52 protein-coding genes and 1 tRNA gene (1 of these 53 only partly in view) are annotated in these 57132 nt (G+C 64.1%); 21 read left to right on the top strand and 32 right to left on the bottom strand.

Annotated features, from left to right (window positions below):
• Positions 1–112: the 3' end of an MFS transporter gene (locus VHO04_RS03405; protein ID WP_011540435.1), read on the top strand. The gene continues 1169 nt to the left of window position 1, outside the view; 112 of the gene's 1281 nt are visible here — the last part of the coding sequence; its start codon lies beyond the left edge, outside the window; it ends in the stop codon at positions 110–112.
• A gap of 22 nt (positions 113–134) precedes the next feature.
• On the opposite strand, the gene VHO04_RS03400 is transcribed toward VHO04_RS03405, so the two are convergent.
• From VHO04_RS03400 to VHO04_RS03355, 10 genes are all read right to left on the bottom strand, one after another.
• Positions 135–587 (bottom strand): hypothetical protein, encoded by a 453-nt coding sequence (locus VHO04_RS03400; RefSeq protein ID WP_003044968.1) that lies wholly within the window; start codon positions 585–587, stop codon positions 135–137.
• An 85-nt stretch (positions 588–672) separates the two neighbouring features.
• Positions 673–1233, bottom strand: a complete 561-nt coding sequence (locus tag VHO04_RS03395; protein ID WP_003044962.1) for a hypothetical protein — start codon at positions 1231–1233, stop codon at positions 673–675.
• A gap of 108 nt (positions 1234–1341) precedes the next feature.
• Positions 1342–2310: a magnesium and cobalt transport protein CorA gene (locus VHO04_RS03390; RefSeq protein ID WP_003044960.1), complete on the bottom strand. Its 969-nt coding sequence runs from the start codon at positions 2308–2310 to the stop codon at positions 1342–1344.
• Positions 2307–3011, bottom strand: a complete 705-nt coding sequence (locus tag VHO04_RS03385; protein WP_003044957.1) for a glutathione S-transferase N-terminal domain-containing protein — start codon at positions 3009–3011, stop codon at positions 2307–2309. The genes VHO04_RS03390 and VHO04_RS03385 overlap by 4 nt, the downstream gene beginning before the upstream one ends.
• Positions 3012–3150: 139 nt before the next feature.
• Complete coding sequence (gene msrA / locus VHO04_RS03380; protein WP_003044954.1) at positions 3151–3690, bottom strand: peptide-methionine (S)-S-oxide reductase MsrA; 540 nt, start codon at positions 3688–3690, stop codon at positions 3151–3153.
• A gap of 1 nt (position 3691) precedes the next feature.
• Positions 3692–4135: a peptide-methionine (R)-S-oxide reductase MsrB gene (msrB, locus tag VHO04_RS03375; RefSeq protein ID WP_003044951.1), complete on the bottom strand. Its 444-nt coding sequence runs from the start codon at positions 4133–4135 to the stop codon at positions 3692–3694.
• 144 nt (positions 4136–4279) lie between these two features.
• Entirely contained in the window at positions 4280–5239 is a 960-nt protein-coding gene (locus tag VHO04_RS03370) for a LysR family transcriptional regulator (protein WP_011540433.1), read from the bottom strand.
• Between the two features lie 268 nt (positions 5240–5507).
• Positions 5508–5786, bottom strand: a complete 279-nt coding sequence (locus VHO04_RS03365) for a DUF4863 family protein (RefSeq protein ID WP_003044946.1) — start codon at positions 5784–5786, stop codon at positions 5508–5510.
• 42 nt (positions 5787–5828) lie between these two features.
• The gene (locus tag VHO04_RS03360) at positions 5829–6674 is read right to left on the bottom strand and encodes an NAD(P)H-binding protein (RefSeq protein ID WP_003044938.1); all 846 of its coding nucleotides are present in this window, start codon (positions 6672–6674) and stop codon (positions 5829–5831) included.
• On the bottom strand, positions 6667–7122 hold the full coding sequence (locus tag VHO04_RS03355; protein ID WP_231292902.1) for a nuclear transport factor 2 family protein: 456 nt from the start codon (positions 7120–7122) through the stop codon (positions 6667–6669). The genes VHO04_RS03360 and VHO04_RS03355 overlap by 8 nt, the downstream gene beginning before the upstream one ends.
• A gap of 59 nt (positions 7123–7181) precedes the next feature.
• On the opposite strand from VHO04_RS03355, the gene VHO04_RS03350 reads away from it, so the two are divergent.
• Entirely contained in the window at positions 7182–7808 is a 627-nt protein-coding gene (locus VHO04_RS03350) for a TetR/AcrR family transcriptional regulator (RefSeq protein WP_003044933.1), read from the top strand.
• A 43-nt stretch (positions 7809–7851) separates the two neighbouring features.
• On the opposite strand, the gene VHO04_RS03345 is transcribed toward VHO04_RS03350, so the two are convergent.
• Together VHO04_RS03345 and rpiA are read right to left on the bottom strand one after the other, a co-directional pair.
• Positions 7852–8346, bottom strand: a complete 495-nt coding sequence (locus VHO04_RS03345; protein ID WP_231292901.1) for a MarR family winged helix-turn-helix transcriptional regulator — start codon at positions 8344–8346, stop codon at positions 7852–7854.
• A 324-nt stretch (positions 8347–8670) separates the two neighbouring features.
• Positions 8671–9357 carry a ribose-5-phosphate isomerase RpiA gene (gene rpiA / locus VHO04_RS03340; RefSeq protein WP_003044927.1) on the bottom strand — a complete coding sequence of 229 codons (687 nt, stop codon included), beginning with the start codon at positions 9355–9357 and terminating at the stop codon, positions 8671–8673.
• A gap of 491 nt (positions 9358–9848) precedes the next feature.
• On the opposite strand from rpiA, the gene VHO04_RS03335 reads away from it, so the two are divergent.
• Both VHO04_RS03335 and VHO04_RS03330 read left to right on the top strand, forming a co-directional pair.
• On the top strand, positions 9849–10763 hold the full coding sequence (locus VHO04_RS03335) for a VPGUxxT family thioredoxin-like (seleno)protein, type 2 (RefSeq protein WP_003044924.1): 915 nt from the start codon (positions 9849–9851) through the stop codon (positions 10761–10763).
• 2 nt (positions 10764–10765) lie between these two features.
• Complete coding sequence (locus VHO04_RS03330) at positions 10766–11557, top strand: SirB1 family protein (protein WP_011540427.1); 792 nt, start codon at positions 10766–10768, stop codon at positions 11555–11557.
• Positions 11558–12109: 552 nt separating this feature from the next.
• Here the strand turns inward: VHO04_RS03330 and bdcA are convergent.
• The gene (gene bdcA / locus VHO04_RS03325; RefSeq protein WP_003044917.1) at positions 12110–12823 is read right to left on the bottom strand and encodes an SDR family oxidoreductase; all 714 of its coding nucleotides are present in this window, start codon (positions 12821–12823) and stop codon (positions 12110–12112) included.
• Between the two features lie 136 nt (positions 12824–12959).
• On the opposite strand from bdcA, the gene VHO04_RS03320 reads away from it, so the two are divergent.
• From VHO04_RS03320 to VHO04_RS03310, 3 genes are all read left to right on the top strand, one after another.
• Entirely contained in the window at positions 12960–13490 is a 531-nt protein-coding gene (locus VHO04_RS03320) for a TetR/AcrR family transcriptional regulator (protein WP_003044907.1), read from the top strand.
• A gap of 224 nt (positions 13491–13714) precedes the next feature.
• Positions 13715–14623, top strand: coding sequence for a tyrosine-type recombinase/integrase (locus VHO04_RS03315; RefSeq protein ID WP_003044904.1), 909 nt, complete (start codon positions 13715–13717; stop codon positions 14621–14623).
• Positions 14624–14629: 6 nt separating this feature from the next.
• A complete protein-coding gene (locus VHO04_RS03310; protein ID WP_251644548.1) occupies positions 14630–15820 on the top strand; it encodes an IS91 family transposase in 1191 nt (396 codons plus the stop codon).
• A gap of 502 nt (positions 15821–16322) precedes the next feature.
• Here VHO04_RS03310 and VHO04_RS03305 read toward each other — a convergent pair.
• From VHO04_RS03305 to VHO04_RS03255, 11 genes are all read right to left on the bottom strand, one after another.
• Positions 16323–19091 carry a putative bifunctional diguanylate cyclase/phosphodiesterase gene (locus VHO04_RS03305; RefSeq protein WP_251644547.1) on the bottom strand — a complete coding sequence of 923 codons (2769 nt, stop codon included), beginning with the start codon at positions 19089–19091 and terminating at the stop codon, positions 16323–16325.
• A 357-nt stretch (positions 19092–19448) separates the two neighbouring features.
• A complete protein-coding gene (locus VHO04_RS03300; protein ID WP_293643480.1) occupies positions 19449–20267 on the bottom strand; it encodes a class I mannose-6-phosphate isomerase in 819 nt (272 codons plus the stop codon).
• Positions 20264–21169, bottom strand: a complete 906-nt coding sequence (locus VHO04_RS03295; RefSeq protein ID WP_293643481.1) for an ROK family protein — start codon at positions 21167–21169, stop codon at positions 20264–20266. Before VHO04_RS03295 ends, VHO04_RS03300 begins: the two co-directional genes overlap by 4 nt.
• 22 nt (positions 21170–21191) lie before the next feature.
• Entirely contained in the window at positions 21192–22343 is a 1152-nt protein-coding gene (gene galK / locus VHO04_RS03290) for a galactokinase (protein ID WP_293643482.1), read from the bottom strand.
• Positions 22340–23350, bottom strand: coding sequence for a UDP-glucose--hexose-1-phosphate uridylyltransferase (locus VHO04_RS03285; protein WP_293643483.1), 1011 nt, complete (start codon positions 23348–23350; stop codon positions 22340–22342). The genes galK and VHO04_RS03285 overlap by 4 nt, the downstream gene beginning before the upstream one ends.
• A complete protein-coding gene (locus tag VHO04_RS03280) occupies positions 23347–25062 on the bottom strand; it encodes a glycoside hydrolase family 36 protein (RefSeq protein WP_293643484.1) in 1716 nt (571 codons plus the stop codon). Before VHO04_RS03280 ends, VHO04_RS03285 begins: the two co-directional genes overlap by 4 nt.
• Positions 25059–26039: a Gfo/Idh/MocA family protein gene (locus tag VHO04_RS03275; RefSeq protein WP_293643485.1), complete on the bottom strand. Its 981-nt coding sequence runs from the start codon at positions 26037–26039 to the stop codon at positions 25059–25061. The genes VHO04_RS03280 and VHO04_RS03275 overlap by 4 nt, the downstream gene beginning before the upstream one ends.
• Complete coding sequence (locus tag VHO04_RS03270) at positions 26036–27079, bottom strand: zinc-binding dehydrogenase (protein WP_293643486.1); 1044 nt, start codon at positions 27077–27079, stop codon at positions 26036–26038. The genes VHO04_RS03275 and VHO04_RS03270 overlap by 4 nt, the downstream gene beginning before the upstream one ends.
• On the bottom strand, positions 27066–28325 hold the full coding sequence (locus VHO04_RS03265) for an MFS transporter (protein ID WP_293643487.1): 1260 nt from the start codon (positions 28323–28325) through the stop codon (positions 27066–27068). Before VHO04_RS03265 ends, VHO04_RS03270 begins: the two co-directional genes overlap by 14 nt.
• Positions 28326–28337: 12 nt before the next feature.
• The gene (locus tag VHO04_RS03260; RefSeq protein WP_293643488.1) at positions 28338–29648 is read right to left on the bottom strand and encodes a glycerate kinase type-2 family protein; all 1311 of its coding nucleotides are present in this window, start codon (positions 29646–29648) and stop codon (positions 28338–28340) included.
• An 88-nt stretch (positions 29649–29736) separates the two neighbouring features.
• Positions 29737–30639 (bottom strand): LysR substrate-binding domain-containing protein, encoded by a 903-nt coding sequence (locus VHO04_RS03255; protein ID WP_293643489.1) that lies wholly within the window; start codon positions 30637–30639, stop codon positions 29737–29739.
• A gap of 149 nt (positions 30640–30788) precedes the next feature.
• Between VHO04_RS03255 and VHO04_RS03250 the strand changes: the two genes are divergently transcribed.
• Both VHO04_RS03250 and VHO04_RS03245 read left to right on the top strand, forming a co-directional pair.
• Entirely contained in the window at positions 30789–33359 is a 2571-nt protein-coding gene (locus VHO04_RS03250) for a TonB-dependent receptor (protein ID WP_293643490.1), read from the top strand.
• A 44-nt stretch (positions 33360–33403) separates the two neighbouring features.
• Positions 33404–34654 (top strand): MGH1-like glycoside hydrolase domain-containing protein, encoded by a 1251-nt coding sequence (locus VHO04_RS03245; protein WP_329627006.1) that lies wholly within the window; start codon positions 33404–33406, stop codon positions 34652–34654.
• Positions 34655–34738: 84 nt separating this feature from the next.
• On the opposite strand, the gene VHO04_RS03240 is transcribed toward VHO04_RS03245, so the two are convergent.
• Positions 34739–35530 (bottom strand): helix-turn-helix domain-containing protein, encoded by a 792-nt coding sequence (locus VHO04_RS03240; RefSeq protein WP_293643492.1) that lies wholly within the window; start codon positions 35528–35530, stop codon positions 34739–34741.
• A 99-nt stretch (positions 35531–35629) separates the two neighbouring features.
• On the opposite strand from VHO04_RS03240, the gene VHO04_RS03235 reads away from it, so the two are divergent.
• On the top strand, positions 35630–36388 hold the full coding sequence (locus tag VHO04_RS03235; protein ID WP_293643493.1) for a phytanoyl-CoA dioxygenase family protein: 759 nt from the start codon (positions 35630–35632) through the stop codon (positions 36386–36388).
• Between the two features lie 46 nt (positions 36389–36434).
• Positions 36435–37607: a tannase/feruloyl esterase family alpha/beta hydrolase gene (locus tag VHO04_RS03230; RefSeq protein WP_293643494.1), complete on the top strand. Its 1173-nt coding sequence runs from the start codon at positions 36435–36437 to the stop codon at positions 37605–37607.
• A gap of 369 nt (positions 37608–37976) precedes the next feature.
• Here VHO04_RS03230 and VHO04_RS03225 read toward each other — a convergent pair whose 3' ends face one another.
• Entirely contained in the window at positions 37977–38843 is an 867-nt protein-coding gene (locus VHO04_RS03225; protein ID WP_293643495.1) for a LysR substrate-binding domain-containing protein, read from the bottom strand.
• 106 nt (positions 38844–38949) lie between these two features.
• On the opposite strand from VHO04_RS03225, the gene VHO04_RS03220 reads away from it, so the two are divergent.
• Genes VHO04_RS03220 through VHO04_RS03205 form a run of 4 tightly spaced genes read left to right on the top strand, consistent with a single transcriptional unit; the run spans position 38950 to position 44073 of the window.
• Entirely contained in the window at positions 38950–40335 is a 1386-nt protein-coding gene (locus VHO04_RS03220; protein ID WP_293643496.1) for a proton-conducting transporter membrane subunit, read from the top strand.
• Entirely contained in the window at positions 40221–42857 is a 2637-nt protein-coding gene (locus VHO04_RS03215; protein ID WP_329627005.1) for a DUF2309 domain-containing protein, read from the top strand. Before VHO04_RS03220 ends, VHO04_RS03215 begins: the two co-directional genes overlap by 115 nt.
• A 15-nt stretch (positions 42858–42872) precedes the next feature.
• Positions 42873–43247 (top strand): P-II family nitrogen regulator, encoded by a 375-nt coding sequence (locus VHO04_RS03210; RefSeq protein ID WP_293643498.1) that lies wholly within the window; start codon positions 42873–42875, stop codon positions 43245–43247.
• 31 nt (positions 43248–43278) lie between these two features.
• Entirely contained in the window at positions 43279–44073 is a 795-nt protein-coding gene (locus VHO04_RS03205) for a DUF6671 family protein (protein ID WP_293643499.1), read from the top strand.
• Between the two features lie 286 nt (positions 44074–44359).
• Here the strand turns inward: VHO04_RS03205 and VHO04_RS03200 are convergent, their stop codons facing one another.
• From VHO04_RS03200 to VHO04_RS03185, 4 genes are all read right to left on the bottom strand, one after another.
• Positions 44360–45391, bottom strand: coding sequence for an SDR family NAD(P)-dependent oxidoreductase (locus tag VHO04_RS03200; RefSeq protein ID WP_414713075.1), 1032 nt, complete (start codon positions 45389–45391; stop codon positions 44360–44362).
• Positions 45392–45939: 548 nt separating this feature from the next.
• Positions 45940–48018, bottom strand: a complete 2079-nt coding sequence (locus VHO04_RS03195) for a phage integrase (RefSeq protein WP_011540389.1) — start codon at positions 48016–48018, stop codon at positions 45940–45942.
• 113 nt (positions 48019–48131) lie between these two features.
• A tRNA-Gln gene (locus tag VHO04_RS03190) sits at positions 48132–48206 on the bottom strand.
• Positions 48207–48261: 55 nt separating this feature from the next.
• Positions 48262–49347 carry a branched-chain amino acid aminotransferase gene (locus tag VHO04_RS03185; protein ID WP_329627003.1) on the bottom strand — a complete coding sequence of 362 codons (1086 nt, stop codon included), beginning with the start codon at positions 49345–49347 and terminating at the stop codon, positions 48262–48264.
• A gap of 91 nt (positions 49348–49438) precedes the next feature.
• On the opposite strand from VHO04_RS03185, the gene VHO04_RS03180 reads away from it, so the two are divergent.
• Positions 49439–49948, top strand: a complete 510-nt coding sequence (locus VHO04_RS03180) for a MarR family winged helix-turn-helix transcriptional regulator (RefSeq protein WP_329627002.1) — start codon at positions 49439–49441, stop codon at positions 49946–49948.
• Here VHO04_RS03180 and proC read toward each other — a convergent pair.
• Positions 49945–50775, bottom strand: coding sequence for a pyrroline-5-carboxylate reductase (gene proC / locus VHO04_RS03175; RefSeq protein WP_329627001.1), 831 nt, complete (start codon positions 50773–50775; stop codon positions 49945–49947). The two genes, VHO04_RS03180 and proC, sit on opposite strands and share 4 nt — an antisense overlap.
• Before the next feature lie 20 nt (positions 50776–50795).
• Positions 50796–52481 carry an alkaline phosphatase family protein gene (locus VHO04_RS03170; RefSeq protein ID WP_329627000.1) on the bottom strand — a complete coding sequence of 562 codons (1686 nt, stop codon included), beginning with the start codon at positions 52479–52481 and terminating at the stop codon, positions 50796–50798.
• Positions 52482–52605: 124 nt separating this feature from the next.
• Here VHO04_RS03170 and VHO04_RS03165 point away from each other — a divergent pair, with 124 nt between their 5' ends.
• The 5 genes from VHO04_RS03165 to VHO04_RS03145 all read left to right on the top strand — a co-directional run bounded on the left by VHO04_RS03165 (position 52606) and on the right by VHO04_RS03145 (position 57023).
• Positions 52606–54498, top strand: coding sequence for a protein-disulfide reductase DsbD family protein (locus VHO04_RS03165; protein WP_329626999.1), 1893 nt, complete (start codon positions 52606–52608; stop codon positions 54496–54498).
• A 148-nt stretch (positions 54499–54646) separates the two neighbouring features.
• Positions 54647–55387, top strand: coding sequence for a TlyA family RNA methyltransferase (locus VHO04_RS03160; RefSeq protein WP_329627018.1), 741 nt, complete (start codon positions 54647–54649; stop codon positions 55385–55387).
• A gap of 62 nt (positions 55388–55449) precedes the next feature.
• Complete coding sequence (locus tag VHO04_RS03155) at positions 55450–56001, top strand: TspO/MBR family protein (RefSeq protein WP_329626998.1); 552 nt, start codon at positions 55450–55452, stop codon at positions 55999–56001.
• 37 nt (positions 56002–56038) lie between these two features.
• Positions 56039–56347 carry an accessory factor UbiK family protein gene (locus VHO04_RS03150; protein ID WP_329626997.1) on the top strand — a complete coding sequence of 103 codons (309 nt, stop codon included), beginning with the start codon at positions 56039–56041 and terminating at the stop codon, positions 56345–56347.
• Positions 56348–56516: 169 nt separating this feature from the next.
• A complete protein-coding gene (locus VHO04_RS03145) occupies positions 56517–57023 on the top strand; it encodes a YbjN domain-containing protein (protein WP_329626996.1) in 507 nt (168 codons plus the stop codon).
• Positions 57024–57132: the final 109 nt, after the last annotated feature.

The raw sequence follows: 57132 nt of genomic DNA, 5'->3' as shown, positions 1-57132 counted from the left end.
AAGGCGCCGCATCCACGCCAAGGCTGCCCGCTCTCCAAGCACACCGATGATCACGGGATCTCTTGATGTGATGATATGCATGGAGTCAGAGACGGAGGCCGCCCGGCACTAGCGCGCCTACTGCGACGGGCGTCCTATTCTACATCTTCTACGATGAGGTCCCGGCCGTTGAACTGCACGGTCTCTCCTGTTCGTGCTCCTTCGATCGCCTCGAAGATCGGCGCCATCGTTGAAATGCCCATGAACTCACGCCCATCACAGGTGAACTTGCTCGTTGACACTGCGATCACGAAATGGCGCCCCGACAGTTTGATGACAGCACCCTCCTCCACTGCCGACTTGGGGCCGAAGTCGATCGTCCTGAGCTTTTCAAGTTTATCGGCATAGTCGTGCAATGTGTCGTCAAGCGCTTCAGCCAAGTCGCTCGCGACTTCGGCCTGCGCCTGCTCGTCATTCTCGATCGGCTCGCTCCGATCCAGCTGAGCGATGGAGACATAATCCAGATAATTGGTGCGAGCGCTATGCAGGGCGGCAGTCTCCAGCGAAAGCATGGTTTCGCGGATGTGGCTTTTATTCCAGTTCATCATCACCTCGTTGTGTTTGGATCATTCGAAAGTTCGTGCTTCGGTCCGTCACCGCCGCGGGAGTGCCCCCATTGGGCTCGCCGGCCCGCTACTCGTCGCCTGGGGCGTCATCTCCCTGGTAGGGCGCTCTGATCAGCCGGGAATCCCGGATGATGCTGGTTACAAGCCAGACATAGGATTGCTCGGCGGTATCGAAGCCGAGAATGCTGAAGGCGCCGCCGAAAGGGCATAGCGGGAAGTCTGGAAAGCCCTCGCGCAGCACATAGCGCTCGGGATCGCGCTCAAACTCATTCTTGTAGACTTTGCGCAGGCCGTGCTTGCTCGGAACATCCTCGTCGCCCGCTGGCGTCGTTTGCCGATCCGCGACAAGCCGCTCGGAAAGGTCGCGGTGACAGATTTCGTCGAAGACATCGAAGGCGTCGATCAGCAGACCCTTATGGTTGGTCGCGGGATCGGTAATCGCGTATATGTTGGACGCGTCTTCTCCATCATCCCCGCTTTCGAGGCGCAACGCCGCATCGACGGTTATCGCGCATGGATCGAGCGTTGATCCCAGTTCGAGATCGATGAGATGGCCGTCCTTGACGCGGTACTCGCGGTCGTAGCCCTTCGCGACGAAGGACTGGACTGCTGCTAGGACGTCGGTCACTTGGGATGTCATTGTTGCACCTTGGCTTTGCATGGCATTGGACACGCTCTAATATCAGGGAGGCTGTTGCGGCTCAGCTGACGGAGATGAAAAGCAAACGCGCGCTATTCATATCCACTTGGCCTTCTTGAACCGCACGAACAGGTACAGGCAGAACATCGTCATCAACCCGAGCACGACAAAATAGCCATAGACCGTGTCCAGCTCGGGCATGTTCCTGAAGTTCATGCCATATATCCCGGCGATGGCCGTCGGGACCGCCAATATGGCGGCCCAGGCCGCGAGCTGGCGCGTGGTCACGCCCGTTCTTTGCGCTTCCAACAGGCTGCTGAACTCGAAGACGGTGGACAGAACCTGCAGGAGGCCATCGACCATGGTCTGCACGCGAGCGACATGATCCGCGACGTCGCTGAAATAGGGTCTGACTTCTGAACTGATGCAGGGGAAATGGCCTCGGACGAGTTTCCGGACCAGTTCAGCCATAGCGCCGAGCGTGCGCTGGAAGCGCGTGAGTTCGCTTCTCAGCCCGAAGATGCGGTCGATTTCTGCCCGTCCGAGAAAGTCGTCGAGCGATCGTCTCTCCATCGCCAGAACGTCATCCTCGATCATCTCGAAGATGGGAAGATATTGATCGACGATCCGGTGCAGGATCGCATGCAGCACATAGTCGACACCTTTGCCAAAAAGCGCCGGCGAAGCCTCGAGTTGCTCGCGAAGATTGCCGAGCGCTCCGCCGTTGCCGTGCCGTACGCTGATGAGATGGTTGTGACCGGTGAAGATCGCCATCTTGCCGTAGCGGATCTGGTCTCCATCCAGCTCGGCGGTCTGAGCGACAACATAGAGCTCTTCATTATACGCTTCGAGCTTGGGCGGGCAGAGCGGGTGCATCGCGTTGTCGATTGCCAACGGATGGAGGTTATACGTCGTTTGGATCGCTTTAAGCTCGTCGGCGGTGGGCTCGCGAAGCGCGATCCAGCAAAAGCCGGAGCGATCCTTATCGAGCTGGACCTGCTCGTCGATCGCGATTTCGCGGACCCGCAGGCCCTTGTTGTAATAATAAGCAGCGATGACGCTCATGCCGGTCTCGCAGGGATGCGCAGGCCGCGCTGCACCGCGGGCCGCGCCAGCCCGCGGCGGAGCCATGTCTGGACGTTCGAATATTCGCCGAGGCCGAGGATGTCGCCGGCCGCGTAGACTTCGGCCAGTGCGTTGACCCACCCAAGTGTCGCAATGTCCGCGATCGAATAATCATCGACAAGCCATTCGCGGCCTTCGAGCTGGCGGTCCAGCACCCCCAAGAGACGCTTGGATTCATCGATAAAGCGCTGCCGAGGGCGCTTGTCCTCATAGTCCTTGCCGGCAAATTTCAGGAAAAAACCAAGCTGACCGAAGGTCGGCCCGACGCCGGATACTTGAAAGAATACCCAAGCCAGCGTCTCGTAACGCTGCGCGGGCGCACTCGAATTGAGCTGGCCGGTTTTGTCGGCCAGGTAGAGGAGGATCGCGCCCGATTCCCATATGGCGATAGGGTTGCCGTCAGGACCAGCCGGATCGATGATCGCCGGTATGCGGCCGTTGGGGTTCAACGATACGAACGCTGGATCCTTCGACTCGTTGTTCGAGATATCGACCAGGTGGGGCTCGTACGCCAGGCCGGTCTCCTCGAGCATGATCGAGACCTTGACGCCATTGGGGGTGGGAGCGGCGTAGAGTTGCAGGCGATCGGGATGCAATGCGGGCCAGCGCTGCGTAATAGGAAAGGTCGAGAGGTCTGGCATAAATCTGCGATCCTGTGCTGCGATGGCGACTATATGGACCGACCCGTCTCTCTGAAGCAGGGTTGGATGACCGCGTCGTTGTACGACGCGGTCATGAAGATTGCGAACGGGATCGGCGGAGCGGCAACAGCAGTTAAGCCTATCCCGCTGCCGTCCCCGCCGCGGACTGATCATCATCAACTTTCTGGCGCTTTGGAAGCACCCAGCCGGGACGGACGAAATGGCAGGTGTAGCCGCCCGGGCGTTTCTCGAGATAATCCTGATGGTCCGGCTCGGCCTCCCAGAAATCTCCGACCGGCACGACCTCTGTCACCACCTTGCCATCCCACAGTCCGGAGGCATCCACATCGGCGATCGTGTCCTCGGCGACGCGCTTCTGCTCCTCGTCGACATAATAGATGCCCGACCGGTAGGAGAGCCCGATATCACCGCCTTGGCGATTCTTGGTCGTCGGGTCGTGGATCTGGAAGAAATATTCCAGGATATTGCGGAAGGTCGTCACTGCCGGGTCGAAGATGATCTCGATCCCTTCGGCATGCGTGCCGTGATTGCGATAAGTGGCGTCCGGGACATCGCCGCCGGTGTAGCCGACACGGGTCGATACGATGCCGGGCTGCTTGCGGATCAGATCCTGCATGCCCCAGAAACATCCGCCGGCGAGAATAGCGCGCTGGTGCATGTCAGGCCTCCTCGACCTGATCGAGATATTCGCCATATCCTTCGCTCTCCATCTCGTCGCGCGGAATGAAGCGAAGCGACGCGGAGTTAATGCAGTAGCGCAAACCTCCGCGATCGGAGGGACCGTCCGGGAATACATGACCGAGATGACTGTCGGCGTGCACCGATCTGACTTCCGTCCGCACCATACCGTGCGCGCTGTCGCGCAACTCGTTCACATTTGCTGCAACGATCGGCTTGGTGAAGCTGGGCCAGCCAGAACCCGAGTCGAATTTGTCGGTCGAGGCGAACAAAGGCTCTCCCGACACGATATCGACGTAGATGCCTGGTTCCTTGTTGTCATCATACTCCCCCGTGAAGGGCCGCTCGGTGCCCGACTCCTGGGTGACGTAGCGCTGCTCGGCAGTAAGGAGATCAACAGCTTCCTGCGACTTTTCGAACTTCATGATAGTCTCCGATATTGATCTGAGAGGGCGAAAAAGCCGCCGCTTATCGTGTCAGTCACTGCGCCGACTATCGCAGTGCGCCTAGGATTTATCCAATAGGCTGTGCCTATAGTTTCCATAGCACCGACGCTCTCGCGACGGGGTTTAGTGCCACGCATATCCGGCTGCCAGTTGCGCGATCTTCCGTATCTCGACGGGTGCGGTGGAGCCAGATACCGTCGCGATCACGACTTCGCGCTCCAGGGCAAATCCCTCGATCGGCCGCGTAACAAGACCGGGCGCCGTGGCGGATCGTTCCGGAAGAATGCATATGGCGGTGCCATCGGCGACGAAGTGTTGCACCCAGTCCTCGCGGTCCGATCGAAAGCGGGGCTGCATGAGCAGGTCGTGCCGCGCGAAATGATCGAGGATCTGATCGCGAAACTCGCACTTGAGGCGATCGACGAAAGGAAACTCGAGCAGGTCTTCTCCGCGCACGATTTCGCGGGATGCCAAGGGATGGCTCGCAGAACAGCCCAGTACGAAGCGCTCTCTGAATAGCGGATGCACATCGAGCTTAGGCTCCGGCCTTGTCTCGCGCGGCATGATGCACGCATGATATTTTCCGGACAGAATGTCCGAGGTGTCCTCGTTCGGCTGAAGCGAGTGCAGCTTGATTTCAATGGATGGCACCTCCGCCAACGCGCTCTCGAAAAACGCGGCAAACTCCTGCGGTCCGACAGTCGGCGCGACCGCCACATCCAGAACACGGTGCATCCCCATCGCCCAGTTCTCGGAATGATTGCGGACGCTTCGCATCGCCACCAGCATGCGCCGGAATTCTGTCTCGACGTCCCGGCCAAGGCCGGTCAGGCGACTGTTTTTCCCGTCGCGGTGAATCAGCGGCCCGCCGAGCTCCTCTTCCAAGCGGCGGATTGCGCGGGTCAGGCTCGGCTGCGACACACCGCTCAGGCGAGCGGCCGCTGTAAAATTCAGCGTCTTGGCCAAGTTGATGAAATAGCTGACCTGATTGAGTTCCATAGTCCGTCGATCCATGCGCCTGACTGATGCTTCTTCCGAAAGACCGCGTTCCTGGGAGAGGCGAAATAAGTATGCGCGACGCATATAATCATAGTGTGCAGCTTTGTCTATATGCGCGGCGCATATATTTTATACGCGATGCGATGCGTAGCCGTGGCCGTGGCCGTGCGCTCGGGCTGCCGAAAGGTCTGGGAACACAACGGCGAAGCCTCCAGACGGCGGTCCGACGCATATGACAGCGACAATATTCACGTGTATTCGCGAGGCTGGCTCTTAGCTGTCCGGACACCTCGAGGCGTCTGAAGAACTAGATTGATCTAAAGCTTGCGCCGCCTTGCTCTGCGACGGGGCCCTATGCGCCGCCCCTCCGCGCCCGGATCTCGGCGGGATCGAACTGATACAGGATACGGCCCGCAGGCATATAATTTAGGGTCATCAGTGCGCCGTTACGCACCTTGAGGAAATGCAGCGTGTCGCGCGCCGCGCAAACCCAGCCCAAACCCTGCCAATCGCCGGGCCCGGCGAGCTCCACCGCATCATCGACCGGAATCACCAGATCGATCTCACCATAGGGATGGCCGTGACAATGACCAACGAATATCGTGTCGGCGCCCGGCTGCCGGCCAGCCACCACCTCGGTACCGTGGTCTCATTCTTAGCGGACGGGTCACCGTCAGCCTGATTGGCGCCCCTGATATGCCTCTCTGTGAGCGGCGAGGAAGGCGGTCAGCTTGGTTGGCATGCGTCCCGTTATTTGCTCGACCTCTGTTGTGGTCCTGTCCTCCGACCCATATGAGATCGCGTCGTCCATGCGCGCGAGCGTGTCCGCATATCCCTCAGGAATGCCGAACCCGGCGTAGCGGCGTGCAAGCTGCTCCACCGATAACCGGCAGTGGTGGACGGGGCGCTGGGCCACGGCGGTGATTCGGTCCGCAACCTCGTCATATGAGAGAGCTTCAGGACCGGTCAGGATCCTTTCTCCTGACCCGAAAACTGGATCCACCAAGGCTTCGACTGCGACCGCCGCTATGTCGGCTGCGTCGATGAACGGGATACGCCCATGCTTCGTCGCCGAGTAGATGCAACCCTCGTTGATGATCGACGGGAGATGCTGCGTAACGAAGTTCTGCATAAACCAGCTCGGGCGCAGTATCGTCCAGCGAGGCGCGTTGGCGTTGAGCCACCCATGAACCTCACCCATCATCGGCCCGCCCTCGTCGATAGACGATGCGCTCAGCAGCACCAGCTGGGCCACTCCTTGTGCCACGGCCTGTTCCAGCAGCGGGCGCATGACGGTCAGGTGGTCCGTTCGGTCGGTAGGAGCGACCAAGTAGATCGCGTCCACACCCTCGAGCGCGGTACGGTGGGAGGCAACGTCGCCCCACTCGAAGCGAACCTGCTCCGGCATCGTGGCGTTGCGGGTTGCGATGCGGGGTTCGACACCGCGTGCCGTAAGCTGCTGCGCAACCAGCGCGCCCGTCTTGCCCGTGCCCCCAGTCACCAAGACCCGATCAACCATGGTCTGACGCTCCGCCGACAAGGGCATCGACAACCGCGCTGCCGCGAAGCGCGCGCAGCACCACCAGCGGGTTCCAGTAATCGCGATAGTGCATAATCCGCCCGGCGTCCGTCCGGATCACGGATATGTAGCGTTGGTCATAGGATTCCCCGGTCGCAACGCCGCTTCCGAAGCCTTCGAACTCGACAATGGTAACATCGGGGTCGGTCGTGGCGTGAATGGTCGGCTCACCCATGCGGTCGAAGGCTATCATGTCACCAAGGCTTTCAAGGTGACGCGCGATAGCAGCCTTTCCAACCAACCGGGTCGGAAGGCCTGGCGGCGAATAAGGAAATTCCATCACCCCATTTTCAGCCACCATGTCGAGAAAGGTGGCAGCATCGGGAGCGAGACGATCACCCAATGCCTTTCGAAGCATCGCTGAAAAGCTTTCCACACTGTCTGTCATGAACTAATCCCAATCGGTTGGAACGGTAGCGTTCCGCTGAGATATATAGGAAGGCATCGATGGAACACAAGCGTTCCGACGGAAATCCGAAAGCAGCCCGTGTTCTCAGCGGAGCAGCGGTCATGCGTGCTGACGTAACGAATGCACTGACGCGCAGCTTCTTCGAAGAATGGGCAAGGACTGGCTATGCGGGTCTGAGCCTCGAACGGGTGGCGCGAACTGCAGGGGTCGGCAAGGCTGCGCTTTACCGCCGCTGGCCGGACAAGGTGTCGATGGCCAGCGATTTGCTGTCGCATGTCGGGTTGACGATGACCGATGTGGAAGAGCACGGCTCGCTGGAGGCTGATCTGCAAGCGGTGCTCCTCGCCATCCGCCGCGTTCTGAGGCATCCCAAGGTGCGACGGATTCTGACCGACCTTCATGGCGAGATCGAGCGGACGCCGGCATTGGAAATGGCGATCCGGCCTTTCCAGCGCGCACGGCGCGAGCGGATCAATGGCCTGATTAATCGGGCGATCAAACGCCGGGAAGTGTCGCCCTTGGTGGACCGTGAGATGGCGGCCGACCTCATCGCAGCCCCGTTATACTGGCGGATCGCGGTATTGGGGGGACGATCGGATCGCGCCTACATCAAGCGGCTTGCCCTCGTCACGGGCGCCGCGCTTCGCGCAAGCGCGCCTTCGTAATTTGCCTTCCAGATCGGCCCATCACGTCCGCAAATTGCGAGCCCTACCCGTCGCCACTTTTCCCGCGTTCCACCCCCCGTTCGTGCAATTCGGCGTCGATGGGGCAGTTGGTGCAGCCTTCATAGCAGCACAGGCGGCAGATGCGGTAGGAATGCTCCAGGTTTTCCAGGCGATCGCGCAGGACGCGTTCAGCCATGTCGCATAGGATTTTCAGTTCGTCGGGCTTCAGGATCGATAATCCTTCGGCAATCACCTCGTCGCGCGAAGCAAGAACCTCGTCGCTCGCAATCTTTCCGGTTGGAGTGAGGTAGAGGGCCCGCGTGCGCCCATCTGACGAATGCTCCCTGCGTTCGATCAATCCCTCGGTAGCCAATCGATCCACCAGGCGAACCGTCCCTGCATGGGAAAGGCCTACCCCGACCGCAAGCATGCGGATCGAGAGCCCGGGCTGGTGCGCGAGTAGCGCCAGCGCTGAGGCGGCGGGGCCAGCTTCCGGTGCCCGCGATGAACTAGCGCGAACGATGTCGTCGCTGATCATCAGTGCGAACGCCCCAAATATATTGCGGTCTCGAGGTCCATCCATCGGCGCGTCTATATGTGCGCGGGGCATAGACAGCAAGTCATAGACTAGCCTCCTTTTATCCGCGCGTCCGGCGAGGAAATCTCGGTTTTAAAAGGGTTTTGATTCCACCGACTGATAGCGCGCGCCAAAAAAATCACTTCCATCTTATCAAGGCGCCGGGCTGGATTGATACCTTGGGGCTATGGCGCGCGACGAACGGGTTAAAAAAATGCCCGAGGTCGCGGCTAAGAATGTGTCAGCGCCGCCATCGACGCCGCGCAGGTGATGATATGCAAGACCTCAAGCTTCACCCCGGTGTCGCACCTCCACCATGTCACCGCGCGCAATCATGATTGTATCGATTTCATCCAAGAACAGTCCATGCTCCAGGACGCCCGGGATTGTGGTGATCGCGGCGGCGATCTCGCGCGGCCTTGGTATCTCATCCAAAGCTGCGTCCAGGATGTAATTGCCCTGGTCCGTGAGGAAGGGCGTCCCACCCGCTTCGCGAACAGTAACACGGGCTCCGAGTGCGGACAGGCGTGCACGAACAAACTCGGTGGCGAAAGGAACCACCTCCACGGGCAGAGGGAATTTGCCGAGCTGCGCAACAAGCTTGCTGGAATCGGCGATGATGATCACGCGCGTGGATGCGGACTCGGTGATTTTCTCGCGAAGCAGGGCGCCGCCTCCCCCTTTGATGGCTTGGAAGCGGTCATCGATTTCATCGGCGCCGTCGATCGTCAGGTCGACAGCGCTAAGCTGTTGAAAGGGAACAAGCGGCACCGCAAGACGGAGAGCTAGAGCTTCGGTCGCTTGGGATGTGGCGACCGCGGTGATGCGAAGGCCGTGCTTGATGCGCTCGCTGAGGCTTTTCACGGCATAAGCGGCGGTGCTTCCGGTCCCTAACCCGACAAGCATGCCATCGCGAACCTCATCGACTGCTCTCACCGCCGCGATCGATTTCTCAGCGACGAAGTTGGACATGGAGCGAGACCCCTCCTTTCTGGCCGAGCGGCCAGCCTTAATACCTGCGGAATGCAGTCGCGCGAACAAGGTTTGACGCTTCCAACTCGGTAGGCCGTTACCACTTCCTCTCTAAATTGTCGCGCTGCCGCCCATGAGGTGCACGGATACGTATATGAATGGCGCATATATCTGTTTTGCGTTTTATGCCTTCGATCTCACCGTCTGACGTTCCGCGCCCATGTTCAACTGCGCCGCGCGGACGCAGGGCGCAGATGCAGGACTGATTCTGCAAAGCAAGGGAAGACGCGAACAGTTATGTGCATCCGTGCGACCCAAATGGAGGGCTCTTCAACCAAAACTGGAACCGAAAATCGATGCAATTGGAACTTAGCCTTTTCGGATTACGACACGATTGAGCCGGCTCTGGAATCACTTCGCGATAGCCCCGCTCGCATTGTATTGCGAACCGCCCTCACTAGATTAGACCCATGCAACAAAATCTAGTTTCCTTGCGCGAGCATCGCGAGCTCGGCGACGTCGCCTGGCTGCGCGATCTGGACGCCGGTCTCGCGGTCGCAGCCGAGCAGAGAAAACCGGTTCTGCTGCTCTTTCAGGAGGTGCCGGGCTGCTCGACGTGCGTGCGTTTCGGGCAGGATGTACTGACCCATCCCTTGATGGTGGAACTTATCGCAGATCGGTTCGTGCCCGTGGCCATCTTCAACAACCGCCCGGGGGCGGACGCCGAGATCCTGCGCCGCTTCGACGAGCCATCATGGAATAATCCCGTGGTGCGGTTTCTCGGGCCCGATGGCGCCGAGTTGCTGCCCAAGCTCGCCGATCGTTATGATGCGCCGGCTCTGCACCAAAAGATCGTCGCCGTGCTGGAATTGCTCGGCGGCGACGTTCCTGGCTACTTCCGCCTGTTGGGGCGCGACCTGCTGATCGAAAATGGCCTCAGCAAATCGGCGACCTACACGACGCCGTGCTTCTGGTCGGGCGAAACGAGCCTCGCGCAGCATCCGGCGGTCATCACGACCGACGCTGGCTGGATCGATGGCGAGGAAGTGGTGCAGGTCCATTTCGATCCCCGCGCGGCGGCGCGTTCCGAACTCGATGCTTATGCCCACGAGGAGGGATTTGGCGCGATCGACAGTGGCGGGTTCGCGCTTGACGGTGAACCGCAATTCTATCTGCGCAAAAATGCGGCGCGCCATCTGCCGCTGACGCCGGCTCAGCGCACGCAGATCAACCTCGCTATACCCTATCGCACACCGCTCGCGGACTTTCTCAGCCCGCAACAATGCGCGTGGCTAGCCAATCCGCGGCTAGAAGCACCGGGCGAGAATGAAGCCTATCGCAAGGACATTCGCGAAAGCCGGCCCGTGCTGGCGCAGCGGCTTGGTTTGGTCGAAAAGGAGACATGATCATGGATATTGCTGCCATCGGCCTCATCGAAGACGAAGATATCCTGCTCGACCTGGCATCGCTCGCTCTCAGCCAACTCGATCATGAAAATGCGGACATCGCCCATTATCTCGACATGCTCGAAGATATTGAGGACCGGGTGTGCGCTGAAGGCCGAAGCGCGTTCCTTCCGGAAGAACGGGCCGCGGCGCTTTCGCGCGTTCTGCACGGCGAACTGGGGTTCGTTGGCGACGATGAAACTTATGATGCACCCGTCAACGCGGACTTCATCAGGGTGCTGGACCGAAAGCGCGGCCTGCCGATTGCACTGTCGATCCTCTATGTCGCCATGGCCCGCCGGACGGGCTGGAGCGCCTATGTGCTCAATCTCCCCGGCAAGGTGCTTGTCCAGCTGGGCGAGAAGAATCCGGTGGTGCTCGATCCGTTTGCCGGAGGCGCTGTGCTGTCAGCGGGACAAGTTGCAGCGGTGTACCGTGCGAGTCTAGGCCAGGAAGGCGGCGCCGCCGCACTCAGCGCCGTGCGGATGAGCAATCGCGATGTGCTGGCCCGGCTGCTGAACAATCAGGGAATCCGCGCAGAGCAGGAAAAGGATCATCAGCGGGGTCTCGCAATTTATCAGCGGATAACCAGGGTCGCACCGAGGCGCCTCGAGGCCTGGCAAAATCTGGCGCGTCTGCAGTTGCAATCCCGCGATGTCGAGGGCGCCAAGGCAAGCCTGTTCGCCATGTCGGAAGTTGCACCTGACAGGCGGACTCGTGACCGGATCATGGAAGCATTTGAAGCCCTGACCTAGACGAGGCCTGACACATCACATGTCGCTGCGCGCCGTTGCGCTCCTCTCCGGGGAGTCGACGTCGATGGCGATGTCCTTGGCTTCGAAGGGCGTCCCTACAAGCGGTGCGGCCTCGATAAAGACATGCCGCGAAATGTCGCAGGGCTGCTCCCCGAAAGGCGGCTCGACCGCGCCGATCGCGCGAAAACGACTGACCACCCGCCGCCGGCATCAAAAAACCATGTTGAAGCCATAGAGGTGGAGAGCGAGCGTCACCCAGACAAACGTGACCCCAGCGAGGACCAGCAAAGTCGCGCCGAGCTTCACAGTCCATCGGCGCTTGTCCCTGATACTCAGCAAGAGATGCCAGAATGCTGTCGCGAGCAAGTAGCGGCAGATCCGCTCTTTCGTGTAGATTCGCGTATAGAGCACTTATTCCGCCCACATGGCATTGAACCGCTGGATGGACATATCTGCTGACCGTAAGTCAGGGCTTGCTCACGGCCAAATCTTGCCATTTAAGGCGCGACCGTCGGCAAAGGGGGCGGTCTTGCGACCGTCCCCTGCTCCACCTCAGGCACCAAATGCGCCGTCGATCGTGTGCATGGCGCCAGTGACAAAACCCGCTTCGGGGCCAGCCAGCCAAGCAACCATGCCAGCGACCTCTTCGGGCCGCCCGTGGCGCTTGATCGCCATGAAGCTGTGCATCAGCTCGCGCATCGGTCCGTCCTCGGGGTTGGCGTCGGTATCGATCGGGCCGGGCTGCACGATATTGATCGTGATTCCGCGCGGTCCGAAATCGCGGGCCAGTCCGCGCGCCATGCCCTGCAGCGCCGATTTGCTCAGTGCATAGGAGGCCATGCCGGGGAGAGGCATGCGGTCGCCGTTTACCGAACCGATCACGATGATGCGGCCGCCGTCGGGCATCTGCCGCGCGGCCTCGACCGACGCATGATAGGGGGCGGTGACGTTGACGCGGATCAGCCGGTCGACGTCGTCGGGATCGAGGTCGAGCGCGTCGCCGAACAGCGCGAAGCCGGCGTTGACGACCAGTATGTCGAGCGGGCCGCTCTCGCGCACGCGTGCAATCACTGCGTCGCGGTCGCCGCTGTCGGTCGCTACCGCGCTGGTGCCGGTTTCGGTCGCCAGCTGCTCGGCCGCCTCGCGCGATCCGTTGTAGGTGAAGACGACCTTGGCGCCGTCGGACGCAAAACGGCGGACGATCGCCGCGCCGATTCCGCGGCTGCCGCCGAGGACCAGAACGGATTTTCCTTGAAAGTTGGACATCGGGAGACTCCTTGCTTATTAATGTATCGTCCACTACATAATATCGCGAAAGCCATCGTCAAGGCATTTTGTAATGGTTACTACAAATAGATCCCGCACGCGTGGCCGTCCACGTAAGTTCGATCCCGAGGCAGCGGTGGCGACTGCGCAGCAACTTTTCCATGAACGCGGTTATGACGCCGTCAGCGTCGCCGATGTCACCGACGCGCTCGGCATCAATCCGCCAAGCTTTTACGCCGCTTTCGGCAGCAAAGCCGGACTTTACCAGCGCGTGCTCGATTATTGGACGGACACCGAAGCGATTCCGCTCGCGGACATTCTGCGTCCCGACGTCCCCGTCGCCGATGCCGTTGCGGCTATGCTGGAGGAGGCCGCGCGTCGCTATGCGTTCAACCCGGCGGCAGGCGGGTGCCTTGTACTCGAAGGCACGCGTTGCAACGACGACGATGCGCGCGAAGCCGCTCGCGCGCTCAACCTCGGTGCGGAAACGTTCATCCATGACTATATCGCGGCGCGCCATCCGGAGGCGGCCGATCAAGTGACCGATTTTGTCGCCACGACGATGTCCGGGCTTTCGGCAAAGGCGCGAAGCGGACACGACCTATCGCGCCTCCTCGCTACAGCGCGGCTTGCAGGCAGCGTTCTCACGCAGGTGCTGCCGGCTTGATAGCAGCATGATCAGAAGGTGGTGAATAAACCGGCCGATTAGAGCTAGCACGATTGACCGAAGATGCCCCTGATGCGCCCTGTGGACAGTACTGGCCGTTGCACGAACCGCTCCGCGGATTGGCGCTAGCCTCGATGTAAAGCGGCCCGACGAACGCCGCGCCTGATTGAACGTCTGCGGTCAGAGGCAGACCCTTTCGACTCCTTCAACTGAGGAGTCGAACGATGAACGAGCTTATCCAGATTGGCCCGATCAGCCCGCTGCGCCAGCGACTGATCGACGATATGACCTTGCGCGGGTTCTCCACGGAGACGCAGCGTAACTATCTTCGCGACGTCGGACGGTTCGCGACCTGGCTGCGTCGCTCGCCCCACACCGCGAGCACCGAGGATATCCGGCAGTTCCAGTTCGAGCAGCAGCAGGCGGGCGTGCCGGCGCCGACGATGAACAGCATCGTCGGCGCGCTGAGGTTCTTCTTTACCCACACGCTCGACCGCCCCGATCTCGTGCGTAAGCTGATCCGCACCAAGCAGGTCCGCAAGATCCCGGTCGTTCTGACCATGGCCGAGGTGAAGCGGCTGCTCGATGCCACACGCTCGCTCAAGCATCAGGCGGCGCTGTCGGTCGCTTATGGCGCGGGCCTGCGGGTGGCCGAGGTGGCAGCGCTCAAGATCAGCGACGTCGACAGCAAGCGGATGCTGCTCCGGATCGAGCGCGGTAAAGGCGGACGCTACCGCAACGCGATGCTGCCCGAAGGCCTGCTCCTGCTGCTCCGCGACTGGTGGCGCGCCGGACGGCAACAGGGCTTCCTCGTTCCCGATGGCTGGCTCTTCCCCGGACAGAGCGCTTCGGCTCCGATCAGCACGCGCCAGCTCTACCGCGTCGTCGTCGAGGCCGCTGAGGCCGCGGACATCGACAAGCGCGTCGGACCGCACACCCTGCGGCACAGCTTCGCCACCCATCTTCTCGAAGATGGTGTCGATATCCGCGTCATCCAGGTCCTGCTTGGCCACGCCGCGCTAAATACGACCGCCTTTTACACGAAGGTCGCCACCAAGACGATGCGCGCGGTGACCAGTCCGCTCGACAGGCTCGCGCTCGCATCGCCGAGCAAGGAAGCCCCTGACGGCTGAGGCGGGATGCGCGCCTCACTCGAGGTCGCCGACATCTTCCGCGCTGCCGGGCCAACCTACCGCGCCGCCCATGTCGGACATCTGAGCCTGCATCAGCTCAAGATCATGTCGGCGATCGAGCATTGCCGCACCGCCGCGCTCGGCGGTCACGTCGAGGCCTGTACCGACTGCGGGCACTGGCGGATCGCCTATAACAGCTGCCGCAACCGGCACTGTCCAAGATGCCAGGGCGCTGCCGCGCGCACTTGGCTCGATGCCCGCGAGGCCGACCTCCTGCCCGTCGGCTATTTCCATGTCGTGTTCACCCTGCCTGCCGAGGTCGCCGCGATCGCCTTCCACAACAAGGCGCTCGTCTATGACCTGCTGTTCAAGGCCGCGGCCGATACGATGCTCACGATCGCCGCCGACCCGAAGCATCTTGGCGCCCGGATCGGCATCACCGCCGTGCTTCACACCTGGGGCTCGGCGCTGACCCATCATCCCCACATCCACATGATCGTGCCGGGCGGCGGCATCTCGCGCGATGGAACACGCTGGATATCCGCCCGCCCCGCCTTCCTGCTCCCGGTCCGCGTCCTTGGTGCCCTGTTTCGCCGCCTGTTCCTGACCCGGCTGCGCGCGCTGCACGATGACGGCAAGCTCGCCTTCTTTGGCAGCCTGACGCATCTTGCCGAACGACGCGCATTCCTGCGCCACCTCTCGCCCGTCAGGAAGAAGCGCTGGGTGGTCTATGCCAAGCCGCCGTTTGCGGGCCCCGAGGCGGTGCTCGCCTATCTGTCTCGATACACCCACCGGGTCGCCATATCGAACAGCCGCCTCCTCCGCTTCGACGATGCCGGGGTCACCTTCCGCTACAAGGATTATCGCAAGGCCGGCGCCGGACGGCAGCAGGTCATGACACTCGCCGCCGACGAGTTCATCCGCCGCTTCCTCCTCCACGCCCTGCCTCGCGGATTCCACCGCATCCGCCACTATGGCCTCCTCGCCAGCGCACGCCGCAAGGATCATCTCGAACGCGCGCGACGTCTGCTCGATGTCGCGCCTCCCCCGTCCGAGGAACCGACCGACGATGCAGAGCCCCGACCGACCTGCCCGTGCTGTGGCGGCATCATGATCGTCATCGAGGTGTTCGAGCGCCGTTATCAGCCTCGCGCGCCGCCACCGCCATCCCTCGCACCCGGGACACCTACGCCGTGATCCGGCACGGCCTGGCACCGACACGATCCAGCGCACCCCCGCCCCTGGAAGCGACCCCGCTCGCGCCGGTGCTGCTCAAAAGCAGACGTCGCCATATCAAAATCGGCCCGTCCGCTTTTCCACGTCCGCTTTTGCGATCTAAATTCAGAAGGTCCGCTATCGCGCACGTCCGCTTTTGGGCAACATCTGGCCTTCCCACCATCAGCACAAAACTGCTTTCCCCATAGCTCAGCCCACGATCCCCGCGGTTCGGGCATCGAAGACTTTCTGACGCCTAACGGCGTCTGAAACTCTCAACGTTTGCTGACTGGCCGCTATTGGCGTCCAAACAAACAGAGCGGACGTTCAGCTGCACGTCAGAGCGCTCGCCCTCAGGGTGTTCAAATCGACACGTCAGACTTCGATGCCTTCCGCCAACGTCAGCGCAACTTCCAAATCAACGCCGAGGTACCCCACTGTGTTTTCAATGCTGATGCGACACCTTGGCCGGCCCCTCTTTCGATCATGCCATGCGTGTAGGCGGTTCGGCTGTCGCTCGATCAGCCGCCGCCTCTGACCATACAGGACGGTTCTGTCCCCACTTCCGCAGCCAGGCCGGCACGCGTTCGAAGCTGATTGCGCGGCTGAACAGATAGCCTTGCGCGATATCGCAGCCGAGATTGCGCAGCTGAACGAGCTGGTTATCGTTTTCCACGCCCTCCGCGACCGTGACGATGTTCATACGATGCGCGATGTCGATCACGCCGTGAACGATTGCGAAATCGGCGCTGTCTGCGCTATCGAGCCGTGAAATGAACGATCTGTCGATCTTCAGAACATCGACCGGAAACTGCTGTAGGTGCGTCAAGGATGCATAACCGGTACCGAAGTCGTCGAGGGCGATCGACACGCCCTCGGCTACCAAGGCTTGCAACGCACGCTCTACATTGAGGGCAAGATGATCGACGAAGACGCTTTCGGTAACTTCCAGTTCGAGCTGCGTCGGCGGAATGCCGGCGCGGTGAAACTTGCCGAGAATACGGTCCGCGAAGTCGTCGCGCCGGAAATCCGCGAGCGAACCGTTGATTGCGATACGGCCGAAGGCAACGCCCTTATCGCTAAAGTCCGCTACGTCAGCAAGTACGCGGTCGATCATCCGGTCGGTCAGTTCACTGGCGAGCAGACTGTCGTCGAATGCAGCCTGAATGCTATTGGGGGGCAGAAGGCCACGCCGATGATGGTGCCAGCGTAGCAGCGCTTCGAAACCGATGACGTCGCCGCTGCGAAGGTCGACTTTTGCTTGATAGAAAGGGATGATCCGGTCGTCGCGAAGAGCCTCGCGCGCCTCGCGCAGCATGGCCTTGCGGCTCTCAGCAGCCTCGCGCATCTCGGAGCGAAATTCGCGTACGACCCCCGCGCCTTCTGCCTTCGCCGCGTAAAGCGCGAGGTCTGCGCTCTTCAGAATCCCTTCGGCGTCGTCGCTGTCGGCCGGCCACACTGCGGCGCCCGCGCTAATGCTGACGGGCAAGACGCTCTCGTCGATGGTCAGTGTATCCGCGACGCCCTTGAGGATTGCATCAACAGCCGAGGCGCGCGCGGAATCAGGAGCCAGCCCCGGCACAATCACCGCGAATTCATCGCCGCCGAGCCGGGCCACCGTCGCACTGGCAGGAAGGTTACCCTGCAGGCGTCGCGCTATAGTTTTGAGAAGCTCATCGCCCGCCGCATGCCCCATGCTGTCGTTGAGGAGCTTGAACCCATCGACATCTATAACGATAACGCAAACGCACGAAGTGTCTGCGGCGGCCCCGGCGAGCGCCTGTTCCAGTACTTCGCTAAAGAGCTTGCGGTTGGGCAGTCCCGTGAGGGGATCGTGGTTCGCAGCCCATCGCAGCTCCTCCTCGGACCGGCGCGCGGCGGTGACGTCAAGAAGCGCGCCGATCGACCGTACTGCATGCCCCTCGTCATCGCGCACGACGTAGCCCCGCGAAAAGAGGTTGATGAAATTGCCATGCGCAGCGCGGAACCGATATTCATGACTCCAGCTATCCTGGACGTTGCGCAGCACCGTGTCATATGTCGCGTCCACGCCGGGCAAGTCATCAGGATGAATCCGCTCCTTCCACCAGCTGACCGGAGTGCCTTTCGACGCTTCCGGATAACCCAGCACGTCTACCGCTCCGTTGCCCCATTCGATGCGGTCGGTGCGGTGCGACCAGTCCCAGATCACATCGTTCGTGGCGTGGGAAGCCAAGCGGTAGCGCTCCTCGCTCTCCCGCAAGGCCAGTTCCGCAGTCACCTGATCGTGGATATCTTCCAGAGTTCCATACCAGCTGACGATCCGCCCGTCAGCGTTGCGACGCGGATTGGCTCGCGCGCGGCACCATCGGTAACTGCCGTCCGTGTTACGAACTCTGTACCGCACGTCAGCAACAGCATTGTCGACCGATGTCAGTGCCTGGCTCCAGTGCGCGAGAACGCTGGGCAGGTCGTCGGGATGGAGATAATTGGTCCAGCCCCCGCCGAGCGCCTCCTCAGCGGGCACGCCGGTGAGCTCGGTCCAGCGCGGCCCCACTTCGACGATCTGTCCTTCGGGATCACTGATCCATGGAATCTGGGGGTTGAGTTCGACCGAAAACCGGTAATGTTCCTCGCTTCGCCGAAGAGCTTCGATCAGCGCAGACATTTCCGACCGCGACCGAAGCGATTCATACACCGCCGACCGCGTGGTCGCGATTGTTCGCAGGATGACCCCGGCTCCAAGCAGGAATGTCAGGCCCATCCCCGTGAAATACCAGTCACGCGAGACGAGTAGGCCGATGGTGACCGGCAAAGCTCCGAACAGGAGAACAAGCCGGGCCGCGGCGGGGAGGGCCTGCAGGCAATAGCAACAGCTGATCGAACCAACGAATATGAACAGCGCGATAGCGGTCGTGTGAAAGGGATCGGCAACCAGGAAAAGAAAGAGGCCCCAGCCTCCGAACATGAGACTGAAGGCACCGGCTCGAAGGACCGTGCCGCGCAGATATCGGCGAATATGATCATCGGTGGCGACGGTGCCTCTTCGCAAATACCACGCTGCTCCGCGCACCCCGATGATCACCGTCAAGGCCAGCGGCGCCATGAAGCTGATGGCCCAAGATTCGCCGTCGGCGGTTACGATCGCGAGAAACAAGACGTTGAGGAACATGAGCGCGTACATGAGCGGAACTTGCCGCGCCAAGCTCGCATATTGCTCGCGTAGGACAGCGTCCGATTGAACGGACAAATTACCGCTGGCGCCGAGGGCCATTTTTACTGCAATCCCGCAAATAGTGGTCAGAGACGATAGTGCTTCCCCGCTTAACGAAGCGTTTAGCCACTCGTTGCGCGAACGGCAGAATTGCGCGCGGTGTCGGGCGACAGCCTTTGATGTTTCGCAGAGCGAGCTCCCAGTAGTCCGTCTGGAGGAACGGCGTCCTTCGGCTCAAAATGGCCGGTTTCAGACGGTCTGCTTCCAGGCGCGAACTGTGAAAAGGAGACGCTCGCCGATTTTGAAAATTTTTTAGCGGGATTCCAATTGATAAAGTGTCGCGCAGAATAGCTCTCGTAAATTGAACTCACGCCACACCAAGCCGCCAGCGAACCAGAAAAGAGGTAATGCTTAAATCTACAAGCCCGCGCGCGCCGAATCCAGACCGGACAAAGCTGCCAAAAGACGAGCGCCATGTTTCATTTCAATTCGATCCTCCCCTTCGACCAAAGCGCATTCGCCGCTGCAGATAGCGACGCCACCAAGTTCGACATGGCCAGCGATCGGGATGATAAGTGTGGACGTCGTCAAATTGACGATTCGACTGTCTGCCGCGCTATAATGGAAAACATTCAATGCAGCCGATCGGAGCAGAGGCCGAGTCTGCATTGGATCGACAAATTGCCTGAGAGCCTGTGGCATCGGACCCGCGTGAGCGACATCGATTGCCTCTCGAAGGTGCAACGGCCGCGGCCGCCCGTAGTCATACAAGCGATAGGTAACGTCACTATTCTGCTGAACTTCGATCAGCGAGATGCCAGCGCCGATCGCATGGACGGTGCCGGGCGGCACATGAAAGAACATGCCTGCGGAGACCGGATGCCACTCCAGCAGCTCTTCGATTTCGCCTGACAAACAGGCAGTTCGCAGCCCGGCAGCGTCAAGTATTCTCCAGGTTCCGATACCGATCACGGCGCCCGGCCGGGCGTCGACAATGTACCAGCACTCCTCCTTTCCCGATGCCTTACCCCTCTGCTTCGCCTGCTGATCGTCGGGGTGAACTTGTATGGAGAGGCGATCGCTCGTGAACAGATATTTGACCAGCAGCTCCGCTCCTGGAGGCGGATCAAACCATATTTCGCCGACCGGGGCGCCGGAAAGATGACCGAACGGCTCAGGAAGTTGTGTCAAACCCCATGGTTTCTCGTGCACGCTGATCGGAAGCTTGGTAATCATGCTCTTTTCGTCCCGGTAAGCAGGTAATCCAAGTTCGCCGGCCGGGCCGCAAACGCCAGGGCGCCGAGCAGGCCGGTATTTTCACCAAGTGCTGGCGCAACGATGATCTCTTCCGGCGTACCGGCAAAATAGCCCGCCGCCGCCTTGCCAGTCTCCGCCCGAACGCGATCGAGCAGGCCGGGTGTCCCCATCACTCCGCCGCCGAGAATGATCCGCGCCGGTTCGAGAATCGCCTGAAAGGTCTGCGCCGCCTGCGCGAGATACCAGGCGATGATCTCGTGCCCTATGTGATCGGCGGGCAGGTCGGAGAGAGATGCGCCCCAGCGCGCAATGATCGCGGGGCCGGCGGCGAGGCCTTCGAGGCAGTCGCCGTGGAACGGGCAATGCCCCGCGAAATCGAGATCGGCAGGATGGCGCGGCATGCGGATATGCCCCATCTCGGGGTGGCTGAGGCCGTGGATCGGCCGTCCGCCGACGACTGCGCCGCCACCGACACCGGTGCCGACGGTGAGATACAGCGTCGAGCTCGTCCCCTGCCCCGCGCCCCACTTCCATTCGGCGAGCGCGGCGCCGTTGACGTCGGTGTCGATCGCGACCGGGCAACCGAAGGCGCGCGCGAACGGCCCGGCGATGTCGGCGTCGCTCCAGTGCGGTTTGGTGGTGCGGGTGATATGGCCCCATTTGGGCGAGGCGGGGTCGAGGTCGAGGGGGCCGAAGCTCGCGATGCCGACCGCCGCATAGTCGCCGCCCTGCGCGCGGAGCCATTCGACCGCGGCGGGGATCGTTTCGTCGGGGCGCGTGGTGTCGATGCGGGTGCGGGCGTGGATGTTGCGCGAGGCATCGCCGACGCCAACGATGAACTTGGTGCCGCCCGCTTCGATCAGCGCAATCTTGTCGCTCATATCCTGTCCCTTGCGCCTGCTTTTAGAGGAAGGACGCGCCGGCGTGGGCGCGTTCGACCATGATTAGCGGCTTGTTGCCTTCCGGCGTGCGATAGCGCGCTTCGATGTGGGCCACCGCCGTTTCGACCGCATCGGCCGCGACGAGCGCGACGACCGCGCCGCCGAAGCCGCCGCCGGTCATGCGTGCGCCGCCGCGCGGGCCGGCCGCGGCCTGCAGCTCGGCGACGAGCTGGTCGATCGCGGGAAGCGTGATCTCGAAATCGTCGCGCATCGAAGCATGTGAGGCGGCCATCAGCTCGCCGAGCGCGGCGAGATCGCCTGCGGCCATCGCATCGGCGGCGGCGAGCGTGCGGGCGTTCTCGGTGACGACGTGGCGCGCGCGGCGGTAGGCGACGGGGTCGAGGTCGGCGCGCGCGGCTTCGAGCTGGCCGAGCATGACATCGCGAAGTGCGGGGCCGTCAAGTTGGCGCGCCACGGCTTCGCACTGGGCGCGGCGCTCGTTGTAGTGGCCATCGACGAGGCCGCGGCTGATCCCCGAGTGGACGATCAGGATAGCGGTATCGGTCGGCAGGGCGACCGGGCGAACGTCCAAGCTGCGGCAGTCGATGAGCAAGGCGTGATCGGCCGTACCATGGGCCGACGCGAGCTGGTCCATATTGCCGCAGCGCATGCCGACGAAATCGCATTCGGCGCGCTGGGCTATCAGCGCGATCCCGGTCGCGTCGAAGCGGCCGGGTGCGAACAGTTCGCCGAACGCCATCCCGCTCGCGACCGAGAGCGAGGCCGAGGAGGACAGGCCCGAGCCCTGCGGAATGTCGCCCGCAACGAGCATGTCGAGACCGCCGAGATCGACGCCTTCCGCCTGCAGGATGGTGGCGACGCCGCGGATATAGTCGGACCAAGGCTGGTTCGGGTCGCGCGCCATCGGCTGTGCGAGATCGAACGCGCTAACCGCATCGCCGAAGTCGGCGGCGATCATGCGGACGATGGAGTCGGGGCGGCGGCGGACCGCGACGATGCTTTGCAAGCCGATCGCGGCGGGGAGTACGAAGCCGTCGTTATAGTCGGTGTGCTCGCCGATCAGGTTGACGCGGCCGGGGGCGCGGACGGCAAAGTCGGGCGCGGCGCCGACGAGTTCGGCGAAGCGTACGAGGATGCGGTCGGCGAGCGTCATGGCTTGACGGCGCGGAGGCGCTCGGCGGCTTGCTCGGGGGTGAGGTCGCGCTGCGCCTCGGCGAGCAGTTCGTAGCCGACCATGAACTTGCGCACCGTCGCCGAGCGGAGGAGCGGCGGATAGAAATGGGCGTGGAGCTGCCAGTGGCCGACGTCGCCTTCACCGAACGGCGCGCTGTGCCAGCCCATCGAGTAAGGAAAGGCGCAGTCGAAGAGCGCATCGTAGCGACGGGTGAGCTCGCCGAGGATCGCGGCGAGGCTTTGGCACTGCGCGGCTTCGAGATCGGGCAAGCGCTGCACCGCGAAGCGCGGCAGCAGCAGCGTCTCGAACGGCCAGCTTGCCCAATAGGGGACGATCGCAAGCCAGTCGTCATGCTCGACGACGACACGCGGGCCGCCGACTTCGCGTTCGGCGAGTTCGAGGAGCATCGGCTTCGCGCCGGCCCACGCGCGCTGGCTCGCGTCCTCGCATGCGATCTCGGCGGGGATGTGCTTCGTCGCCCAGACCTGCCCGTGCGGGTGCGGGTTCGAGCAGCCCATCATCGCGCCGCGGTTCTCGAAGACTTGCACGTTCGCGTGCGTGCGGCCGAGGTCGGCGCATTGCTCGCACCAGCAGTCGACGACCGCGGCGATCTCGGCGTCGGACAGCAGCGGCAGCCCGCGCGCATGATCGGGCGAGAAGCAGATCACGCGGCAGGTGCCCGATGCGGCTTCGGTGCGGAACAGCGGATCGCCCGACGTTTCGGGCGCGGGCGTGTCGGCAAGCAGCGCGGCGAAGTCGTTGTCGAAAACGAACGGTCCCGCATAGGCGGGGTTGGTCGTGCCATTGGCGCGCGTGTTGCCGGGACAGAGGTAGCAGGTCGGATCGTAGCTCGGCGGCAGCTCGGTCACGTCCCTGCCCTGCTCGCCCTGCCACGGGCGTTTCGCGCGGTGCGGCGATACCAAAATCCACTCGCCGCGCAGCGGATTGTAGCGCCGGTGCGGATGTTCGGTCGGGTCGAAGGTCATGGCCAGACCGCCCCGGCGCTGTCGGTGCAGCGGCTCTCGCCGGTTTCGGGATCGAGCCGGAGTTCGAGCGTCCGGCCGTCGGCGAGCGTCGCGCGCTGGACGATCAGCGCCTCGCCATTGCCGAGCGACGGATAGCGGCAGTCGACCACATCGAGCGCCGCGAGCGCGTCGAACAGCGTTGCGCGTTCGGGCGTAAGTTCGCCGAGATGATCGCTCGTCATCAACACCCCGCCGGACAGACCGGCCAGCAATGCGAGACTTTCCACCTGCGCGTCGGTCAGATCGTGGAAGCGGTCGCGGAGCAGGATGCAGTCGGGATCGGCCTGCCACAGCCGGCCCGCGGCATGGTTGCGCGTCGCCTGATCGCGGAGCAGGCTCTCGGCCGACTGATCGCCCGACCATTTGACCCCGACGTCGCGCCCGATGCGGATCGCATCGACCAGCCCGACCGAAGCCCAGAGTGGGCAGCCGCAGCCCAGCCACAAGGCATCGCCGATCTCTTCGCGGATGATCGCGCCCATCTTGCGCCAGATTTCGACGCGCGACAGGCCGCTCTCGTGCCAGACAGCGCGGTCGGGGCCATATTCGGCGCCGAAGAACATGAAGTCGGTCTTGAAATAGCGCGCACCCCATTCATGCGCCCAAGTGCGGAAAACGCGCCGGATATACGCCTCGGCATCGGGATGCGTGATGTCGAGGACATAATATTCCTCGCTGCGCTTGTGCCAGCGGAACTCGCCGTAAAAGGCCATCTGGATCAGCGGCTTGCCGGTCGCCTTCTCGCGCACCACCCAGTCGGGATGCTCGACATAGAGCCGGCTGCGGTTGCCGACCATGAAGGGTGCGATCCACAGACCGGGGGTGAAGCCCGCCCCGGCGATCTCGCCAAGCAAAGGCTGCATTCCGTGCGGGAATTGCGGTTTGACGTCGAGCCAGTCGCCCATTTCGGGGGTGAAGCCGTCATCGATCAGGAAGATGTCGAGATCGGGGCCGTGGGTGTCGCGATAATGCGCGGCCGCGGTCAGATGCTCGCGGATATTTTCTTCGTTGATCGCGGCGTAGAGATTGTACCACGAGCACCAGCCCTTGATCCGCTTGTCGGGGATGCGCGGCGGCGTCGGAGAGGCGGCGGCGACCCGATCGGACCAGCGGATCAGCGCGGTCTCGACGTCGGGGTCGGCGTAGACGAACAGGCTTTCGGCCGCGACCCGGCCGGTGCGGTCGAGCAAGGTTTCGACGTCGATCGTCATCGCCGCCGCATCGCCGCCGAAGCGAAAGCGGTTCTGAAAGCGATCGTGGCGGTCGAAGCCGAGTATGAGGGCGCCCTGCGCTTCGGTTGGCACCAGCGCGGTCATCGCGAAGCCGAGAGTCGGTTCCTTGCCCGGCGGCGCGTCGCCTGCGGGGGTGCCGGGATCGGCGAAGAAGCTGCCGTCCCAGCTGTGATAGCCGTTGCGGAGATAGCGGCGGACGCCGCGCACCGCGCCGAAGCGCAGACCGAGCGACAACGGCGCTTCGTCGAGGCCACTCGCCGAGACGTCCAAGCGGACCGTATCGCAATCCTGGCCGATCGCGAGGCGGATCGCACCGCCCGCTTCGAGCGCCCATTCGATCCCGCCGGGGATTTCGCTCGCGGGCCAGCAGGCGGGGACCGTGCCGTCGAGCAACGGCTGTATCCCGTCGAGGCGGACGCCGCTCTTTTCGAGAGCGATCATGCGGTCAGCCGGATTTCGCGGCGTTCGTCGGCCGATTGGCGGGCCGCCAGCGCCAGCTTGAGCGAAGCCGCGCCTTCGGCGAGCGGAATATAGGGCGCGCCGCCGGTCGTGATCGCACGATGCACGTCGGCGAGCTGCGCGACGAAGGGATCGGTCGGTCCGGCGATTTCCTCGGCCGAGACCTCGCCGGCGGTGCGTGTCAGCACGGCGTCGTTCCAGCTGGTGAAGCGCCCGGTCATGCGCTCGGCATAGACCGCCCACTCCTTGTGCCACACGCCGGGCACCGCGATGTTCGACGCGTTGAGCGTCGCGATGCGGCCGTCGTCCCACCCGAAGACGATCGCGCTGATATCCTCGACATCATAGCCCGGCGTGTCGTGGTGCGCGAAATTGGCGCGGCGGGCATAGACGGTATCGGGCTCGCCCATCAGATGACGGATCAGGTCGACCTGATGGATCACCTGCTCGAGGATCTGGCCGCCCGATTTCGCCTCCTCGCGCCACCAGTCTGCGTGGAGCGCGTTGCAGTGATAGGCGCCGGCGTAGAGTCCGACCTCTCCGGTATCGGCCGCCTTCCAGCGCCGTACCGCATCGCCGAAGCGGTACATGAAGCCGATGGCGGCGACGACGCCGGTGGCCGAAACATCGGCGACCATCGCGTCGGCGGCCGGCTGATTGAGCGCGATCGGCTTTTCGACGAGCAGATGGGCGCCCGCTTTCGCAACGCGCTCGATCTCGCCACCGCGATTATAGGGGGGCAATGTCGCAATGACGAGATCGAGACGCTCCTGCCGCAGCATAGCATCGAGGTCGGTGTAGGCGGCGGCAGTGCGACCCTCCGCAAACGCCCTCGTCCTCTCCGCATCGCGGCCGCAGCAAGCGACCAGTTCCATATCGTCGGGCAATGCAGCGACCGCGCCAGCATGGCGCGCACCGATGCCGCCGCAGCCGAGCAGGCCGACGCGCAGCGCGCTCATGCGCCGAACTCCAGCATCGCCTGCAACATGCCCGGCGCGCCTTGGTCGAGCTGGTCGAACAGCTTCGGTGCGTCCTCGAACGGCGCGCAGTGGGTGATCAGCGGGATCAGGTCGAGCGTGCCGTCGTGCTGCAGCTCGATCGCGCTGCGCCACAGCCGCGGCTTCGACCAGCGATAGCTCGCGTCGGGAGAGACGCCGGAAATCTGCGAGCAGATGAGCTGGATGCGGTTGTGGTGAAATTCCTCGCCGAGCTTGAGGCCCGGAATCGCGCCCTGGAAGAAGCCCATCGCGACGACGCGCGCGTTGTAGGCGGCGGCGCGGATCGCTTCGCCGAGCGCGGGCGGCGCGCCGGACACCTCGATGCACGCGTCGGCGCCGCGGCCGCCCGTGAGGCGCTTGATTTCCTCGGCCGCGCCTGCGGGTTCGATCGCGAGATGTGCGCCATGGCGGAGCGCGATGTCGCGGCGCGCGGCGTCGGGGTCGATCGCGATCACGCGCGCACCCGACGCGCGGGCGGCTTGCGCGACAATCTGGCCGGGTACGCCCAAGCCGAATACGGCGATCGTGTCGCCGATGCGGATCTGGGCGTCGTGGACACCGTTCAGCGCCACCGCGCCGATGTGCGAGAAGATGCCGATGCGCGGGTCGGCGCCCTCGGGCAGCAGCCGGTCGCGGGTATAGTCGGCGGTCGCGACATGATGCGTCTTGTGGTTCCACGTGCCGAAGAGGCGCTGGCCGACCTTCAGGTCGGAGATCCCGCTGCCGACCTCGACAATCTCGCCTGATTCCTCATAGCCGAGGTTGCGCACCGGCCAGTCCCAGCTCGGCACCTCGGCATCGACGAACAGGCGCTGCGCCTCGTCGAAGCGGCGGTGCATGAAGGGGTTGGTGCCGCGATATTGGGTCAGCTCGGTGCCCGCGCTGATCCCCGAGAAGAGCGTGCGGATGCGCACCTCTTCGGGACCGAGCGGGGCGAACGCGCTTTCCTCGAACGCCAGCGTGCGCGGCGCGGTGAGGATCAGCGCCTTACTCGACGACATGGACGACCTCCTGATTGGCCGCGACGCCGCGGCGGGCCTGCAGGCGGGTGCCGAGCAGGATGAGAACGGCGACGGCGTAAAGCCCCGCCATCGCGACGATTCCCGACCCCATGCCAAAGCTCTCGCCGATCCACGCGACGAGGATCGGGGTGATGCCGGCGCCGAGGAAACCGATCATCGTCATCATGCCGACCGCGGTGGCGCGGGCGTGCGGCGGGACGACATCCTGCATCGCGGCGTAGATGCAGCCGTCGAACAGGCCCTTCGCGATGCTGGTCGCAACCAGCACCATGCCGATCTGCGTCGCGGTCTTTGCGCCGAGCAGCGGCAGCAGCAGCAGTCCGGCAAGCCCGAGCCCGATCGCAAGCGTCGTGAAGCGGCCGATCGGCGATTTCTTCGCCAGCGTGTCCGCGAGCAAACCGCCGAGCGGGACCGCGCAGAAACCGGCGATATTGATCGTCGCCGAGCCGACCCAAGCCGAATCGGCCAGATTGAGGCCGAGCAGATTCTTGACGAAATAGGGCGCCCAGAAGGTGACCCCCGTCGAGGCGCCCGTCGCCAGCGCGAAGACGGCACAGAGAATCAGCGCCGCGGGAATGCGGAGCACGATACCGATGGGTTCGGCGGGTTTGCCTTCCTCGGCGGCGGTGCGGACGATCGGCGCGTCGTGGAGGAAGAACCACAGCATGACGGCATGAACCAGCCCGACCGCGCCGAAAATCAGGAACGGCGCGTGCCAGCTCAACGCGTCGGCGATATAGCCGGCCGCGACGGCGCCCAGTCCCGACCCGGCGAACACCGCGGTCTGGTGCAGCGACAGCGCGCGGCTGCGCATCTGCGGCTTGTGCCAGTCGCCGATCAGCGCAGTGGCGGTCGGGTAGTATGTCGACTCGCCGACCGCGACGAGCCCGCGCATCGAAAGCAGCAGCGCAAAGCCGGTCGCGAGGCTGGATGCCCCGGTCGCGACGCTCCAGAAGACAAGGCCGAAGATGATGAGGCGGCTGCGGCGCACGCTGTCGCCGACGCGGCCCGCGACGAAGGCGCCGACGGCGTAGATCCAGAAGAAGACCGAGCCGAGCAGCGCGAGCTGGGTGTCGGTGAGGTCGAATTCGGCCTTGAGGTCGGGAAGGACGGCGAGCAGGATGTTGCGGTCGGCCGCGTTGAGGAACGCGACGAGCCAGAGCAGCCCGATCATGATCCACGGATAGTTGACGCGGGCCGCCAGACCTCCCTTGTTCCCCACCATGTCTCTTCTCCCTTACGCCGTCGGGTCGATCAGGATCGCCCTAAAGTCGTTCACATTGGTCAGCGTGGGCCCGGTTATGACCAGGTCTCCGAGTTTTTCGAAAAAGCTGTAGGCATTGTTCGACGCCAGATATTCGGCCGGGTCGATCCCCGCGGCGCGGGCGCGCGCAAGCGTGTCGGGGCCGATCGTCGCGCCCGCCGCATCGTCGGTGCCGTCGATCCCGTCGGTGTCGCACGAGATGGCGAAGATGCCGCGCTCGCCATTCAACGCAATCGCGAGGCCGAGCAGATATTCGAGATTGCGGCCGCCGCGCCCCGCCTTGTTGGTGACGGTGACGGTGGTCTCGCCGCCCGAAATGATCACGCGCGCGGTGCCGTCCTTCGCCATCCGGCGCGCGAGCGCGGCGTGGCTGGCACCGAGATGACGCGCCTCGGCCTGAAGCTGGTCGCCGAGGTTGGTGACCTGATACCCCGCCTCGCCCGCCATCGCCTGCACGGCAGCAAGCGCGTCGCGCGCCTTGGCGATGATCTGCGTCTCGCCGCCCGCGATGCCGAGCGCATCGGCGGCGGGGGTCTCGTTCGCGGGGTCGTCCAGCGCCGCAGCGACCTGCATCGAAGGCTCGATGCCATATTTGGCGACGATGTCGCGCGCGTCCGACAGGCTGGTGAGATCGGCAACGGTCGGCCCCGACGAGACGAAACTGGGATCGTCGCCCGGAATGTCCGAGATGATCCACGTCGTGACATGCGCGGCGCCCGCCGCCACCGCCAGCCGCCCGCCCTTGACGCGCGAGAGATGCTTGCGGACGCAGTTGATCTCCTCGATCGTCGCGCCTGATTGCAACAGCGCGCGGGTGATCTGTTGCTTGTCGGTCAGCGTCAATCCCCCCGCAGGCGCCGCGAGGAGCGCCGAGCCGCCGCCCGAGAGCAGCAGCAGCAGATTGTCGCCCGCCTCGAGCCGGGTGGCGATCGCGAGCGCGCGTTCGGCAGCGCGCAGGCTGTTCTCGTCGGGATAGGGGTGCCCCGCCTCGATGATCTCGACATCAGGCCACGACGGCGCGGGCTCGGGCAGATGGCCGTGGCGCGTGACAACGAGTCCCTTCAGCGGTTGTTCGGCTCGGTCCTGTGCGACACGCATCATCTCGGCGGCAGCCTTGCCGACCGCGATGACGACGGTACGGCCGTGCGGCGAGTGCGGGATCTTCCGCGGCATCGCAACCTCGGGGCTCACCGCGCGCACCGATTCGCGGAACAGCGCGATCAGCTGCTCGCGCTGGCTCGTCCGGCTCACCTGTTCGGCCTCGGTAGCGATGACACCCTCCACTTATGATTTGCCCCATGGGGTGAAGCAGAGCGGCGAAAGCGCCTAGCGCCAGATTGTGGAACTATTTGTTCCGTTTTTCGCAACGGCGCTAAATTTCCCACGAAAGCGTGGGTCTCAGCTTCTCGGTCAGATAGTCGATCAGCGACCGGACGCGCACCGGCACGCCCTTGGGATCGGCAAACAGCGCATAGAAGCTCATGTCGGGCGCCTGCCAGCCGGGGAGCACCTCGACGAGCATTCCCTCGGCCAAATCGGCCTTGCAAAGGAAGGCGGGCAGCGTCGCTATGCCGAGTTCGGAACGCACCGCGTGGCGGAGCAGATTGAGGTCGTTGCAGACGAGGCGCGGCGAGAATTCGACCGTCACCTGCTCGGTCTCGGTGTGGAGCGGCCAGCGGTGGCGTCGGTCGACGGTGCCGGTCGCGAGCAGGTCGAAGCGCGGCAGCTCGACATGGTTCTGCGGCATGCCCTTGCGCTCGAAATAGCCGGGCGCGCCGAACAGCCCGCATTCGGTCACGCCGAGCTTGACCGCGACGAGTTCGGAGTCTGCGAAGGGGCCCACCGCGAGCGCGACGTCGAAGCCGGCGCGGAGCAGCCCGACGGCATCGTCGGTCATCACGCTGACGAGTCGCACGTCGGGGTAGAGATCGAGGAAGCTTGCAAGCAGCGGACCGATCAGGCTCTGCCCGAGCACATAGGGGATCGCGATCTTCACCACGCCGCGCGGGACGTTCTGGCGATTCTGCAATGCGCGCTCGCCGTCGCGCAGCACCCCGAGCGAACGCAGGCAATATTCGAAGAACATCGCGCCGTCCTCGGTGACCGTCACCGAGCGCGTCGAGCGGTGCAGCAACTGAACGCCAAGATTCTCTTCCAGACGGGAAATACGCCGGCTGACGGTCGACTTGGGAAGCCCCAGCGCCTGCCCCGCCTTGGTCAGACTTTCGGTCTCGACGATCTTCGAAAAGACCTGCAGATCGCCCAGATCGAGCATCGGAATCTCCCGTAATATTGTTGCTTATAGTGCCATTGCTAGCAACACAGCGTTGCAACAATACGGGCTTTCGTCAACCGGCCTCGCCCTTCAGTTTTTATGACAAAGGCCTGTCAGAGGCCGGAAGAGACCTATGGGAGGAGACCAGCATGACCGTCCGCCGCCGCTTTTCGCGCACTTTCCGTAACGCCCTGCTCTGCACCGCGCCGCTCGCCGCGACGCTGATTCCGCTGCAGTCGGCCTGGGCACAGGACGCCGAGGTCGCTCCCGCCGACGAGGCCGTCGCGGACGACGCCGACACCATCATCGTCACCGGTACCAGCCGCGGCCGTATCGCACTCGACACCCCGCTCGCGGTCACTTCGGTCGGCGAAGATTCGCTCGCACGCCTCGGCGTCAGCAGCCAGGCCGACATCCTTGCGAGCATCCCGACGATCAAGGCCGATGCCGGCGGCGGCGAGGTCGCATCGAACGTGTTCGTGCGCGGCCTGCCTTCGGGCGGCCAGTATCAGTTCACCCCGCTGATGTACGATGGCGTCCCCGTCATGTCGACGTTCGGCCTCAACTCGTCGGCCTATGACGTTTACTACCGCAACGACCTCGGCATCTCGCGCCTCGAGTTTGTGCGCGGCGGCGTGTCGAACCTGTTCGGCCCCGGCTCGGTCGCGGGCCTGATCAACTATATCAGCAAGACCGGCCGCGACGAGCTGGAGGGCACGGCGCAGATCGAATGGGCTGAAAAGGGCCGCTATCGCGGCGACCTTGCGGTCAGCGGGCCGCTCGGCGAAAATCTGTTCTTCGCGCTGTCGGGCTTCTACCGCTCAGACGACGGCCCGATCAAGACGGGCCTCGATACCGAAGGCTTCCAGATCCGCGGTAACCTGAAGTACGAGTTCCCCGACGACAGCGGATCGATCACGCTTTACGGCCAGTATATCGACGATCAGGCGCAATTCTATTTGCCCGTCCCGCTCGACGGCACGACGCGCAGCCGCGTCGCGGGCAACGACGGCAAGAAGGTCTATCAGCTGCTGACCCCCGACGTCGCCGGGTTGGGCTTCAACACCCCCGACGGCGCCTTCACCACCGGCATCACCGATGGCGTGACGAGCAAGGGCGGCCAAGTCGCGATCGCGTTTGACAAGGACTTCGGCGACAGCGGCTGGGGCATCAACGGCCGCGTAAAATACTCGGATTACAAGCATAAATTCGGCCTGTGGTCCGACGGCGACGGCGTCGTCAACGTCCCTGAGACGCTGAGCGCCTTCGTCACCAACGCCGCCCGCCGTGGCCAGATTCCCGAGCTGAACGGCATCACCGCCGCGAACGCCAGCTTCACTTATGTCGGTGGCGGCGCGGTGCCCGCGAATGCGATCCTCTTCGCCAACCGCTTCACCGACCGCAACAGGCCGATGCACGACCTTTCGGCCGAGCTGAACCTCACCAAGCAGGCGACCACGGGCAGCGTCGAGCACAGCTTCACGCTCGGCGGCTTCTACGCCGATACGGTCGCTAGCGACGTCAATGTCACGACGACCTTCCTCGGCGCGTTCAACAACCAGCCGCAGCTCGTCAATCTGACCGTCACTAACCCGATCAGCGGCGCCACCACGGTCATTTCGCGGAACGGCCTGCTCAACGCCGGCGGCGGTTATGTGAACAACCGGCACCAAGCCGAGCGTTACGCGGTCTATTTCGCCGACCAGATGCAGATCGGCGACCGCTTCAACCTCGATATCGGCGGCCGCGTCGAACATTATAAGGGCGACATCAGCCGCGAGCGCACCTCGACGACGGTCACCGACGCGACGACGCCGAACCTGTCGGGCGCACTGCGCGACGTGATATGGGGCAATGACGGCTATCTGACCGGCAAGGTGTCGACGACCGAATGGGCGATCGCTGCGGGTGGCCTCTACAAGCTTACCGACGACGTCAGCCTCTATCTCAATGCGAGCCGCGGTTACTTCTTCCCCGAAGTGCGCGCGGTCGGCTTCCTGCCGCTGCCTGCCGGGACCGCGGCGAATGCGAGCGCCTCGCCGGGCACGCAGAGCTACGAGGGCGAAATCATCAAACAGGTGCAGGGCGGCATCAAGGTCAGCCAGCCGGCCTTCAGCCTCGAGGCCTCGGCCTTCTACACCAGCCTCAAGAACCGCCGTCAGGTCCTGTTCGTCAACGCGCCGGGCGGCGGCTTCCAGGAGCTCGTCAACCTCGTCGCGACCGAATCCTACGGCGTCGAGGCGGTGTTCGACCTGAAGCTGCTCACCAACCTGCGCTTCAACGGCAACCTCACGCTGCAGAAGGCCAAATATACCGAGTTCCAGTCGAACGTCGGCGGTGTCCCGACCTCGAACCCGGCGATCATCGGCAACGATCTGGAGCGTCAGCCGCAGATCCTCTACAACGCCGGCCTCTATTACGACGACGGCGCGCTCGATGTGTCCTTCTTCACCAACTACACCGGCGACAATTTCACCGCGTCGAACAATTCGATCAAGCTCGACGGATGGAATATCGTCAACCTCGACGCCGGCTATACGGTGCCGATGGGCAACAAGAGCCTGCGTCTCGGGGTCAATGTGTTCAACCTGTTCGACACCGACGCCACGACCGAAGGGTCGCCGCGTCTCGACAACAACCAGACCGTCGGCGGCGCTTACTTCGTCGGCCGTCCGGTCCTGCCGCGCCGCATCACCGCACGCGCAACCTTCAACTTCTGACGAGAAAACGGGCATCCGCGACAATGACTATCGAAACGCTTGACGTGGGTGCCCGCGCCATCCTGACTGCCAACGACCGGGGCGGCTACACCGTCCCCAACGGCCGGGTCTATCCCTTCCAGTGGAACTGGGACTCGGCTTTCGTCGCCCTCGGCTTCGACACCTGGGATCGCGACCGCGCGTGGAAAGAAGTCGAGACCCTGTTCAACGCGCAGTGGGACGACGGCTTTCTGCCGCACATCGTCTTCTGGCAGGACGATCCGGGCTATTTCCCCGGACCCTCGGTCTGGGCGACGGGCAAGACCCCCGTCACCTCGGGCATCACCCAGCCGCCGGTCGCGGCGACGGTCGTCCGCAAGCTGTGGGACAGCGCGATCGCGGCGGACGCCGACGACGCCTATCGCCTGCGCCTCGAAAGCCTGTTCGACAAGCTGATCGCCTGGCACCGCTGGTTTCGCGACTATCGCGACCCTGACGGCCGCGGCGTCGTCGTCGCCATGCATCCGTGGGAAACCGGCCGCGACAATTCGCCCGAATGGGACATTCCCGGCGAGCCGATCGATATTTCGAACGTCGGCGAATATGTCCGCCGCGACACCGGCCATCTCGACGCGAAGATGCGTCCGACCAAGCTCGAGTATGACCGCTACCTCGCGCTCGTCCAATATGGCGTCGCGCAGGGCTGGGACCATGCAAAGATCACCGCGGGCAATCCGTTCAAGGTCGCCGACATCGGCATGTCGATGATCCTGCTGCGCGCCAACCGCGACCTGCTGCACCTCGCCGACTATCTCGGCCGCGACGAGGAAGCCGCCGAAATCCGCGCGATGATCGCGACGGCCGAAGCCGGGATCGACTGGTTGTGGGACGAGGAAAAGCACAGCTGGTGCTCGCGCGACCTGCTCACCGGCCGCTCGTCGGGCTTCATCACCAGCGCCTCGTTCCTGAGCTTCTATGCCGGGCTCGCCGACCCGGCGAAGGATGCCGCAATGCTCGCGCACCTGCACCGTATCGGCAGCAAGGTCGAATATCTGATGCCCAGCCTCGACCCCGAGGATCCCGGCTTCCAGATGATCCGCTACTGGCGCGGCCCCGTGTGGGCGGTGGTCAACTACATGATCGGCACCGGTCTGGCCGAAGCGGGCTTCGATGCCGAGGCGGCGCGCGTCCGCCACGACACGCTGGCGCTGATGGAGCGCAACGGCTTCTACGAAGCGTACAGCCCCGTCGACGGATCGGGCAGCGGCGGCGACGATTTCTCGTGGACCGCGGCGATCTGGCTGGCGTGGCGCTGATATATTGAACCCCGGCGAAGCCGGCCCCCCCAATTTACCCTCCCAACCCTGGACCCCGGCTTTCGCCGGGGTTCATTTTGCACGCTATCGATCGGGATCGACCACCGGTCCCCGGACCCGCGCCCTCACCGCGCTCGGGCTGGCGCCGAGCAGGCTGCGCACCATCTTGTTGAAGCGCTGCGCATCGGCGACGCCGCAGCGCTCGGCGACGCGCCAGATCGGCAGGTCGGTCGATTCCAACAGGAAACGTGCATGTTCGGCGCGGCGCTGAAGCAGGCGGTGGGGCACCGTGGTGCCGAAGCGGCCGCGGAAAAGACGCGCGAGGTAAGCGGACGAACGGCCCGCCGCGGCTGCGACCTCGCGCACGCCGATCGCTTCGGGAAAATGATGGTCGATATATTCGGCGGCGCGCGCTGCAGCGTCATCTTCCGGCAACGGATCGGTACGCCGCGCGAGCGTCACCAGCAGTTCCTGCGCCGCGAGCCGCGCCGCGATATGCGCGATCGGGTCGCTCGCGGTCGCGAAGAGGCCGCTGACATGTGCAAACCGTTCGCGGAGCGCGCCACAGTCCGACACGTGCAGCGCGACCGGCGCGCGCGTCCCCCGTCCATCGCCCGCTTCGATATGGATGCACCAATGCGTGCCCGGCCCGGCAAGGTCGTAGCTCGAAGACAGGCCCGCGGGGCTGAGCGTCACATCGCCGGGCGCAATCCGAATGCGTTTTCCCGCCAGCTCCATCTCGCCGGTATAACCGTGAAGGTGCAGCGCGTGCGTGCGTCCCTGATGGATCGTCGCAAATCCGCGATCCGCCAGCAGGAACTGCCCGGCGACCGCGATGCGCGGCAAATCTTCCAGCGGCAGATCGATCATTTCCATGTTCGATTTTTTACCACAAGATTAGGCGCACGCCAATTGCGATGGTCGACCGGAAGCGGCACCATCAGGCCATATCGAGACTATGAGGATGCCGCGGCGATGCTGAGCGAAGAGCAGAAAAAATTCTACGATGATCAGGGCTATGTCCTCGTCCCCGGACTGTTCAGCGCCGAGGAGGCCGCGGCCTTCCGCGCCGAAATGCACCGCATCGCCGACAATGAAGGCAACAGCGACGCGACATGGGACAGTGTGCGGGGCAGCGGCACGACGATCACCCATTGCCACGACGTCCATTTCCGGTCGGCGATGGTGACGCGCCTGCTCACCGACCCGCGCCTCACCGAGATCGCGCAGGACATCATCGGCCCGAACGTCCAGCTTCATCACAACAAGATGTTCATCAAGCCGCCCGAAAAGGGCTCGCCCTTCCCGATGCATCAGGACTATCCTTATTTTCCGCATCGCGACCATTCGATGATCGCGGTGATCCTGCACTTCGACGATGCACCCGAAGAGAAGGGGTGCCTGCGCGTCTATCCGGGGACGCACAAGCTCGGCCCGCTTCCCGCCGAGGGCGCCGACCATCATGCTTCGACCGAAACCTACCCGATCGAGGGCGCCACCCCCCTGCCGGCGAAGGCGGGCGATGCGCTGTTCTTCCACTATCTGACCGTCCACGGATCTGGCCTCAACACGTCGGACGAGCCGCGTACGACGCTGCTCATCCAGCTCCGCGATCCGGCCGACGTGCCGCTGAACGACCGGCATAGCTCGCGCGGCCAGGGGATGATGCTCGCCGGCGTCGACCCGACCGCGGGCGCGTTCAAATTCGCGTGGGAAGACGAGAAAGCTGCCTGACGTCCTCGCCTGGCTGCTGCTGCTTTTGTCGTTCGGCAGTCCGCTCGTGGATGACCCCTGCGCGAACCTCGCGAAGCTGACGATCGACAAGGCGGTCGTCGAGAGCGCGGTGCTGTCTGACGGCGTCTGCCGGGTCAACGGGTCGGCGCACCCGGTACCGGGATCGGACATCCGCTTCAGCGTGTACTTGCCCGCCCCTAACCGCTGGAGCGGACGCTATTACCAGATCGGCAATGGCGGGTTCGCGGGAGCGATCCACCTGCCGACGCTCGACGAGGGCGCGCGGCGCGGCGATGCCATTGCGGCGACCGATACGGGGCATCGCGGCCATGGCTTCGATGCGAGCTGGGCGCCGGGCAATTCGGTCGCGCTTGCCGATTACGGCTGGCGGTCGATCAAGGCGACGCGCGATGCCGCCGCGGCGCTGGTCGGGGCCTATTATGGCCGCGCGCCCATCCGGCATTATTTCATGGGCTGTTCGAACGGCGGGCGGATGGCGCTGATGGCGGCGGCGCGCTGGCCCGACGATTGGAGCGGGATCATCGCCGGGGCGCCAGCGAACCCGTGGACGCGGCAGTTTCGCAATTTCGGCGCGATACAGTATGCGATGCGGGCGCCGGGCGGGTGGCTTGGAGCCGCCGAGCGGACGCAGGCTAAGTTACCCGCGCAGAAGCGGGCGACGCTCGATGCGATCATCGCAGCGGGATATTCTCCTACAGCGATCACTGCGGAAGACTGGGCGTACTGGATCGCCAACCCGGACACGGCCGCGCAGTCGCAGCTGACCTTTGCCGAGCAGTCGCGCGCGCATCTCTTGGGGCATTTCAGCGACGAAACCCTCGCTGGCGAACTCGACATCAAGCCGGGCGACCTGCAGGGCTTCCATGATCGCGGCGGCAAGATTCTTTCCTATTTCGGTCAGTCGGACCCGGTGATCGCGCCCGGCCTCGGGGTTGACTGGTACCGTGCGGTGCAGGCCGCGACGCGCGGCAAAACCACCGACTTCTATCGCCTGTTCATTATTCCCGGCATGTCGCATTGCCAAGGCGGCGCAGCGGCGACGAGTTTCGGCCAGTCGCTCGACGCGCCCGCGGTGCACCAGGACCGCGAGCACGACGTGCGGCTGGCGCTCGAAGCTTGGGTCGAACGCGGCATCGCGCCAGCGGCGCTCAAGAGCGAGGCCGGGACGAAGCGCACGGTTATCCGCCCGCTTCGCTGAGCGCCGAGCGCGCCTTGTCGTTCCATCTCGGTGAGCGAGCGCCCAATGCCGTCGCACAGGGCAGCACGACCAACAAGATCACCGAACCGCGGTTGCATACCAAGGATGATCGCCGGCCGATTGAGCGTGATAAATCGCCGCCATTTAATGCGATGACTCCATTGAGGAAGCGGACACGCGCGTCCGAAGCAAGGGACAATGGCCGGTAGCGGTCAGTCGCCTTTTTAGAGGTCAATCGCAAAAACCGATCGAACGCCCCTTAGGCAGATGGGCCATCCGTCAATTCGCTAGCCGCCGTCAAACGCATCATCGGGTTGCCTCTTGGCTCCAGCGACCCGCATTTGTTGCGCCGACTCGAACCGTCTGGTCCTAGCTACCGCGTTCAAGCGCGGCGACAACATGTTGGGCAAGGCGGTGCGCCGTGTCGGCCAGGCCCGCCGCCTCGATCAACGCGATTTCGGTGTCGTAAAGCAGCGGAAGATCGGCTTCTCCGGCAATCGGGGTCAGGTGCGGCGGCACCATTTCGCGAGGGAGCACTGCAATGCCGAGGCCTTCGCTCACCGCCGAAAGACTGCCCGCGAGGCTCGTCGAAGTATAGGCCACGCGCCAGTCGCGACCGATCGCCTCGAGCGCATCGACGGCTCGCTTGCGATAAACGCAAGGCTCGGGCGAGACGACGAGCGGAATGCTCGCGAGGCCTGTTGCAGCCGACTGATCGCGGGCCACCCAGACCAGCGGCTCGCGCCACACCCGCACGCCCTCAAGCGGCGCAGAAGGCTCACGCTTGACGAGCACGAAGTCGAATGCGCCGGCATGAAATTTGTCGAGAAGGTTGAGCGTGAGATCGCAAGTCACCTCGAGCTCAACGAGCGGATGCGCCTTGGTGAAGGTCGCCAGTACGGCAGGGAGATGCGCAGTGGCAAAATCCTCCGGTACCCCGAGCCGGACGCGTCCGGCCATATCGGGCTCAAAAAGCTCGGCGATGGCCGCGTCGTTCAGACGCAGCAGCTGCCGCGCCGGACCGAGCAAGCGCCTGCCCTCCTCGGTGAGGCTGAGCGACCGGGGGGTGCGCGCGAAGAGCGCCCTGCCCAATTGCCTCTCGAGCCGCTTGACTTGCAAGCTGATCGTCGATTGCGTTCGGCCAAGGCGGTCGCCGGCCCGGGTAAAGCTTTCCACCTCGGCAATGGTCACAAAGCAGCGGAGCAAATCAAGATCGAGGTTTAGCGTGCCGGTCATGGCAGGAATTTGCCGCAGCCATTGTAATTGTCAATGAATGACATTTTAAAAACTCGTTTTGTCAATTTTTGGCGGTGCGCCATTGGCGGCGGCGAAAGGAAGTCGCATGTCCGACAACACCGCCCAAAATGCTGCCGCTTCGACGCTTCCGGGCGTGCGCCCGCCCGTCTGGATCGCCCTTATCGGAATCGCCGGATTGGCTTTGCTGGCGGCTGACGGCCGCCTGGCGTTCTCTCCCCTTCAACTCGTCATTGCTCTGCTGACCATGTTCGTGGGCACCATCGTCGCGGCCTTTTCGTGTAGACATATGCGGACTGATCGTCGGCGAGCATCCTATTTCGCGCGGATCGCCCTGCTGATAGGATCGGTCCTGCTATTCGTCCTGACGGACGATCTGCTGGCCTTCGGCGCCGCCTGGATAGCAAGCGGACTTCTGCTGGCCAGTCTCATCGGTCATTCCGATGCCCTCCCCGAAGCTCGCGAAGCCGCCATGCGCGCGCGGCGGACCTTCCTGATCGGCGATCTCGCGCTGCTCGCCGCGCTTGCGATTGTCGGGGGACATGGCGGAACAACCGATGTAAACGCCGCACTTTCGCGAAGCGGCAGCCTCTCTCCTCTCGCTAGCCACCTCGCGGCGCTGCTTCTCGTGATCGCGGCGGCTGCGCGATGCGCTCTGCCGCCTTTCTCGGCTTGGCTGCTTTCGTCGATGACAGCACCAACGCCGGTGTCGGCGCTAATGCACGCGGGGCTTGTCAATGCCGGCGGCTTTTTGCTGCTGCGGCTGGCACCGGTCCTCGAGGCAGCGCCTGCGGCGCGCTATGCGGCAGTCGGCCTGGGGCTTTTCGCAGCTCTGTGGGGCCTCGGCGTCATGGCCGTCCGCCCCGACGTCAAGCGCGCGCTAGCCGGGTCGACCGTATCGCAAATGGGGTTTATGATCATGAGCTGCGGCCTTGGCGCCTATGCCGCCGCGCTCTGGCATATCGTGGCGCACGGACTGTTCAAGGCCTGGCTTTTTCTCGGGGCGGGTTCGCTTATCGGGATGCGCCAACGCGAGCGGGCTCCGATTTCCCGCTCGGCCGTCCTGATGGCCGCTCTCCTCGCGCTGTGCGCCGGCGCCTGTATGGCCTTCAAAGCCGAAGTGGGCGGCGACCTGGTGGCGCTAACCCTCGCCGTGGCCGCAGCCGCCGCTACGCTGATTGCAGGATATGGCGCTCCCGCCTCGCGCCGCGCGCGCGCATGGCTGGTCGGTCTGGTCACGGCACTGATCGCGGCAAACGCAGCAGGTCTTTTGCTGATCGGCAGCCTTTATCAAGCGCACGCCGAACCCTTGCTTCCGTCACCCTTGCTGATTGCGATTGCCGCCCTCTTTCTGATCGCATGGCTCTTCCAAGCCGCGCGGATGGCGCGCGGCGCAGCGCTTCCCCCGGCGCTCTACGTCCGCCTTCTCAACGCCGGCTCCCTTCCCGCCCACCGTACCGGAGATCTCGCATGAACATGATTGCTCCAATCGAACGCACAGGGGAACGGCTCGGCCGGACCGAAGTCGCCGGGCTCGTTGCGCTCGCCGCGCGCACGGTTGCGCCGCTCTGGCCGCTCGAAAGCGCGATTGCCGTCAACCCGCTGGCGAGATTCGAAGAGCTGCCGTTCGCGCAAGCCGTGGCTGAAGCATCGAAGCTTTTCGGCGCGCGCCGCACGCTGCCGCTCGCGCTTTGGCGGCGGCTTTACGAAAATGACCGCATCGACGAAGCCGCCTTGCGCGATGCGGCCATCGCACATCTGGGCGGCATCTATCACGCCGCCGCGCCTATTGCGCCCGGCGTAACGATGCTCGACGCGCTGATGGCGTGCCTGTTGGCGATCGAACCCGGCGACCAGCCCGAGCGGAAAGACGGACTTGGCCCTGATGCGGCGTTCATCGCAAAATGGTGCGGCGCCTTTTTCGACCATGGCATGACGACGATGCCATTGCCGTACCGCGACCTCGGGCTTTATCGCGCCGTGCTGGCGATGGCAGCGTATGACCCTGATTACCGGACGCTCACAGGCGCGCGGGGCGCAGCGTTGCTGCTGAGCGTCCCGCGCGACCCGCTTGAGGCCATTTCCGAGGGGCTGGCGAGTCTGGAAGTACCGGTCGACGAACTCGCCTATCTGTCGGGTCTGGTGGCACGTCTCCCGGGATGGGCTGGCCATATCCGCTGGCGCACCGACCATGCCGACCCTGACCGCGTGGCCGATGTCCCGGCAACTATGGCCGATCTCGCCGCGCTCTGGATCTTGCTGGCGCGCGCCGACGCAGTGTCCGCTTTGCCCCCCGCGCCGTCCGCCGGCAAAGACAGGCGCGCCGCGCTCTTGGCCCACTTCGGCTTGACCGCCAAGGCGCTCGACGCGCGCAATGCCGAAAGGCTCGACGCGGTGGCGCGCGTCGATGACGACGCGCTTGGTGCCTTGTTCATGACGGCCGCCGAACGGAGCTATGCAAACGGCCTGATGCCGGCACTGCAAAGGGCCGCTCGAACCAGCAACCCACCCCTCCGGCCCGATGCCCAGCTGGTTTTATGCATCGACGTGCGCTCGGAGCCCTTCCGACGAGCTCTGGAAGCAGAAGGCAATTATGAAACCTTCGGCTATGCCGGATTTTTCGGTTTGCCCATTGCGCTGCATCCCTTCGCCGGCGCGCATCGCGCCCGCCTGCTGCCGGTGCTTCTCTCGCCCCGGCACGACATTTCGGAGCGTCCAGTCCCCGGCCGGGAAAGCGAAGCGGAGGCAATCGCTGACGGGGCGCGTCGCGATGCCTGCACCAGCGATCTTTTCGCGGCTGCGAAAGTTGGCCCGGCAACTGCCTTTGCCGCTGCAGAGGCGACCGGACCGCTCGCCGCAGCCCTGATGCTGGCGCGGACCTTCGCGCCGCTCGCGGCAAGCCGCGCGGCCGCCACGCTCCGCAAGCGCCGGCAGCTCGCTCTCGCGCCCGCGCCTGAAGGCTATGCGAATCACACCGGCGTCTCGCTTGCCGACAAGGTCGGTTATGCCTCTGCCTTGTTCCGCCTGACCGGGATGCGGCCCGATACGGCACGGCTTGTCGTGTTGACGGGACATGGCGCAAGCGCGGTCAACAATCCCTATGCGGCCGCGCTCGATTGCGGCGCCTGCAGCGGCCATGCGGGCGGCTCGAACGCGCGACTGCTGGCAGCGATGCTGAACGATGCAGATGTGCGCTCGGGCATGGCGGAGGAAGGCCTCAAGCTGCCGCCAACCACCTATTTTCTGGCTGCAGAACATAACACGACGACGGACGAGGTGACGATCTTCGATGCCGATAGCATACCCGATACCCACGCCGCCGACCTCGCCGCGCTTTCAGCAAGTCTCGCGCGTGCCGCCGGAGCCAACCGCGCCCGCCGCGCCCGGTCGCTGGACCGAGCGCCGGGCGACCTGCTGACGGGCGCCGTGCATTGGGGCGAAGTCAGGCCCGAATGGGGTCTTGCCGGGAATGCCGCCTTCATCGTCGGCCCGCGCGACCTGACCCGCGCCATCGACCTTCAAGGGCGCGCCTTCCTCCATAGCTACGATTGGCGGGCCGACCGCGACGGCAGCGCGCTGGCGACGATTCTGACGGCGCCAATGGTCGTGGCGCAGTGGATAAACTGCCAATATCTCTTTTCCACGATCGACAACGAGCGTTACGGGTCGGGCGACAAGGTCACCCATAATGTCATCGGCGGCATTGGCGTCGTCCAGGGAAACGGCGGCGATCTCAAGATCGGCCTGCCCCGCCAGTCGCTCTTTCGCGACAACGGACTTCCGCACCACGTTCCGCAGCGTCTGCTGGCCATCGTTCATGCACCGTTCGATCGCGTGGCTGCGCTCGTCGAGACCAGCGACATCCTCCGGCGACTGTTCGGCAAGGGCTGGGTGCAACTTATCGTGATCGATCCCGAAACGGCGCGCGCGCGGCGCTGGCGCGAAGACGGCGCCGACTGCGGCGAAGGCCGGAACCTTCTCTGTGTCGATTGTTAAGGAGGAGATTTGATCATGACCATGAAGCAAAATGCCTTGCCCCTGCCGCTTCACCGGCGCCGCAAGATCGAAATCGTCATGCGGGCGGAGGATCGAACGATGGTGGAAGACTTGCTGCGCGCGGCCGGCGTCAGCGGCTGGACCATGATCCGCGACGTTGCCGGAATGGGCCATCACGGCTTTCATCAGGGCAGGACGATCTTTAACGATGAAAGCGGCCTGGTGATGTTCGTGGGCGTCGGCGACGAGGCGGTCATCGCCGATGTCGCCGGCGGCCTGTCACGCCTATTCGAAAGCCGTCCGGGAGTGACCTTTCTGTCCGATGTCGAGGTCATGCGGTCTGACTATTTCTCGCCCGCGCGTAGCACACCCCGTGGACCGTCCCTTTGAAACGCGCGGCCGCACGGCCGTCGTTGCGACGATGCACGGCAAGGAGCGCGTCATCATTCCTGCCCTTGCGCCGCTGGGTCTCGCGTTTCTGCCCTGCCCGGCGATCGACACCGATCGCTTCGGCACCTTCACGCGCGACATCCGACGCGCGGGGAGCCAACGGGCGGCCTTGGATGCGAAAGCTCGTGCCGGACTCGCCGCCGCGCCGGGAGCCGATTATGCGGTAGCGAGCGAGGGGGCGTTCGGACCGCATCCCGCCTTCCCCTTCATCCCGTCCGGCTTCGAACTGGTTGGGCTCCTCGAGAGGCAGTCCGGCGCGATGATCGTGGGCCGATATCTCAGCCTCGACACCAATTTCCGCCAGGCGCAGGCCTCGACGATCGACGAGGTCGAAGCCTTCGCCCAAGCAATCGGCTTTCCGAGCCATGCGATCGTGTTGATGGCAGGCCGCGACGGCCCGATCATCGCCAAGGGGGTGTCGGATCGGAGCATTCTGATTTCGCAGGCTCAGGCCGCTATCGAATGCGGCGGCTCGGTATGGCTGGAAGCCGATATGCGCGCAAATCGCAATCCGCAGCGGATGGCATCGATATCGCTCGCGGTGCAGGAACTGCTAAGCACCCTTACCACGCGGTGCCCGGCTTGCGATTATCCCGGCTGGACGCCGCAGACGAAAGATGGCCGACCCTGTCTCTGGTGCGAAAACCCGACCTTCGAGTCATGGATCGAGGTTCGTCAATGCGGAAACTGTGGTCATCAGGCGGAACGATGTCTTGATGCCGACCGAAGAGCCGAACCCGGGCTCTGCCTCATCTGCAACCCATGAACCGCCATCTGCGTGCGATCAGCCTACGGCGAAGACTGCCACGAGCGCGGGCCCGCTTCCGCGGTACGACGCCCTATCGATCAATATTTGGTCATACGAATCAGCGTCAAATCATAGCCCGAATCCTTAACGCCCCCCTCCCGCGCAGCGGATCGCGTGAAGATTTTCCGCTCGGGTGAGCGCCCACAGATTGTACCCCGATAGCTCGCCGACGGTCGACTATCCATAGTCGTCGCCATGACCGAGCAGCTAAGCATACCAGAATGGTCTGGGCTTCAATGGCTGCTTAAAATGGGATTGGTCGACCATCCCAGCCAAAGAACCCCCCGCTATCCGCCGGAATGAGCTGGTTAATCACGGCGAGCATGTGGGCGGCGCTGTTTTCAGCAGCGAAGAGCGAAGTTGGGGGGATCCGCGCCTGAAAGGGCTCGGAAAGGGGCGTATCGACGGTTCCAGGATGCAACACTGCCACGATCGCCTCTGGGTTGCGATGACGAAGCTCGATAGCGAAGCATCGCACAAGGGCATTGAGCGCCGCCTTCGATGCGCGATAGCTGTGCCATCCCCCCAGTCTGTTGTCCGCAATCGAGCCGACTCTCGCCGACAGGAAACTTGCGGCCACCCGGCGCTTTGCGGCAAGAACGGGAAGGAAATGCTTGGCAACCAGCGCAGGGCCGATGCTGTTGACCGCGAACACCCTGGTCATTGCCGCAGCATCGATGTGGCGAAAGCTCTTCTCGGGGTTTATCGAGCCCTCGCCGTGCAGAAGGCCCGTTGCCAGGATCAGAAGATCAAGATCGCCATCCTGTGCGACCGCACGAGAAGCTTCGGAAAGCGCGCTTTCATCAAGGATATCGACCGTTATCGGCGTGATCACATCGTCATGGGCCGGGATCCGGTTCCGGCTTGCAGCATATATGCGGCCGTATTTTCCGGAAGAGCGAAGCGCATCAACAAGGGCTCGGCCGATACCGCCGCTGCTCCCGATGACGAGGGCGCGCTTGCCTTCCAGAGAGTCCTCCCGCGCTCGCCGACGATGCGCTTGAAGACCGCGCGTAACGTGCATTCGTCTTTCCCGCGACCTGCCCAAAGGGGAAAACCGCGGACTGGGCTCGGCAGCTTGAAGCTTCGCCTTTGCCGACATCCTGATTGCATTTGCCGTGGTCTCAATGCCGACCGCGCTGAGCACAGCCGCGTGGTGCATCTTTATCCTCCGTTCGCAGAGCGAGAGTGCGGACGCGATCTGCTTGCTCGGTTGTCGGCTTGCCCTCAGCTTCATGACCTCGCGCTGACGCGGCAGGAGCGCATCGATTTGCAAACGGGCCGCATATTTCGGCCTCCGACGGCGTCCCCTTTGTCATCGGCCTCCGCGAACCGAGGAAATATTCAAGCGTCCCTCCAGTGAAAATCGACGCGGAAAGCACCGCGCTAAGAACAGGCGACCCAAGCGGCATCGTTGCTCCGCAGCCAAGGCAGCGATATTTTCTTGAAGCCCATTCATATTTGCCTTCGCCCTGCCACAAGACGGTTCATGATTATTCCTATATTGATATTAGCCTGGCGGCGAGTTCCTCTACCAGCTCTGCCCGATTCCATACTGGCGGCTCGCAAACATAGATCTCAGATAGCTAGAGAGTATTCGATCGCCCCTGCTTTCTGGGAGCAAGGTCAGGCCTTAGGGTTAAGCTCCTTCGCGCCAGCATGAGCGAGACAGATTTGGCCGCAGCAGCGATTTGCCGCTGTCAACAAATGTCCGCTAACGGGCTTCCCATTACGTGGCCGGCTACGTCTTAAATCAGGCGCATAGCAGCCGTAAACGATGGCTTAGCCACCCAGCGACTATTCGATATTTAGTCCGACATGGTGTCAACCGCGCTTGCGCCGCCCGGCGCTCTCGCGAGTTGGCCGCGCGCCGCGCATGCAAACGGGTAGCAACCGGATTTCTACGGTATCTTGCAGATGGGCGGTCACTTTGGGTATCTGGTTCACGACATCAAGCAGGATCTGGAGGCGTGTGGCGCTCGCGTATCGGTTGGCATTTTCGCCGCCATGCTTCTGACCGAGAAGATCCGACCGAAATTCTTCGAATGTCTGCAACATCTTCAATTCAGTGCTGACCATATGCCGACCGCTGTGAACCGCCTGTCCCGGCTTTACGAGTTTCAGACGTGGCTTAATGTGAAGCCATATATTTTTGAAAAATACATCTCCCAGCGCACGCCCTGTGCGACCGGGTTGGATTTCTGGAAAGAGGTACTGCTCGCCAGCTTCCTTCATGGCTTGGACATAATGCATGAAGCCCAAGCGACGCAGCTCTTCGCAAACAGGAATCTTACGAACGCTGGTCGCGTTCTTGACGCCGCCCGCAGAAGTTTTCCTGATGTTGACAAAAAAGATACCGTCTTCTTCGCCGATATCATCGACCAAAAGCTTACAAGCTTCCTCGCGCCGCATACCTGAATACCAGACCAGCGGCATGACCCAATAGGCTGCGTCGTGCCAAATCGAGCCTCCCGGCGTCACGGACAAACGCTGAGGCAAATCGACGCCCGTACCGCCGGTCCAGATGCCGAGACGAAACAATTCTTCACCCTGCGCAATCGTATAGGGGTCGCGCTCGTCGCGCTCGTCCCTGTCGTCCTCATCGAGGATAAAATCTGAAAAATCGAGAGGCGCCATTGGCGTTTTCGTCGCAAGCCACGCACACAATCTCTTGAGGTTGGCGAAATGACGATTGATGGTTCCTACGTCGAGGCCAATCGCGAACGAGATTTCTTCGCCGCGCTCCTCTTCTTCAGTAAGACGATCGAGCGCCTCGCTGCAAATTTCCTCCAGCGACATCGCTTCGTGTCGAGGCGACTTATGATGCGACGACGGTAACCGGTTCAACAGGTCGTAAAACTGGTTCAGGTCTTCCTGGCATGTTGCTGCCATGGCCTTGCCATTATTTGACTTGCCGAACAGAAAGGGCGCGGCCTTGAACTGGCGCTTCTGGCTGGCGCCCCAGACCTTCGGCTGCGACTTGCGCTTTTTGGGGTTCGCACCCTCGGCCAGGACCGGCGCATCTTCCCGTCCGCGCGCCTTTGGTTTCAGCTCCATATATTTTTCTACTGCCTGCACCGGGCTAAGGGTGGCATAATGGGTCTGCACATCGGTGAGTGTCGACGCTGACGCAGGCACAATGGTGCTGGCGTTCCACGCGTTTGGAGGCGCAGGGGCGGAGATCGGGGGAGGCATCGAAGTCTGCAGAGGCGCTCGCCCGAGCGCGTTCATCAGCGCCAAGCTGTGTTCGATCGCCCGAACCTCGGGGCTGTCGTAGGTTGCCGCGGCCGTCAACCGTGCCCCACACATGACCTGCCGGGCAATTTCGATTCGGTCAGCCGCTGGCTCGATGCCGAGCCGCTCCAGCAATGCCTTTGCCTCATTCAGCAAATTGCCGGGAACATCGCCGGCTTGGGAAAGCATCGCATAAAGATTGGCGCGGGCCTCTTCGTCCAGCGACGGAAAGCGCTTGTCGAATGACCCGATGTAATCGATGCCCATATAGTCGTCGAAGCCATTTGCGATGAAATCGCCGTTAAACGCTGCATAGATCGAGAGCATCTGGTGGAAGCGAGCGGTGACATTGCCCTCACCGTCCTTCTCGATCACCGCCAACTGATGCGCCAGCATGTTGCGATACCGCACCATCTCCTCTCGAAAGAGATGGTTCACCTGCTCGCTGGTCAGTCCTTCCTGCTCGATCCGTTCGTATAAGCTCATTCGCACAACCTCGCTTCGGCTGGTCATCGCGACCGCGCGCCGTCGCGCGACCGACTGGTCCTTCGTCAAAAGGCTGACCGTTGTTACGATGGTTATAGGACGTTCAAGCCGTCCAACGAAGCGCACCCGGCGACGCCACCAGTAGGTGGCCCCGCGACGGTTCACATTTTCGATTGCTGGCATCAGGCACTGGCTCCACCCACTGGTAGCAATTGATGCCACTGCGATGGTCGGCCTTGCTCAGTTAAGGGAGAAACCTGGGGTTTTCCGTCCCTTGGCTGAGGCACAGCACCGGCTGGCTGGGGCGGCAGGATTCGAACCTGCGAATGGCGGCATCAAAAGCCGCTGCCTTACCGCTTGGCGACGCCCCAACGGCCGGTGCGACGCGCGCTCTATAGCGCGGCGCCGGCGATTGCAAGAAAGGGGTTAAAGCCGCGTGACCCAGCCGTGGGGGTCTGCCGCCAGACCGCGCTGGATGCTCACCAACCGGTCCTTGAGCATGTTCGTGACCTGGCCGGGGCCGCCGGCGCCGATCGTGAAGCTGCTCTCGCCGCGCGTCACCTTGCCGACCGGGGTCACCACCGCGGCGGTGCCGCAGGCGAAGCTTTCGGTGAGGCGGCCGCTTTCCGCGTCGGCCTGCCACTGGTCGATCGCATAGCGCTCCTCGCGCACCGTCAGCCCGGCGTCCTTCGCCAACGTGATCAGCGCGTCGCGGGTGATGCCGGGCAGGATCGTGCCGGTCAGCGGCGGCGTGACGATGCTGCCATCGTCCATGACGAAGAACATGTTCATGCCGCCCAGTTCCTCGATCCAGCGATGCTCGGCAGCGTCGAGGAAGACGACCTGGTCGTGCCCCTTGGCGATCGCCTCGCTCTGCGCGACGAGGCTCGCGGCATAGTTGCCGCCGCATTTGGCGGCACCGGTGCCGCCCGGCGCGGCGCGGGTATAATCCTCCGACACCCACAGCGACACCGCGGGCGCGCCCGACTTGAAATAATTGCCGACCGGCGAGACGATGACGAGGAAATGATATTCGGACGCCGGCTTGACGCCCAGAAACACCTCGCTCGCATACATGAAGGGGCGAAGATAGAGCGCGCCGCCCGCGACCGGCGGGAACCAGTCGGCGTCGGCGGCGACGGCTTCCCTGACCGCCGCGATGAACAATTCCTCGGGCAGTTCGGCCATCGCCATGCGGCGCGCGCTGGCGTTGAAGCGCGCGGCGTTGGCCTCGGCCCGGAACAGCGCCATCGAACCGTCGTCGAGGCGATAGGCCTTCAGCCCCTCGAAGATTTCCTGCGCATAATGGAGCACCGCGGTCGCGGGATCGAGCGACAGCGGCCCGCGCGGCATCACCTTCGCGTCGTGCCAGCCGATCCCCTCCTTGTAGCGGATCGACACCATATGGTCGGTGAAGATGCGCCCGAACTGCGGATCGGCGATCGCCGCCGCGCGTACGTCGTCCGCCGTCGGATTGGGATGCGGAAGGCGGGCGAAGGCGGGAGCAAGCATGACGGAAACCCTTGTTATTCGGGATGTGACTCAGGGATGAGAGATGCGCGCCTCTTGCCAAAGGCAGGCGCCGAGCGCAACGGTAGCGACCATGGATGATGAAAATTTTCTTTCACAGGTTCCCGCCGCCTCTGCCCTTTTCTTGCGCGAGGCCGAGGTGCGCCGCGGCATCGAATATCTGTTTTTCGGCCATGGCGCGCTGTGGCGCGCGATCGACGCGCGGCTTGCCGAACATGCGCTCGGGCGCGCGCATTACCGCTCGCTCTATTTCATCGCGCGTGCGCCGGGAATCACGATTTCGGACCTGCTCGCGCTGCTCGGCATCACCAAGCAGTCGCTCGGGCGGGTGATCAAGGAGCTCGAGGCGCGCGACTATCTGACGACGCGCCCCGGCGGCCGCGACCGGCGGCAGAAGGAACTGCGCCTCACCCCCGGCGGCCGCGCGGTCGAGGCCGCGATCTTCCAGCAGCTCCGCGACGCGATGAGCCGCGCCTATACCCATGCCGGGCAGCAGGCGGTGACCGGCTTCTGGCAGGTCAGCGAAGCGCTGATGCCCCCGCGCGAGCGCGAGCGGGTGGCGAAGCTGGGGAACGAAGGCTAAGCGTCGCCGCGCGCAATATCCGCAAGCTCGCGGCCACGGTCGCGCGCCGCGCGCAGCACATTGGTGAACAGCGCCGCGAGTTGGCCGTCCTCGTCGAGCACGTCGAGCCCCGCCTGCGTCGTCCCGCCCTTGCTCGCGACCTGCGCGATCAGCGTGCCGGGCTTTTCACCGCTGCCCTCGAGCAGCGCAGTCGAGCCGCCGAAGGTCGCCATCGCGAGCTTCTGCGCATCGTCGGCCGATAGGCCGAGGCGTTCGCCCGCCGCGGCATAGGATTCGATCAGGCGAAAGACGAAGGCGGGGCCGCTGCCGGTGAAGGCGGTGACGAGATCCATCGCCGTGTCGTCGGCGAGCGGCACCACGGTGCCGAGCGGGGTCAGCAGCGCCGTCACCGCCGCCTCATCGGCATCCCCGGCGCTGGCGACCGCCGACACGCCCGCGCCGATGCGCGCCGCAAGATTTGGCAGGATGCGCACCTGCGCCCGTGCCTCGGGGAAGCGCGCCGCGAGATCGGCGAGCGACACGCCGGCGAGGATCGACAGCAGATGGACCCCGCCCGTCGCGATCGGCGCGAGGTCGGCCGCGACCTCGCCGAGCTGCTGCGGCTTCATGCCGAGCATGACCCAGTCGGCGCCGGTGCCGGTGTCCTTCCATTCGGCCAGCGATGCGAAATGCGCGATTCCCGCGCGCGGGGCCGCGAAGGGATCGACGATCGCGACCGACGCCGGGTCGAGCCCGGCGGCGAGCCAGCGATCGAGCATCGCGCCCGCCATATTCCCGCACCCGACCAGCAGCAGCCGGCCGCCGAAATTCCGCAAAGTCTTGCTCATGGTCCCTTTTCTTCTTCGCTCTAGCGACAACTGCTCTCGGGCCCCGAGAGGAGGTCGAGGCAGCGGCCGTCGATCTTGTCCGCGTCGAGCGACACCCCGATCACCGCCGCGAGCGTCGGGAGAATGTCCACCGTCATCACGGCATTCGGTTGCTCGAACCCGGTGAGTCCCTTGCGCCAGAACAGCATCGGCACCCGCCGGTCATAATCCCACACCGACCCGTGCGTCGCGACATAGCCCATGCCCGATTCGGCGATCGGCGTCACGCGCGGTTTCAGGACGACGATGAAATCGCCCGACCGCTGCGGATTATAGGAGGCGCGGAGCTTGTCGAGCAGGCTCCAGGTGTCGGGCGACTGTTTCGAGATCGGCCGCGCGGCCAGTTCCTCGCCGGTCACCACCGTCTCGACCTGGCGATGCGCCTTGAAGCGCGCGACCAGCTCGGCCATCGCCGCCTTGCGCTGCGCCGCGGTCAGCGCCTTCGACAGATACATGTCGCCGAAAGGACCGTCGCTGTAGAGCAAGGGCTGCGGCAGGCCGAGCTTTTCGGCAACCGCCTGGCCCATCGCATCGGGATCGAGCGATTTCTCGACGCGCTCGGCGGCCGGCCAGGCGTTCTGGCGATTGCGCTCGGGCAGGTCGTGGCCGCCGTGATCGGCGGTCAGCATCACCATATAATCGATCCCCGTCGCGTCGAGCCGCGCGAAGAAATCGCCGAGCTGGCGGTCGAGCGCGAGCATCTGCATGCACATCTCGCTGCCTTCGGTGCCGGTGCCATGGCCGATATAGTCGGTCGCCGACAGGCCGAGGATCAACAGGTCGGTGGTATCGCCCTCGCCCATCTTGCGCGCGGCGCGGAGCGCGGCGCCCGCGGCGAGGACGGCGCCGTCGGCTTCGGGCGACGCCATGAAGCGGCGGAAATCGCCGCCGTCGCGCTGAAAATGCCAGGTGCCGACGGTGGCGCCCTTATCGCCGATGGGGATGGCGATGTCGTGCGACACGCAATCGGCGGGAAGCGCCAGCGCGGGGCGCGGCGCGGCGATCGCGGCGGCGATCGCGGCGCTCGCCTGCTGCGCGATCGGCGACAGTGTGGTGCCGCGATAGCTGGTCAGCCCGCCGGGAAAGAGCCACATCAGCTCGTCGGCCTTGCGCCCGCCCATCATGATCGCGGCGCGGTCCTTGCCCGCGACCGATACGACCTGCGCCTTCGGATTAGCGGCCTTCATCCAGTCGCCGAGCGTCGCGACCATCAGGTGATTGACCGACGCCGCATATTTCTTCGAGCTGGTGTCGGGGACGGTCTCGTCCTCGGCGCAATAGAGGCGCTTGTCGGCGCGCGCGGCCGACAGGTCGAAGAAATTATTCGCGATGATGCCGGTGTGTGCGGGATGATTGCCGGTCAGGATCGTCGAATGGCCGGGGCAGGTTTCGGTCGCGCCATGCGCCTGATAGCCCGAGGGGAAGACGACGCCCGACGCGAGCCGCGCGAGGCCGCCGGTGAAATGGCTGCGATATTCGGCGAAGAGGTCGGCCGAGAACTGATCGACCGAGATGGCGATGACCAGCTTTGGCGCGGGGGTGGCCGCGGTCACCTTGGCAACGGGCGCGGGGGCAACGGGCGCGGCCGAATCCTGCGCCAGAACGGCGCCCGTGGCGGCGATCGAGAGGGTGGCGGCAAGGGCGGTGGCGAGATATTTGAACGTCACGGGGCAGCTTCTCCGGTAAGGGGCGTCGGCGCGGGCTGTCCTCTCGGCGAAAGCCGCCTATATGGCAAGCCTTGACGAGACGAACGGCGGCGGGCGGACAGTGGATTTGCACAGGCATGGGATTGTGACATTTTGGCGCGCCGCGCTGGCGCTGCTGGCACTCGTGACGCTGACAATCGCCCCCGCGCGAGCGCAGGCGCCGCATATCGCAGCGAAGCTCGTCGCCGAGTCCGCCACGCCTGCGCCGGGCGGAATCACCGCGATCGCGCTGACGATGGCGCCCGAAAAGGGCTGGCACGGCTATTGGCTGAACGGCGGCGATGCAGGCTTCGGGCTGCAGGTCGAATGGAATGCGCCCGAGGGGGTGACGGTCACCCCCTTCCGCTATCCGGTGCCCGAGGCGCTGATCCTGTTCGGGATGATGAATCATGTCTACGAGCATCCCTATGCGCTGCTCGCCGACGTCCGCGTCGACAAAGGCGTCACGCCGGGCACCGACCTGACGCTGACCGGCCTCGCCAACTGGCTCGCCTGCACCGACAAGGTGTGCGTCCCCGAAAAGGCGGTGATCTCGGTCGCGCTGAAGGCGGGCGACGGCCAGATCGCGGCGGCCGAGCGCACCCGCTTCGACGCCTGGCGCGCGCGCCTGCCGCAACCGCTCGACCGCGCCGGGGCGTGGGAGCGCAAGGGCGACACGGTGCGGTTCGGCGTCCCGCTGCCCGCGGGCGCGGCGCTCGACGCGCCGCACCTGTTCCTCGAAACCCCAAATGTCGTCGATTATCCCGCCGCGCAGAGCTTCAGCCGCAACGGCGACTGGATCATCGTCGAGACCAGGGCGAAGGGCGACGCGGCGGGGCCGGTGCAAGGCCTGCTCAAACTGTCCGACGGACGCGGGCTGACCGTCCGTTTCGAGCCCGGCGCGGTCAGCGTTTCCGGTAAGCCGATCGCCACCGCATCGGGCGGGATCGACATGGGGCTGTTCTGGGCCGCACTCGGCGGCGCAATTCTCGGCGGCCTCATCCTCAACCTGATGCCCTGCGTCTTTCCGATCCTCAGCCTCAAGGCGCTGAGCCTTGCCCGCTCGGGCGGCGATGCACGCACGGCGAAAGTCGAGGCGGTCGCCTATACCGCCGGGGCGGTGCTCGTCTGCCTCGCGCTCGGGGGCCTTCTTCTCGGCCTGCGCGCAGCGGGCGAGCAGGTCGGGTGGGCGTTCCAGTTGCAGCATCCGGTGAGCGTCCTGCTGCTTCTCATCCTCGCCGTCGCGATCACCCTCAACCTACTCGGCGCCTATGAACTGCCCTCCTTCGGCGGCGGGCAAAAGCTGGCGAATCAGGGCGGCGCGGCGGGCGGTTTCTGGACCGGTGCGCTCGCCGCCTTCGTCGCGACTCCGTGCAGCGGGCCTTTGCTCGGTGCGGCGCTCGGCGCGACGCTGGTGCTGCCCGCATGGGCGGCGCTGCCAATCTTCGGCGGGCTCGGGTTGGGTCTGGCGTTGCCCTTCCTCGCCATCGGCTTCGTCCCGGCGCTGCGCAACCGCCTGCCGAAACCGGGGCCGTGGATGGCGACATTCCGCAAGTGGATGGCGTTGCCGATGGCGCTGACCGCGCTCGCGCTGGCCGTGCTGCTGTGGCGGCAGGTCGATGGCGGCTGGACCGATCGAGGCGCGCCGTCGGCGGCGGCATCGGGCGATAGTTTTACCCCCACCGCGCTCGCCAAGGCCCGCGCATCAGGCAAGCCCGTCTTCGTCTATTTCACCGCCGACTGGTGCCTGTCGTGCAAGGCGAACGAGGCGGGCGCGATCAATCGCGAAGCGGTGCGGGACGCCTTCAGGCGGAAGGGCGTCGTCACGCTCGTCGGCGACTGGACCAATGGCGATCCGGTCATCACCCGCACGCTGGCCGAGCATGGCCGCAACAGCGTGCCGCTCTACCTCTGGTATGCGCCGGGCGCGGCGCAGGCGGAGATATTGCCGCAAATCCTGACGCCGGGACTGCTCGCCGACAAGGCGGAAGGACGGTGATCCTCCTCCATCGTCATTGCGAGCCCTTCGCCTGCCTTGCAGGCGCTCAGGATAAACTGCGCGAAGCAATCTCCAGCCATCGGCAAGGCGGGACGATGGCTGGAGATTGCTTCGTCGCTACGCTCCTCGCAATGACGGGGAAAATATGATGGCCAAGCAGCGCGCCGACCAGTTGCTCGTCGATCGCGGGCTGGCCGAGAGCCGCACGCGCGCGCAGGCGCTGATTCTCGCGGGGCTGGCCTTCGTCGGCGACCGCAAGATCGACAAGGCGGGGCAGCAGATCGCCGATGATGCCGCCATCAGCGTCAAGGGCCGCGATCATCCGTGGGTGTCGCGCGGCGGGATCAAGCTCGACCATGCGCTCACGCATCTCGGCTGGGACGTGGCGGACGCGGTCGCAATCGACGTCGGCTCGTCGACCGGCGGTTTCACCGACGTATTGCTGAGCCGCGGCGCCGCGCGGGTCTATGCGGTGGACTCGGGCACCAACCAGCTCGCGTGGAAGCTGCGGCAGGACGATCGCGTCATCGTTCACGAACAGACGAGCGCGCGCATCCTGACCGCCGAGCATATCTCCGAACCTGTCGACCTGATCGTCTGCGACGCGAGCTTCATCGCCTTGTCGAAGGTGCTGCCGGTGCCGCTGTCCTTTGCAAAGGACGGCGCGCGGCTGGTCGCGCTGATCAAGCCGCAGTTCGAGGCCGCGCGGCACGAGGTCGGCAAAAAAGGCGTTGTCCGCGACGCAGCGGTGCATCAGCGGGTGTGCGCCGAGGTCCGCGATTGGTTGACGCGCGAAGGCTGGACGGTCCTCGATCTGGTCGAAAGCCCGATCACCGGGCCCGAGGGCAATGTCGAATTTCTGATCGCCGCGACGAAGCGAGCCGCTTGACGGCGCAAATTCCAGCCGCAACACCTGTAACCCGCAGAATCGCGAAAGGGGACCAGCCAAGCATGAGCGAGATTGCCACGCCCGACCAGCTCCGTATGTCCTATTGGCGCTGGGCGATGGTGACCGTGCCGGCGATCGTGCTGATCGGCAGCCTGTCCGGGCTGCTGTCGAACAGCGGCTACGGCAACCGCTGGTTCGCGGCGCTCAACCTGCCCGCCATCACGCCGCCGGGCTGGGTGTTCGCGGTCGTCTGGCCGCTCCTTTATATCGGCCTCGGCCTGGCGCTCGCGATGGTCCTGCACGCGCGTGGCGCGAAGGGGCGCGGGTTCGCGCTGCTGCTCTTCTTCGTCCAGCTCGTCGCCAATTTCGCCTGGTCGCCGCTCTTCTTCGGTGCGCATCAGGTGACGACGGCGCTCTATCTGATCATCTTCATTCTGATGGTGACCGTCGCGACCGCCTTTGCCTTCGCGCCGATCCGCAAGGCCGCGGCGTGGCTGCTCGTCCCCTATATGGCGTGGCTCCTGTTCGCCGCGACCCTCAATTTCCAGATCGACCAGCGCAATCCCGACGCCGAAACCCTTGTCCCCGCCGCCGCCAGCACCCAGATAGGGTGAGGCAAGGGATCATCTCCCCGACGAAGGAATTTTGAAAATGCAGAGCGAGAACCGCTTTTTCGACGATCTGGCGAAGATGGTGAACGGCATCGCCGGCACCGTCGCGGGCGCCGGCCGCGAGGCCGAGGCCGCGATGCGCGAGCGCGCCAAGGAATTCGTCGGCCGCATGGACTTCGTCAGCCGCGAGGAGTTCGAGGCGGTGAAGGAAATGGCCGCCAAGGCACGTGCCGAAGCCGAAGCGCTGAAGGCGCGGCTGGACAAGCTGGAGGGCGCGGCCAAGCCCGCCGCGGCGCCCAAGGCGGCACCGAAGCCGGCGGCGAAACCGAAGGCCGCACCCAAAAAATGATCGTCACTCCGGCGAAGGCCGGGGTCTCGACCTTTCGGATGTTTTCACCGGCGAGATCCCGGCCCCCTCGACTGCCTTGCAGGCGCTCGGGACAGGCTTCGCCGGGATCACCTGCCCTATGCGGGCTGCAGACTCGCCACCTGCCGCAACACCCGCTAAAGGCCCCCGCATGAGTGACGATATCTACGACGACGAGGACGGCCAGGAAGCGGCGCCGATCGACATGATCGCCTCCTATTTCGCCGCGCACGACTGGCCGCACGAGATGGTCGGCGAGGACGAGATCGTCGCGACCGCGCAGGGAAGCTGGACCGCCTATGAGCTGCGTGCGGTTTGGCGTCCCGAGGACGGGGTGATCCAGTTGCTCACCTTCCCCGACATCCGCGTCGTCGAGGACAAGCGCGCCGTCGCGCACGAAGCGCTGGCGATGATCAACGAGCAGCTCTGGCTCGGCCATTTCGAGCTATGGTCGAACAGCGGCACGATCCTCTATCGCCACGGAATGCTCGTCGGCAGCGATGCGCAACTGCCGCTCGACCTCGCCGAGACGCTGATCGAAAGCGCGATCGACGAATGCGAGCGCTTCTATCCGGTGTTCCAGTTCGTGCTATGGGGCGGCAAGACCCCCGCCGAAGCGCTCGCCGCTTCGCTGATCGAGACGCGCGGCGAGGCGTAGACCGCAAGGCGGTGCCGGCCGGAATCGTCATTGCGAGCGAAGCGAAGCAATCTCCAGCTATCACTCTCGCCGGAAGATAGCTGGAGATTGCTTCGCTTCGCTCGCAATG

Origin of the sequence: Sphingopyxis sp. (assembly GCF_036261875.1) — a bacterium.
Lineage (GTDB): Bacteria > Pseudomonadota > Alphaproteobacteria > Sphingomonadales > Sphingomonadaceae > Sphingopyxis.
The sequence above is the reverse complement of the archived record's forward strand: the minus strand, read 5'-3'. Positions and strand labels throughout refer to the sequence as shown.

Coding starts and splice junctions, on each gene's coding strand:
- VHO04_RS03400 (WP_003044968.1), bottom strand. CDS start 587: ATGATGAACTGGAATAAAAGCCACATCCGCGAAACCATGCTTTCGCTG.
- VHO04_RS03390 (WP_003044960.1), bottom strand. CDS start 2,310: ATGAGCGTCATCGCTGCTTATTATTACAACAAGGGCCTGCGGGTCCGC.
- VHO04_RS03385 (WP_003044957.1), bottom strand. CDS start 3,011: ATGCCAGACCTCTCGACCTTTCCTATTACGCAGCGCTGGCCCGCATTG.
- msrA (WP_003044954.1), bottom strand. CDS start 3,690: ATGCACCAGCGCGCTATTCTCGCCGGCGGATGTTTCTGGGGCATGCAG.
- msrB (WP_003044951.1), bottom strand. CDS start 4,135: ATGAAGTTCGAAAAGTCGCAGGAAGCTGTTGATCTCCTTACTGCCGAG.
- VHO04_RS03370 (WP_011540433.1), bottom strand. CDS start 5,239: ATGCGTCGCGCATACTTATTTCGCCTCTCCCAGGAACGCGGTCTTTCG.
- VHO04_RS03360 (WP_003044938.1), bottom strand. CDS start 6,674: ATGGTTGATCGGGTCTTGGTGACTGGGGGCACGGGCAAGACGGGCGCG.
- VHO04_RS03355 (WP_231292902.1), bottom strand. CDS start 7,122: ATGACAGACAGTGTGGAAAGCTTTTCAGCGATGCTTCGAAAGGCATTG.
- VHO04_RS03350 (WP_003044933.1), top strand. CDS start 7,182: ATGGAACACAAGCGTTCCGACGGAAATCCGAAAGCAGCCCGTGTTCTC.
- VHO04_RS03345 (WP_231292901.1), bottom strand. CDS start 8,346: ATGATCAGCGACGACATCGTTCGCGCTAGTTCATCGCGGGCACCGGAA.
- rpiA (WP_003044927.1), bottom strand. CDS start 9,357: ATGTCCAACTTCGTCGCTGAGAAATCGATCGCGGCGGTGAGAGCAGTC.
- VHO04_RS03330 (WP_011540427.1), top strand. CDS start 10,766: ATGGATATTGCTGCCATCGGCCTCATCGAAGACGAAGATATCCTGCTC.
- bdcA (WP_003044917.1), bottom strand. CDS start 12,823: ATGTCCAACTTTCAAGGAAAATCCGTTCTGGTCCTCGGCGGCAGCCGC.
- VHO04_RS03315 (WP_003044904.1), top strand. CDS start 13,715: ATGAACGAGCTTATCCAGATTGGCCCGATCAGCCCGCTGCGCCAGCGA.
- VHO04_RS03310 (WP_251644548.1), top strand. CDS start 14,630: ATGCGCGCCTCACTCGAGGTCGCCGACATCTTCCGCGCTGCCGGGCCA.
- VHO04_RS03305 (WP_251644547.1), bottom strand. CDS start 19,091: ATGGCCCTCGGCGCCAGCGGTAATTTGTCCGTTCAATCGGACGCTGTC.
- VHO04_RS03300 (WP_293643480.1), bottom strand. CDS start 20,267: ATGATTACCAAGCTTCCGATCAGCGTGCACGAGAAACCATGGGGTTTG.
- VHO04_RS03295 (WP_293643481.1), bottom strand. CDS start 21,169: ATGAGCGACAAGATTGCGCTGATCGAAGCGGGCGGCACCAAGTTCATC.
- galK (WP_293643482.1), bottom strand. CDS start 22,343: ATGACGCTCGCCGACCGCATCCTCGTACGCTTCGCCGAACTCGTCGGC.
- VHO04_RS03285 (WP_293643483.1), bottom strand. CDS start 23,350: ATGACCTTCGACCCGACCGAACATCCGCACCGGCGCTACAATCCGCTG.
- VHO04_RS03280 (WP_293643484.1), bottom strand. CDS start 25,062: ATGATCGCTCTCGAAAAGAGCGGCGTCCGCCTCGACGGGATACAGCCG.
- VHO04_RS03275 (WP_293643485.1), bottom strand. CDS start 26,039: ATGAGCGCGCTGCGCGTCGGCCTGCTCGGCTGCGGCGGCATCGGTGCG.
- VHO04_RS03270 (WP_293643486.1), bottom strand. CDS start 27,079: ATGTCGTCGAGTAAGGCGCTGATCCTCACCGCGCCGCGCACGCTGGCG.
- VHO04_RS03265 (WP_293643487.1), bottom strand. CDS start 28,325: ATGGTGGGGAACAAGGGAGGTCTGGCGGCCCGCGTCAACTATCCGTGG.
- VHO04_RS03255 (WP_293643489.1), bottom strand. CDS start 30,639: ATGCTCGATCTGGGCGATCTGCAGGTCTTTTCGAAGATCGTCGAGACC.
- VHO04_RS03250 (WP_293643490.1), top strand. CDS start 30,789: ATGACCGTCCGCCGCCGCTTTTCGCGCACTTTCCGTAACGCCCTGCTC.
- VHO04_RS03240 (WP_293643492.1), bottom strand. CDS start 35,530: ATGGAAATGATCGATCTGCCGCTGGAAGATTTGCCGCGCATCGCGGTC.
- VHO04_RS03235 (WP_293643493.1), top strand. CDS start 35,630: ATGCTGAGCGAAGAGCAGAAAAAATTCTACGATGATCAGGGCTATGTC.
- VHO04_RS03225 (WP_293643495.1), bottom strand. CDS start 38,843: ATGACCGGCACGCTAAACCTCGATCTTGATTTGCTCCGCTGCTTTGTG.
- VHO04_RS03220 (WP_293643496.1), top strand. CDS start 38,950: ATGTCCGACAACACCGCCCAAAATGCTGCCGCTTCGACGCTTCCGGGC.
- VHO04_RS03215 (WP_329627005.1), top strand. CDS start 40,221: ATGGCTCTTCCAAGCCGCGCGGATGGCGCGCGGCGCAGCGCTTCCCCC.
- VHO04_RS03210 (WP_293643498.1), top strand. CDS start 42,873: ATGACCATGAAGCAAAATGCCTTGCCCCTGCCGCTTCACCGGCGCCGC.
- VHO04_RS03205 (WP_293643499.1), top strand. CDS start 43,279: ATGCACGGCAAGGAGCGCGTCATCATTCCTGCCCTTGCGCCGCTGGGT.
- VHO04_RS03195 (WP_011540389.1), bottom strand. CDS start 48,018: ATGCCAGCAATCGAAAATGTGAACCGTCGCGGGGCCACCTACTGGTGG.
- VHO04_RS03185 (WP_329627003.1), bottom strand. CDS start 49,347: ATGCTTGCTCCCGCCTTCGCCCGCCTTCCGCATCCCAATCCGACGGCG.
- VHO04_RS03180 (WP_329627002.1), top strand. CDS start 49,439: ATGGATGATGAAAATTTTCTTTCACAGGTTCCCGCCGCCTCTGCCCTT.
- proC (WP_329627001.1), bottom strand. CDS start 50,775: ATGAGCAAGACTTTGCGGAATTTCGGCGGCCGGCTGCTGCTGGTCGGG.
- VHO04_RS03160 (WP_329627018.1), top strand. CDS start 54,647: ATGGCCAAGCAGCGCGCCGACCAGTTGCTCGTCGATCGCGGGCTGGCC.
- VHO04_RS03155 (WP_329626998.1), top strand. CDS start 55,450: ATGAGCGAGATTGCCACGCCCGACCAGCTCCGTATGTCCTATTGGCGC.
- VHO04_RS03150 (WP_329626997.1), top strand. CDS start 56,039: ATGCAGAGCGAGAACCGCTTTTTCGACGATCTGGCGAAGATGGTGAAC.
- VHO04_RS03145 (WP_329626996.1), top strand. CDS start 56,517: ATGAGTGACGATATCTACGACGACGAGGACGGCCAGGAAGCGGCGCCG.